We start from the raw sequence: 41,132 nt of genomic DNA on the forward strand, positions 1-41,132 counted from the left end.
AGTCACAAACACGGGTGGAACGGCCAGGACCCACTCTGCCAGCCAGTCCCAGACCAGCCACGGAAATCCTCACAGTCGCTTAGCTCGTCCGGGGCCCCTCGCGCGCTAGCGACCAGCGCGCTCCCCATACTCGCAAGCTCGTCCGGGGCCCCTCGCGCGCTAGTCTTGGGCCATGAAGCTGACCAAGTTCACGCATTCCTGTGTCCGCCTGCAGAAGGACGGGCACGTGTTGGTGATCGATCCGGGGACATTCTCGGAGGCGGAGGAGGCTTTGGCGGGTGCCCACGCGGTGCTCATCACCCATGAGCATCCGGACCATGTGGACGCCCCGGCGCTGCTTGAAGCGCTGCACGCCAACCCGGGACTCCAGGTCCACGCCCCGGCCCGCCTCGCCGCTGAGCTCGCAGGGAAGGCCGGCGACGACGGCGGGCGCGTACACGCCGTCGAGCCTGACAGTTCCTTCGAAGCGGGCGGCTTTGCCGTGCGCTCGTTCGGCGGCCAGCATGCCCTGATCCACCCGCTGGTGCCGATCGTGGCGAACATCGGCTACCTCGTGGAGGAGAACGTCTTCCACCCCGGCGATTCCTTCGTGGTCCCGCACGGCATCGAGGTGAAGACGCTCCTGGTGCCGCTGCACGCACCGTGGTCCAAAGTGGGCGAGGTGGTGGACTTCGTGGTGGCCGTGCGCGCACCGCAGGCCTACCCGGTCCATGACGCGCTCCTCAATGAGCTGGGCCGCGGACTGGTCGAAGGGCACGTCGGCCGGATCGGCGGCAAGTACGGCACCACATACACCAGCCTGGCGCCACGCGAGTCCGTGGAAGTCTAGCCGCGCTTATACCCCGGGCCACGCCCCGGTGTCGAAGAAGCGGTTCAGGACGGCCTCGTACGGCTGCGGGTCCAGGCCCTGCGAGTCCAGCCATTCCTGCCTGTAGTAGCTGCCCGCATAGCGCTCCCCGCCGTCGCACATCAGTGAAACGATGCTTCCGCGCTTTCCTTGCGCCACCATCTCCGCAAGCAGCTGCCACACGCCCCACAGGTTCGTGCCGGTGGAGGGGCCGGCCCGGAGGCCGGTGAGGCTGCGGAGGTGCCGCATGGCCGCGACGGACGCCGCATCCGGCACCGGGATCATGGTGTCGATGACCGCCGGCACGAAACTCGGCTCCATCCGCGGGCGGCCGATGCCTTCGATCCGGGACGGCATGCCGGTGCTGAACTCCTCGACGCCGTCCCGCCAGCCCGGGTAGAACGCGGAGTTTTCGGGGTCGACGACGGCCAGCCGGGTTCCGTGGCAGTGGTACCGCAGATACCGGCCGATGGTGGCGCTGGTTCCGCCGGTGCCGGCCCCCACCACGATCCACTCCGGAACCGGGTGCTCCTCCAGGGCCAGCTGTTCGAAGATCGATTCCGCGATGTTGTTGTTGCCGCGCCAGTCGGTGGCCCGCTCCGCGTAGGTGAACTGGTCCATGTAGTGCCCGCCGGATGTGCGGGCTGCCTCCTGCGCCGCGGCGTAGACCTCCGAGGCATGGTCCACCAGCAGGCAACTGCCACCGAATTCTTCAATGAGGGCGATCTTCTCCGGGCTGGTGGTGCGCGTCATGACCGCGATGAACGGCAGGCCGATGAGCCGGGCGAAGTACGCCTCCGAGACGGCGGTGCTGCCGCTTGACGCCTCCACAATCGTGGTGCCTTCGTTGATCCAGCCGTTCACCAGGCCATACAGGAACAGCGAGCGCGCCAAGCGGTGCTTCAGGCTGCCGGAGCGGTGCGTGGACTCATCCTTCAGGTACAGCTCGACACCCCAATGCTCCGGCAACGGGACCGAATAGAGGTGGGTGTCGGCGGACCGGTTGTTTTCGGCCTCGATGCGGCGGATGGCCTCGCTGGCCCACCGCCTGTCTTGCTTTCCTGCAGTCTTCACCGATCCAGCCTAGCTCCCCGCCCTCGCAAGCTCGGCCGGGGCCCCTCGCCGGTTAGGCCGGGGCCCCTCGCCGGTTAAGCTGGGAGCCGGGTGTTTGCCACGGGAACAAAGGAGACGCGATGGGTACGCTGATGGATGTTGCCGCCCTCAAGGAGCGGATGGATTCCGGGAAACGCACGGTGCTTCTCGACGTCCGCTGGGTGCTCGGTGACCCGCACGGGCACGACCACTACCTGGCAGGCCACCTCCCGGGCGCCGTGTTCGTGGATCTGCACCACGAGTTGGCGGATCCGTCGGTGTCCGGCGAGGGCCGCCACCCCCTGCCCGCCCAGGCGGCCCTGCAGCGCAGCGCCCGGGCCTGGGGCATCAATGACGGAGACACCGTGGTGGCGTACGACGACAACGGCAATACCGCGGCGGCGCGCGCCTGGTGGCTGCTCCGCGATGCCGGGCTGGAGCCCGTTTTCCTGCTCGACGGCGGACTGGCAGCTTGGCGCGCTGCAGGCCATCCGGTGGAGTCCGGGGAGCAGGCTGCAACGGAAGGAACGGTCACCCTGGGACACGGCCGGATGCCCAGCATCGACATGGCGCGCGCCGCGCGCTGGGCCGGCCAAGGCATCCTGCTCGACGCCCGGGCAGGGGAGCGCTACCGCGGCGAGATCGAACCCATCGATCCCCGGGCCGGCCACATCCCCGGCGCCATCAGCGCACCGACGGGGGAGAACCTCGCGGCGGACGGCCGCTTCCTGCCGGCAGCGCAGTTGCGCTCCCGCTTCGCCGAGGCGGGAATCGACGGTGGCACCGCCGTCGCGGTCTACTGCGGTTCCGGAGTGACGGCAGCCCACCAGATCGCGGCACTGGAGATCGCCGGGTTCCCCGCAGCGCTTTACCCGGGCTCCTTCTCGCAGTGGTCCTCCGAGGAGGCGAATGAGGTGGCCGTCGGCGCCGCACCCGGTGGTAGCGTCGGAGCATGACTCCCGGACGCCCCGTACCCCCTCCGCTCGGCAAACCCCTGACGGCTGCGGAAACCCAGGAAACCCGCACCGGCCCGGGCACCCTCACGGCCGCGATGGGCGCGACGTCCGCCGAAAGCGGCCTGCGTCCGCTGACCCTGGCGCGCCGCGTACCCAAGGACGACGACGTCGAGATCGACATCGAATTCTGCGGGCTGTGCCACTCCGATGTGCATGCCACACGGGGCGAATGGGGCAGCCGCCCCTACCCCTTGGTGCCGGGCCACGAGATCGTGGGCAGGGTGCGCCGCACCGGAGCAGCGGTGGATGACTTCAGGGCCGGGGACCTGGTGGGCGTCGGTTGCCTGGTGGACTCGTGCCGGGAATGCGACAGCTGCCTCGAAGGGCTCGAACAATACTGCGAACGCGGAAATGTCGGCACGTACGGCGTGAAGGACCCGCGGAACGGCAACGCCATCACCCAGGGCGGCTATTCGGGCACGATCGTCGTGGACCGCCGCTTCGTCCTGCGGATTCCCGAAGGCATGGACCCGGCTGCAACCGCTCCGTTGCTGTGCGCGGGAATCACCACCTACTCGCCGCTGCGCTATTTCGACGTCGAACCCGGGGACGTGGTGGGTGTCGTTGGGCTGGGCGGTCTCGGCCACATGGCGGTGAAGATCGCCAAGGCGATGGGCGCGGAAGTGGTGGTCTTCACCAGTTCGAAAGGCAAGACGGCGGCCGCGACCGAACTCGGCGCTGACCAGGTGGTCCTTTCCCGGGAACCCTCCGCGATGGAAGCGGCCAAGGCAAGCATCGACGTCATCATCGACACCGTGGCCGCGCCGCACGACCTCAACCCGTACCTGCGCACCCTTCGCCTGGGCGGGGCGCTCTTCCAACTGGGACTGCCGCCGAGCGACATGCCGCCGGTCAGTCCCGGGCTCCTCATCCGGCGCCGCTTGGCCTATTCCGGTTCCCTGATCGGCGGGATCGCCGAGACCCAGGAGATGCTCGATTTCTGCGCCGAACACGGCGTGGCCAGCGACATCGAGATCGTGGGCGCCTCCGGGCTCAACGACGCCTATGACCGTATGGTCGCGGGCGACGTGAAGTACCGCTTCGTCCTGGACACCAAGACCCTGCACACCCCGTCCGAAAAGGCAGACGCATGAGCACCCTCTTCACCAAGATCATCAACGGCGACATCCCGGGCCGCTTCGTCTGGAAGGACGAAGACGTGGTGGCGTTCCTGAGCATCGCGCCCCTCGCCGACGGCCACGTCCTGGTGGTCCCGCGCCTCGAAGTGGACCGCTGGACCGATGCACCGGCCGAAGTGCTCGGCCGGGTGACCGCCGTGGCGCAGACCATCGGCAAGGCACTGGTCCCCGAGTTCGGCGCCGCTCGGGCGGGGCTGCTGGTGGCCGGCTACGAGGTGGACCATCTGCACGTTCACGTGTGGCCGTCGAATTCGATGGCCGACTACGATTTCGGCTCCGCGGACCACAACCCGGACCCGTCACAGCTCGAGGCCAACGCCGAGCGGATCCGTACGGCGCTGCGGGATGCCGGGCACGGGGAGTTCGTCCCGGCGTCCTGAGCGGCCTGCTCCGAGGCGGGCATTGTGGGCCGCAGGAGCCAGGCGTACCGTGGCGCATAGACAAGGACGAAAGCCGCGCCGCCGCAGCGCGGCCGCAGTGCCGGAGGAGCCATGGCAACGTCCAAAGCCGGCCTGGACCTGGGCCGCGCCGCCTACGACGATCACCGCTGGGGTGAAGCCTTCGGACACTTCGGGGACGCGCACCGCGAAGGCGGCCTTCCCGCCGCCGACCTCGAACGCTTCGCCACCGCCGCGTTCCTCACGGGCCACGCTGACGACGGGACCGGGGCACTGGCCCGGGCCCACGAAGAGTTCCTCCTCACCGGTGACGTCCCGGGAGCCGTGCGGTGCGCCGCCTGGTTGGGTATCCACCTGCTGAACAGCGGCTCGTCGGCGGCCAGTTCCGGGTGGCTGGCACGTGGCACGAGGCTCCTGGCCGAAGTCGACGAGCCCGGTGCCGCCGAAGGACTGCTCCTTATCCCGGCCGCCGTCGCGAAACTCTACGGTGGCGACGCCGCAGGTGCGTCCGCCCTTTTCAGCAGGGCCCACGGAATCGGTACGGCTTCGCACGACCGGGACGTCACGTGCCTGGCGCAGCTCGGCCAGGGGCAGGCACAGGTCATGCTCGGCAATCCGGCGGCCGGACTGGAACTGTTCGACGAGGTGATGGTGGCGGCCATCTCCGGGGAGGTGTCCGCCATTCCCTCCGGCATCATCTACTGCGCCACCATCGGAACCTGCCAGGCTGTCTTCGACCTGCCCCGTGCCCTGGAATGGACCATGGCGCTTGACCGCTGGTGCGAGGGCCAGCCGGACCTGGTGCTCTTCAGCGGCCAATGCCATGCGCACCGGGCGGAGCTGTATGTCCTGCGCGGCCAGTGGGACGAGGCCATGGCCGCTGCAGCGAAGGCGCAGGAACGGTCCTCCCACGGGGATCCTGAGGCCAGGTTCGGGGCCTTCTACTACCAGGGAGAAGTACAGCGGCTCCGCGGCCTCTTCGAAGCCGCTGCCGCCTCGTACCGTGCGGCAGCGGACTCCGGCTTCGACCCGCAGCCGGGAATGGCGCTCCTGCACCTTGCCCTCGGGGAGGTGCAGCTCGCCCGCCGCCAGATCAACGACGCCGTGGCTGCCGCCGACCCCACCTGGCGGAGCCGCCTGCTGTCCGGCCTCGTCGAGATCGAACTGGCGGCCGGCGACCTCGCAGCGGCCCGCAGCGCGGCGGATGACCTGGCGCGCTTCGCCGCAAGTTATCCGGCACCGATGCCCCGCGCCCTGGCTGCCCAGGCGGACGGCTCGGTGCTCCTCGAGGGCGGTGAAGCCACCGCGGCCTTGAAGCCGTTGCGGACCGCCTGGACCTTGTGGCGGACCCTTGAGAATCCCTATGAGGCCGCTCGCTGCCGAGTGTTGGTGGCCAAGGCGCGCCGCCGCCTGGGCGACGAAGAAACCGCCCGCATGGATTTCGACGCTGCGCGCGAAGAACTGGAGGAGCTCGGTGCCGGGCCGGCCTTCGCGATGGTCGATGCGCTGAACGGGGCCGGGCCGTCCGACGGGCCTGACGCGTCCGGCGGGGTGGTGCCGGGTGGGGCGGCGAGCGGTCCGCTGACCGGCCGCGAAGTGGAAGTCCTCCGGCTGGTAGCGGCCGGCAAGAGCAACCGGGCGGTCGCCGTCGAACTCTTCCTGAGCGAAAAGACCGTGGCGCGGCACCTGAGCAACATCTTCCTGAAGCTGGAAGTGACATCGCGGGTGGCGGCAAGCCGCTATGCGTATGAACACGGGTTGATGGCGTGAGGCCTGCGGCTAAATACCCATACGCGTCCGGCGCAAGATGCGTCATCCGTCCGATGCGCGCCCACAGCCTCCGGCAATAGCGTCGAAGCATGAACCTTCCCTTGGTCGCCGGAACCGTCTCGACCTTCCTCTTCACCGCGAGCATGCTGCCGATGCTGCTCAAGGCGGCACGCACGAAGGACCTGTCCTCGTACAGCCTGGGCAACCTGCTCCTGGCCAACATTGCGAACGCGGTCCATTCGCTTTATGTGTTCAGCCTGCCGCCCGGGCCGATCTGGCTGCTCCACGGGACCTACGTCCTGGCGTCCGCCATGATGCTGTCCTGGTGGCTGCGCTACCGCCACGCACCCGGCAATCCGGCGCAGCCGGCGGCCACAGAAGGTTTCCGTTCCACCGAAGAAGTGCTGGCAGCATAAGGAGGCTTTGCCATGGACACATCCGACATGAACCCTGGTCGGAATCACGCATCCGAGGGGGTCCTGGACACCATCATCGTCGGCGGCGGGCAGGCCGGGCTTGCCTTGGGCTATTTCCTTTCCCGGCAAGGACGCGACTTCGCCATCCTCGACGCCGGACAGAGGGTGGGCGACGCCTGGCGCCGGCGCTGGGACTCCCTGCGCCTGTTCACTCCGGCCAAGTATGACGGCCTTCCCGGGATGCCGTTCCCGGGGGACGGCCTCGCGTTTCCGGGCAAGGACGAAGTGGCCGACTATCTCGAAGGCTACGCCGCCCATTTCGGCCTGCCGGTCCGGCCCGGCGTGAAGGTGGAGCACCTCCGGAAGGAAGACGGCCACTACGTGGCGGAAGCGGGCGGGCAGAGCTGGAAGGCCCTGAACGTCGTGGTGGCCACAGGAGCCTGCGTCGCACCGAAGGTTCCCGGCTTTGCCGGGCAGTTGGACGACTCCGTTTTCCAGCTGCATTCGAGCCTGTACCGGAATCCCGCGCAGCTCCGGCCCGGCCCTGTCCTGGTGGTGGGCGTCGGGAACTCCGGCGCGGAGATCGCCTTGGAGCTGAGCCGCAGCCACTTCACCCTGCTGGCGGGAAAGCCCACCGCGGAACTGCCGGTCAAGCACGGCCGGGCCGCGGCCCGCTTCGTCCTGCCGATCGTACGGTTCGCCGGACTCCACATCCTCACGCTCGGCACGCCTATCGGCCGCAAGGCGGCACCGGAGTTCCTCGGCCACGGCACCCCGCTGATCCGCACGAAGCTCAAGGACCTCGCGGCGGCCGGCGTCGAATCCGTTCCCCGGATCACGGGCGTGCGCGACGGCAGGCCGGTGGCCGGAGACGGCCGCGTCCTCGACGTCGCCAACGTCATCTGGTGCACCGGCTACCGGGACGATTTCAGCTGGGTGGAGCCCGAGGCCTTCGACGGCGACGGCCGGCCGCGGCAATACCGCGGCGTGGCGCAGGACGTTTCCGGACTGTTCTTCCTGGGCCAGGAATTCCTCTACGCCGCTACCTCGGCCACGCTGCCCGGGCTCGCCCGCGACGCCGGATACCTGGCGCGGCAGATTCCCCGCCGCGGGACCGGGGTTTCCGCAGGCAGTGCTGCGGGCCGGGCGCAGCAAGCCCGCCCGCAGAAGAGCCGTCCCGAGAAGGCCCGGGAACGGGCTTGACGGCCGGGTCTGGGCTGACCGGGCGGGGCTTGACGGGCGCCAGGGCGGCCCTCAGGAATGTGCCCCTGCCTCCGGGCCAAGTGGCCGGGCTTGCCGCGGACCTTCTCCTCGCCCGGTTGCGGCCTGCACAGCTTCCAGGACCGCGCGCGCCGAGCCTTGCCGCGGGCGTGGGCATGATCGCGGCCGGATGCGCAATCACCGTCCGCGCGTTGGCGGAACGACGGCGGCGCGAGGGCGGGACCTTCGAATTGGACCGCCCGCGCCGGCTGGTGGTGACCGGTCCCTATGCCGTCAGTCGGAATCCCATGTACGCCGGCTGGTGGCTGCTGCACCTTGGCGTCGGGCTGCTCCAAGGCTCGGCATGGGCGCTGCTCACGACTCCGGCCGCCGCCCTGGCCGAACACAGGGGAGTGCTGGCAGAAGAACGGGAGCTGGCGGAACTGTTCGGCGCAGGCTTCGCGGCCTACGCCGGGCAGGTTCCGCGCTACGTTTCCCTGCGCCGCCTGCGGGTCATGCTGCTGCGGCACACCCGGAAACCCGGGCCTTGAACGAGCCGCTGCAGCGAATCAGGCCTGCTTCGGGGTCATGGCCACCATACCGGCGTAGGTGAAGCCGCCGCCGAACCCGAAGAGCAGGGCAGGCACATCGGCCGGGATCCGGCCGGCGTGCCACCACTTGCTCAGGCCCAGGGGGACGCTCGCGGCGGAGGTGTTGCCGGACTCGGTCACGTCGGTCACCACCACCTTCTCGCTGAGCCCCAGGCCCTGCGCGAGCGGTTCGATGATGCGCAGGTTCGCCTGGTGGGCAACCAGTACCTCGATGTCGTCCAGGGTGAGCCCGGCCCGTTCCACGGCTTCGCGGGCGTGGCCGACGGCGTCGAGCAGTCCCCAGCGCAGCACTTCCCGGCCATTCTGCGAGAACTTGCCCTCCGGCGGGCCGATCCGCACCGAATCGGCCATGTCCGTGCGGGACCCCCACACCACCGGGCCGATCCGGGGTTCCTCGGACGGACCCACGACGGCGGCACCCGCCCCGTCCGCGACCAGCACCGCGGTGCTGCGGTCCGTCCAGTCGGTGACGGTGGAGAGCGTTTCGGCGCCAATGGCGATCGCGTGGGTTGCTGAGCCGGAGCGGATGGCCTGGTCGGCGATGCCGAGGGCGTACTCGAAACCGGAGCAGGCGGTGTTGATCTCGATGACGCCCGGGCCGCGGCGGGCGGCGCCGAGTTCCAGTGCTTGCGCCACGCGGCCGGCTGTGTTGGGGGAGCGTTCCTGTGAGGTGGTGGTGGCGACCACCACGAGGTCGATCTGCTCCGGCGCCAGCTCCGAACCGGCCAATGCCATGCGCGCCGCATCCGTCGCCAGGGTGGCGACGGTTTCGCCTTCGCCGGCGATGTGGCGCGTGATGATCCCGGTGCGCTGGCGGATCCATTCGTCGTTGGTGTCGAGGATCGTCTCGAGCTCGAAGTTGTCCATGACCCGTACGGGCTGGGCGTGGCCGAGGCCGCGGATCTCGGTTCCGGCTGGTCCTTGGGGAAGGTGCAGGGCGGGAAGGTGCGGGGTCATCCTGGTCCTTTCAGAGGGGGCAGCCCGCAGTTGGGGTGCGGTGGTGCGGTCGGGAAAGTCTGTGCTGTGCTCGATGTTGTGCGGTGCTCTGCGCGATGTGCTGTGTGCTCTGCGCAGCGTGCCGGCGGCTTAGGCCGGGGCGAGTGCCTGGTTCAAAGCCGTGCGGATGCGCTTCTCTGAGACGGAATACGCCGTGCCGAGCTCGACCGCGAAGAGGCTCACCCGGAGTTCCTCGATCATCCAGCGCACCCGGGTTAATTCGCTGCCGGCCCGTCGGCCCGGCAGGAGGGCCGCCACGGCGTCGTCGTAATCGTCTTCCAAAGCCTGGACGGCGGCCATGTTCAGGCCGTCGCGCTGCACGTTGTTCGGCAGCTTCTCCAAGCGCTTTTCGATAGCGGCGAGGTAGCGGGGCAGCTGGCTGAGCTGGGCGTAGCCCGTCTGTGCTACAAAACCGGGGAAGACCAGCTGTTCGAGCTGGCTCTTGATGTCATTGAGGGCGCTGATCAGGCTCAAGCTGGTGCTGCCCTTGAGCTGCTTTTCGATGCGGCGGCTGCTGGCGAGGATCCGTTCGACGACGGCGGTCACCGTGAACACCGTATCGATCAGTTCCGCGCGCACGGCTTCGTAGAGGGCGTCGAATGCTTTCCGGTCCCATGGCAACTCGACGGGGGTGAGTTTGTCGATCGCGGCGAGGGCGCAGTCCGCGATCAGTGCGCTGACGGAGCCGTGCGGGTTCTGGCTGAAGGTCAGCTTTTCCGTGTTGTTCAGGTGCTCCAGGACATAGCGGTCCGGCGCGGGGACACGCAGGGCGAGCAGCCGGATGACACCGCCGCGCATGGCGGTTTCCTGCTCGGCCCGGGTCTGGAAGACCCGCAGGGCCACGCTCTTGCCTTCGTCCACCAGGGCCGGGAAGCCGGTCACCTGGTGGCCGTTCACGATCCGGCTGACCTGCCGTTCAACGGTGCCGACGCTCCATTCGGTAAGCCCGGCCTGCTCGGCAAAGGTGCCCGGCGCACCGGCTTGTGCCGCAGCACTGGTGCCGTTGCCGCTAACCGCGCCGCCCGGAATGCCGGCCCGGGCCTGGCCACCGCGGGTCTTGCCGCCAGCGGCCTGGCTGCCCGCGCGTGCCGTCGTCGCGGGCGTCGCTCCGAGGGATTCGGCGATGGCGCGGCGCGTGGCGGGGGCGAGCTCCTGCTGCAGGGCCGCGAGGTCCTTGCCCTCGCCGAGCACCTTGCCGCGGCTGTCCACCACCGTGAAGCTGACCCGCAGGTGCGGCGGAACGGCGGCCCAATTCCAGGACCCGGGCGGGATGATGTGCCCGCGCAGGCGCCGGAGCACCAGTTCCAGCGAGGGTTCGAGTTCGTCCGTGGCGGGATCGAAATCCGCCTCCAAGGCAGCGGCGGCCTGCCGGGCGACATCCGGGGCCGGCACGAAGTTCTTGCGGACCTGCTTGGGCAGGGACTTGATCAGGGCGGTGATGAGCTCAACGCGCTGGCCGGGGATCTGCCAACGGAAGGCTCCGTCGTCGAGCTGGTTGAGGAACAGCACCGGTACCTCGGCGGTCACGCCGTCGGACGGGTTGGGCGGCGAGCCCGGGGCGACAGGATGGAACTCGTAGCTGAGCGGCAGCTCGAAGCCCTTGTGCTGCCAGGTCTTCGGGTACGCCGAATCGTCCAGCGCGGCGGCGTCCTCGCTGATCAGCAGCGACTGGTCGAAGTCCAGCAGCGCCGGGTCCTGCTGCCGGGCGTCCTTCCACCACTTGTCGAAGTGCCGCTCGGACACGACCTCCTTGCCGATCCGCGCGTCGTAGAACTCGAAGAGGGTGTGGTCGTCCACCAGGATGTCGCGGCGGCGCATCCGGGTTTCGAGTTCCTCGATTTCGTTCAGGAGCGCGCGGTTGCGGTGGAAGAACTTGTGGTGGGTGCGCCATTCGCCTTCCACGAGGGCGTGCCGGATGAAGAGTTCGCGGGAGAGCTCCGGATCGATGCGCCCGTAGTTGACCCGCCGGTTGGGGATGACCGGCACTCCGTAGAGGGTGACCTTCTCGTGCGCCATCACCGAGCCGCTGCGGCTGGACCAATGCGGTTCGCTGTAGGAGCGCTTCACGAGGTCCGGGGCTACCTGCTCTACCCAGAGCGGATCGAACTTCGCGGCGACCCGGGCCCACAGCCTGCTGGTTTCAACGAGTTCGGCGGCCATCACGAACGCCGGGGACTTCTTGAACAGGGCCGAGCCCGGGAAGATCGCGAAGCGGCTGCCCCGCGCGCCGGCGTACTCGCGCTTGCGCTCATCCAGCAGGCCGATGTGGCTCAGCAGGCCGGAGAGGAGGCTGATGTGGATGCCCTCGTGCAGGCCGACCGGATCGGCCTCGCGCCTGTTGTCGATCGTGATGCCGAGCGGCTTGGCGAGCTGCCGCAGCTGCTGGAACAGGTCCTGCCATTCGCGCACGCGCAGGTAGTTGATGAACTCATTGCGGCAGAGCCTGCGGAACTGAGTGGAGGACAGCTCCCGCTGCTGTTCCTGGATGTAGTTCCACAGGTTGAGGTAGCCGGTGAAGTCCGAGTTCTCGTCCCGGAAACGGGCATGCTTCTCCGCGGCCTGCTGCTGTTTGTCGGTGGGGCGCTCGCGGGGATCCTGGATGGTCAGGGCCGCCGCGAGGATCATGACTTCCTTGACGCAGCCGCGCTTGCCGGCCTCCACGATCATGCGGCCGAGCCGCGGGTCCACCGGCAGCTGGGCGAGTTTATGCCCGACGGCGGTCAGTCCGCCTTGCTGCTCCCTCGCCCCTTGCTGCGGAGATTTCTGCTGCGGCGGCTTCAGGGCGCCGAGCTCGCGCAGGAGGGTGACGCCGTCGTTGATTGCCCGCGACTCCGGGGGCTCGACGAAGGGGAAGGCCTCGATGTCCTTCGGGCCGCGGGCCACGCCCATCGCGGTCATCTGCAGGATGACGGCGGCCAGGTTGGTGCGCAGGATCTCGGGGTCGGTGAACTGCGGGCGGGATTCGAAGTCCTCTTCGGAGTACAGCCGGATGGCGATGCCCTCGGACACGCGGCCGCAGCGGCCGGAGCGCTGGTTGGCTGAGGCCTGCGACACCCGCTCGATCGGCAGGCGCTGGACCTTCGTGCGGTGCGAGTAGCGCGAGATGCGGGCTGTGCCGGTGTCGACCACGTACTTGATACCGGGCACGGTGAGCGAGGTTTCGGCAACGTTGGTTGCCAGCACGATCCGCCGCTTGCCGCCGGGATTGAAGACGCGGTGCTGTTCCTGCAGGCTGAGCCGCGCATACAGGGGGAGGACCTCGGTGCCCGCGAGGCGCCGGTTCGCCTGGATCCGGCCGTTCAGCGCCTCCGCGGCGTCGCGGATTTCGCGTTCGCCGGAGAAGAAGATGAGGATGTCGCCGGGAGCCTCCTGGGCGAGCTCGTCAACGGCGTCGCACACCGCGTCCAGGGGGTCGCGGTCTTCCTCCAGTTCGTCATCGGGAGTTTCGTCACCTTCCGCCGGGCCGCCCGCGGGCAGCGACAGCGGACGGTAGCGGATCTCCACCGGGTAGGTGCGGCCGGACACCTCGATGATGGGAGCCGGAGCGTCGTCGCTGCCGAAATGCTTCGCGAAACGCTCGGGGTCGATCGTGGCGGAGGTGATGATGATCTTCAGGTCCGGGCGCTGTGGCAGGATCCGCTTGAGGTAGCCGAGGATGAAGTCGATGTTGAGGCTGCGTTCGTGGGCCTCGTCGATGATGATGGTGCTGTACTTGCGCAGCAGTTTGTCCCGCTGGATCTCCGCCAGCAGGATGCCGTCCGTCATCAGCTTGATCTTGGTGTTCTTGCCGGTTTCGCCGGTGAAGCGGACCTGGAAGCCCACCTCCTGGCCGATCTCCACGCCGAGCTCGAAGGCGATGCGCTCCGCCACCGTGCGCGCGGCAAGGCGGCGCGGCTGCGTGTGGCCGATCAGTCCCTTGTCGCCGAGGCCCAGCTCCAGGCACATTTTGGGGATCTGGGTGGTCTTGCCCGAACCGGTCTCACCCGCGATGATCGTGACCTGGTTCGCGGCGATGGCCGCCATAATGTCCTCGCGGCGTTCGGAGACCGGCAGCTCGGCGGGGTAGGAGATGTGAAGTGTCATGGCTGCAAGCCAGTCTACTGTGGCACCGGGTCTGCTGCTGTGCCGGGCCTACGCCTGGGCCGGGGTTCCGGTGCCGTGGGTTCCGGTGCCGTGGGCGGCGGCGCCCGCCGAGCGCGCCAGCCGGCCGGCCAGCGTTACGGCGTACTCCTTGAACTCCGGCGGCGAGAGGATTTCGAACTCCATGCCCAGCGCCGCAAGGTGCGCCGCGGGCTGGGCCAGGCTGTCCCAGCCGGCGTGCAGCAGCGTGGCGGTCCCGCCGTCGTCGGCCAAGGTCGCCAGCTGCGGGCCGACGAGGGCGGCCACGTCGCCGATCGGCGCGAACAAGCGCACGACGACGTCATAGCGGTAGGGCGAACGGGTCACCGACTGCTGGACGTAGGCAGCCAGGTCCTCCGCCGGGAGCGGCCGCGGGAGGAACTTCTTCGTGGCGGCCGGCAGGGAGGCGATGCGGTCGGCGCGGAACGTCCGCCAGTCTTCCCGTTCGAGATCCCAGGCCACCAGGTACCAGCGGCGGCCCGTGTCCACCAGGCGGTAGGGCTCGGCGGTACGGCGGTCCACTGTGCCGTCGGGTTTGGCGTAGTCGAAGCGGATCAGGCGCCGGTCCGCGATGGCTGAGGAGACGACGGTGAGCTGGTGCGGATCCACGGCGGCGGCGTTGCTGGGCAGGGTTGTGACGGCTTCTTTGAGGGTGGTGAAGCGTGGGCGCAGCCTGGCAGGCAGGACCTGTTCAAGCTTGGCGAGGGCCCGCACTGAGGCTTCGCCGATGCCCGCGACGGGCCCGGCGGCCACCGAATTCAGTCCGAGGGCGACTGCCAGGGCCTCGTTGTCGTCGAGCAGGAGCGGCGGCAGCTGGGCGCCGGCTCCCAGCTGGTAGCCGCCGGCGATTCCGGGCGAGGCGTGGATGGGGTACCCGAGGGTGCGGAGTTTGTCGATGTCGCGGCGCACGGTGCGTTCCGTGACGCCCATCCTTTGGGCCAAGGCCGGGCCGGTCCATTCGCGCCGCAGCTGCAGCAGCGAGAGCAGCTGCAGCAGGCGGGCGGAGCTTTGGATCATGGACCACAGCTTATCCCCGGCGGCTCCCCGCCTTCGTGCCTCAGGCGGGGCCCATCCGTGGGCCCATCCGGCTTGGGGGTGCCGGCCGGTAGGTCAGAGCAGGCGCATGGTCCAGTAGGCGCTGCTGGGGAGGTCAAGGGCACGCCAGTCGCGTTCGGAACGAACCGGCGGAAGGTGGCCGCGGCCGTCACGGAGGACTGCCGAGATAGTGGCTGCGATAGCCAGCAGGACGATGATGACGATGAATGCCAGGAGGATTTCCATGCCTCAATCGTCGTCCTGGCCGGACCCAAGAAACAGTGGCAGAAATGACCCATTTGGACAAATTTCTGCCACACTGGAGGTATGTTGAAATCAGTGGCAGTCATCGTTGTTCCTGGCTTCTCGATCTTCGAATTCGGCACCGCCTTCGAGGTTTTCGGCATTGACCGCTCCGACCGGGAGGGCGGCGTTCCAAAGTTCGATTTCCGCGTCTGCACGCCGCATCCAGGCGATGTCCCCATGAAATCCGGGCTGTCGATGCACGTAAGTCTCGGCCTGGAAGCCGCTTCCGATGCGGACCTGGTGATCATGGCTCCCTACGGCCGTGACCTGGACGTGCCGGAGGAGGTCCTGGAAACCCTCCGGGCCGCCCACGAACGGGGCGCCTGGGTGCTGTCCATCTGCTCCGGCGCCTACGCCCTTGCCCGGGCCGGGCTGCTGGACGGGCGCCGCTGCACCACTCACTGGCACTACTCGCAGGACCTGGCCAGCCGCTATCCCCAGGCCCGGGTCGATGAAAACGTCCTCTATGTCCAGGACGGCACCATCATCACCAGTGCGGGCACGGCCTCAGGCATCGACGCCTGCCTGCACCTGGTCCGCGTGGAGTTGGGCGCGAAGGTCGCTGCTGCGATCGCCCGCGACATGGTGGTAGCGCCGCACCGCGACGGCGGGCAGGCCCAGTACATCGACCGGCCGATGCCGAGCTGTGGCTCGGCGCCGATGGAGGCCCTGCTGCGCTGGATGGTGGAGAACCTGGACCAGGAACACAGCGTTGCCGAGCTCGCTGAACGGCTGCACATGTCACCCCGGACCTTCGCCCGCCGTTTCCGCGCCGAAACCGGGGCAACACCAGCCGCCTGGCTCAACTCACAGCGGGTGCTGCGGGCCCAGGAGTTGCTGGAAGGCAGTGACCTGAACATCGACGAGGTGGCGCGGGAAGCCGGATTCGGGCACTCGGTACTGATGCGGCACCACTTCGCCAAGGTCCTGGACACCAGCCCGCAGTCCTACCGCCGTGCCTTCCGGGGTAGCCAGCTGGCCGAAGTAGTCTAGCGGCGTCGCTCAGCGCTGCCCGCGGCTCTCGGAACCCTCCGCCTTGGCGGATTCCACCAGTTCCTCCCAGGGGCCGGTGACTTCCCGGTCCGGCAGGGTGGCGCGGCGCTGGCCGGCCCGGATGGAGTACATGAACCGGTCCGGCTGGTTGGCTGTGCGGGACAGTGCCTTCGCTTCCTCCCAGGGACACGCTTCGACCAGGGGCATCCAGCGCTCCTTGTCGTCCGCGGACACGGCATTCACGCTCCAGACACGCGTCATGGCAGCGATGCCCCCGCTGCGACGGACAGTGATTTTCATGCCCCACCGATCTTCGTGCTGCGCCGATGCGGGATCCACCGGCGCCCGGCGCTGGAGTCAGACCTTGACCTTTACAGTTTCCCACGCCTTCAGGACGGCGTCATGCTCGGGGGAGCCGCTGCCGAACAGCTCCTCTGCGGTGGCGATGGTAGTCCTGGCGAACTTGCCGAAGGTGCACGCGGCAGGGAGGGACCCGCTGGTCAACGTGCCGTACCAGATGTGTCCCGGCGCTTCCCATGCGTTGCCGCCCAGCTCCGAGGCCACCAGGTAGAAGGCCCGGTTGGGGATGCCTGAATTGATATGGACTCCGCCGTTGTCCGCGGTGGTGCGGACATAGCTGTCCATGGAATCCGGCTGGGGGTCCTTGCCCAGCACGTCGTCGTCGTAGGCCGTACCGGGCGCCTTGAGGGAACGCAGCGCCGCGCCCTGCACGGCGTCGGTGAACAGGCCCTCGCCGATGAGCCAGTTCGCCTCCGAGGCTGACTGTTTGCGGGCATACTGCTCCACCAGCACGCCGAAGACATCGGACATGGATTCGTTCAAGGCACCGGCCTGGTTCCGGTAAGCGAGGCCCGCCGTGTACTGGGTGACGCCGTGGGCCAGTTCGTGGCCGATCACGCTCAGGGACCTCGTAAAGCGCTGGAAGATCTCGCCGTCGCCGTCGCCGAAGACCATCTGGTGGCCGTCCCAGAAAGCGTTGTCGTAAAGCTTCCCGAAATGCACCGTCGCATCGAGCTTGAGGCCGGCGCCGTCGATGGAGTTCCGTTCGAAGACGTCCGCGTAGAGGGTGTGGGTATCGCCCAGGCCGTCATAGGCTTCGTCGGCCGCAGCATCCCCGACAGGCGGCATCCCTTCCTTCCGCACCAGGGTGCCCGGCAGGGTTTCAGTGGATGCGGCGTCGAAGATGGTGCGCTGGGGCGGGCCGGGCTTGGCCTGGCGTGCGCTGGGCGGCGGGGCGGGCACTGGAAGGGCGCGGGCGGCCTGCAGGCCTTTGATGTGCAGCAGCGATTCCTTCGCGGCCCGCGCGATGGCACGGAGGCGTGGTTCCGGTCGGGTGGCGAGGCGGCGCAGCATGTACGGAGGAACGATGGAGCAGATCATTGGCGAACCCCTTTGGCGTCTGGCGGAGCTGGTACGAATCAGCTTAGGAGCGGCCGCGGACAATTTGGCGGCCCGCCTCCGGCATGTCCGCAACGGCGCTTGGCCGGCAACGCAGAAACCCCGCCATTCCTGGGAATGGCGGGGTTTCTGTGTCCTCGAAAGGAATGGTGCCCTCGATAGGATTCGAACCTACGGCCTTCTGCTCCGGAGGCAGACGCTCTATCCCCTGAGCTACGAGGGCATCCGGGGTTTCCGGTTGTTTCCGGAACGTTGATGAGCTTAGCAGGTCCGCGGGCCGCATGGAAAAGCAGCGGAAAAGCGGCGCGGCGGGCGGCGTCCTGCCGTTGCCCGGACCCCGGGGTCCGCTCAGTACCCGGCGAAGGCATCCACCCGGACGCGCCGCGCGCCGGCTTGCCGGGCAGCGGTGCGGAGCGATTCCACGCGCGCGGGAGACCCGGAAACGTACACGGTCCGCCGCGCGATGTCCGGCACCAGGTCCCGGAGCGAGGACGCGTCGATCCGCACCGTTCCGGCGTCGTCCATGAATTCCGGCGGGGTTGATCCGTCGGCGAGCCGGGCGACCACCCGCGCGCCCGAGGCCGCCAGCACCTCCGTTCCGGCCAGTTCGTCGGCGCCCGGCGCGAGGTAAAGCAGCACGATGTCCCGCTTCCGTGCGGCGCCGGCACCCAGCTGGGAAAGGAACGGGGTGATCCCGATGCCGGCAGCGATCAGCAGCACTGGCGTCGCGCCGTCGCGCGGCAACACGAAGTCCCCGCCCACCGCGGTCGCCCGCAGGGGAGCGCCGGGGGCAAGTTCCAGCAAAGCCCGCTTCGCGGAGGACAGCGGTGCGGCCGTCCCCACGCCGAAGGTCAGCTCCGCGGTGCCGGGCGCGCTGCTCATGCTGAAGATCCGCCGTCGGCCCTTTCCGTCGGACGAAGAGTGCGGCAGGTCGAGTTCCATGTACTGCCCCGGCGTGTAGCGGACCGGACGGCGGGCCGCGAAACGGAGTTCGGTGGTAGTGGGCGTCAGCGGCCGGGACCCCCTGAATTCGAGCCTGATGCCGCCGCGCTGGCCGGCGAAGAAGGCCAGCAGGTTGCCCAGCAGCAGCGCCAGTTCGGGGGAGTTCACCACGACGCCCAGGTTGTATGGCACCGCGAAGACCACCCCGACGACGGCGGCAAGCGCCAGTTGCTGCCAGCGCCGGGGCGGCAGGGTGAGCGGCTCGGTCAGCATGAAGCCTGCGAAGAAGAGCAGCGGCCGTTGCGCGAACGGCTGCCAGAGCGCCGCCCCCGCCGGCATTCCGGCGCGCAGCAGCTCGGCGAAGACGATGGAGCCCGACACCAGCAGGAAGGCGCAGGCCATCAGCACCTTGCGCGTCCGGTACATGATCAGCGCCACGGCCGGCACGAGCACCCACAACATCGCCGGCGTGGCCGCCCACCAGGTGGCGACGTTCAAGCCTGTCAGCGAGACGATGAACGCCCCGGCCGCCGCCGGGTTGAAGAGGTGCCGGCCGCGGAAGGCCAGCAGGTATTTCGAAGCCGAGGCCAGGACGCAGGCAAGGGCCACGCCGGCCAGATCCGGCCAGGCGACGGCCGGCAGCAGCTCGCTGGGCCAGAAGAGGAAGAACAGCAGCAGGCCGGTGATCAGGGACGACTCGGAATGCGGCCGGACCCGGAACAACGCGGCGAAGGCGCGGCCCGACAGATACGTCAGGCCGAGGCAGAGCCCGGCGTGCGCCAGCAGGTCCGGCAGGCTGAACGTCAGCCAGCCGAGGACGTCGAGGAGCCCGCTGTACGCCGCGAGGACCGCGAGCACCCAGAGGATCAGCCTGTACATCGTGAAGCGGCCCAGCCAGGTATCGAGCCGTGACTTGAGGGTGGCGGGGTGAACCGTGGTCATGTGAACAGCGTCCCTTCAAAACCCGGCGAAAAGCGTGCCCGGCCATCCGAGAAAACGATGAGCCAGTCGAAGTCGAATTCTTCCTCCAACAACCGCGGCTCCACAAGGAACAACGCCGTGGCCAGGGCATCCGCTTCCAGCGCGCTTGGCGCCATGGTCCACGTTGCCACCACCGTGTCCACAGGCCTGCCGGTGACGGCGTCCAGCACGTGGTGCAGCCCGTCGCCCCAGGCGCGCCGGTTGCTCGCCGAAGCGCACAATGCCCGGTTGCCGAGCTCGACGACGCCGATCGCCTGCGCGGGATCGTACGGGTGCTCCAGGCCCACCCGCAGCGGTGCCGGCCCGGCATGGAGCATGTCACCGCTGCCGTCCACGAGGTAGTCCGCAATGCCGTCCGCCCGCAGGATCCCCGCCAGCAGGTCCACGAGCTGGCCCTTTCCGGCGGCGCCGACGTCGAGCACCACCGGCTCGGTACACGTCAGCGTGCTGCCGTCCCAGCGGAGGACGTCTTCCCAGCGCGGAGCGGGCCGGGCCGGGCCGCGCGGAACCAGGGCATAGTCCGCGCCGTAGCCGAGCTGCTCGAGGCTGCCGCCCACCAAAGGCGTCATCGAACCGCCGCTGAGGCGGTACAGGGTGCCGAAGACGGCCCCCAACTGTTCGGCATGCGGGGGCAGGGAGACCGTTCCGGCCGCCCGCGCCAGTTCCACGAGCCGTGAATCGGGCCGGAAGCGGGAGTAGCTGAGGTCGTAATCCTCCACGGCCCGCAGCACGCGGATGCGCACCGCGGGGGCGAGCGGGTCCGGCGTCGAAATCTCCCAGCCGGTGCCGATGCCGTCAAAAGCGAAGGTGTCCCAGCCGGGGTGCGCCATGGCCGGCTACTTCGCCTGGGCCTTGATGGATTCCACGGCCTGGTTGAAGCCGCCACTGGTCAGCGAGGAACCGGCCACCTTGGAGACGTTGAGCTCGTCGAGCTTCCTGCCCACGACCTGCGCCGCGATGCCGTCCGCGAACTCGCCCTGGAACTTCCGGGTATTGGGACTGGTGGGGTGGGTGGTGATTTCCACGCCGGTGACCGTACCGTCCGCCAGGGTCAGCTGGACGCCCACGGTTTCGGTCCCGTTGGGTGAGACGTAGTTGCCGTCGGCACTGTACGTGCCGTCCTTATATCCGCCCGAGCTGCCGGTGGACGGGTCCGCGGACGACGCGGCCGACGGCGTCTTGGTGGAGGGGGCCACCGCGGACGGTGCCTGGGCGGTCGGCGCACAGGCGGCCACGGCTCCCGCGAGGGAGAGTCCGGCGACGCCGGTGAGGAGGCTCTTGCGAAGTGGCGTGGTCATGGTGTGCTCGTTTCAACTGGACAAGATGCTGGACAATGCAGTCAATGTGCCAAGGCGATACATTCCTTTGACGTCCGAACCAGCGTAGTGGTTCACCCTGTGCGGGACGGAAGCCCAATCTGTGCCCAGGCTGTGACGCAGCCCAGTGCAATTCCTCCACTTGCAAGCCCCGACGGTACGCTAGACGGGTGACTCCCGAAGAACTCTCTGCCGCCATATCCGCCTGCCTTAAGGACGCTGTCGCCGCCGGCGACGTCGCCCTTTCCGAATCCGAGCTGCCGGATGAGGTGCGCGTGGAGCGACCCAAGAACCGGGAGCACGGTGACTGGGCCACGAACATCGCCCTGCAGCTCGCCAAGAAGGCCGGCACCAACCCGCGCGAATTCGCCACCCTCCTGAGCACCCGGCTCAAGGAGATCGACGGCGTCACGGCCGTGGACATCGCCGGTCCCGGCTTCCTGAACATCACCGTGGACGCGGCCGCCGCCGGCGCCCTGGCCAAGGTGATCGTGGAAAGCGGGAGCGCCTACGGAAGCAACCAGGCGCTCGCCGGGCACGTCGTCAACATGGAATTCGTCTCCGCCAACCCCACCGGCCCGCTGCACATCGGCCACACCCGCTGGGCCGCGCTCGGCGACTCGATCGCCCGCGTGCTGCGTGCCTCCGGTGCCGACGTCACGGCCGAGTACTACATCAACGACGCCGGTTCCCAGATGAACGTCTTCGCCAACTCCGTGCTGTCCCGCCTGCACGGCCGCGACGTTCCGGAGGGCGGTTACCCGGGCCAGTACATCGTGGAACTCGGCGACGAGGTCCTCAGGGCCCACCCGGCCATCCGCGAACTCACGGACGAAGCCGCGCTGCCGGTCATCCGCCAGGCCGCCTACGAGGCACAGATGGCGGACATCAAGGCCACGCTCTCGGACTTCGGCGTGTCCTTCGACGTCTACTTCTCCGAGAAGGAACTGCATGACCACGGCGCCATCGAGTCCGCCGTCGCCCGCCTGCGCGAGCAGGGCCACGTGTTCGACAAGGACGGTGCGGTCTGGCTGCGCACCACGGACTTCGGCGACGACAAGGACCGCGTGATGATCCGGGCCAACGGCGAACCCACCTACTTCGCCGCCGACGCCGCCTACTACCTGTCCAAGAAGGACCGCGGCTTCGCCGAGAAGATCTACCTGCTCGGCGCGGACCACCACGGCTACATCAACCGCCTCAAGGCCATTGCCGCCTGCGCGGGCGATGACCCGGAAGCCAACATCGAGGTCCTCATCGGCCAACTGGTGTCGGTCAACGGCGCCAAGCTGTCCAAGCGTGCCGGCAACATCATCGAGCTCAAGGACCTTATCTCCTGGCTCGGCACCGACGCCGTGCGCTACTCCCTGGCCCGTTTCCCCGCGGACTCGCCGCTGACCCTGGACCCGGAGCTGCTGAAGAAGAACAGCAACGAGAACCCGGTGTTCTACGTGCAGTACGCCCACGCCCGCTCGCGCGGCGCGGCACGCAACGCGGCCGAGGCCGGCGTTGAGCGCCAGGTCAACGGTGTGGACGCCTTCGACGCCTCGCTGCTGGACCACGCCACGGAGAACGAGCTTCTGTCCTACCTGGGCAGCTACCCCTCGATCGTGGCCAAGGCCGCCGAGTTCCGCGAACCGCACCGGGTGGCCCGCCACCTGGAAGTGATCGCCGGCGCCTACCACCGCTGGTACGACGCCTGCCGTGTCTCGCCGCAGGGTGAAGAACCCGTGCGCGACGTCAACCGGACCCGCCTGTGGCTCAACGACGCCACCAGCCAGGTCCTCGCCAACGGCCTCGAACTGCTCGGTGTCTCCGCGCCGGAACGGATGTGACCCGATGACCGAAACCCAGCTGGCTGGAAACACTGGCGCATCCCCGCTCGCTCCGGAATGGCTCGCCGTGCCGTCGGATCTGAACGCTCTGCACAAGCCCATGTGGGCGGCCGGTGTTGACCGCAACGACGGCGGCGAACTCGCCATCGACGGCATCCCCGTCAGCGAGCTCAAGGCACAGTTCGGCAGCCCGCTCTTCGTGATGAGCGAAACGGACTTCCGCGCCCGGGCCCGCGCCTTCAAGGACGCCTTCGACGCCGCGTTCGAGGACATCTGCGGGGGAGTGGACGTGTACTACGCGGGCAAGTCCTTCCTGTGCACGGCCGTCGCCTCCTGGGTTGCCGAGGAGGGCCTGCGCCTGGATACCTGTTCCGGCGGCGAGCTCGCCGTTGCTGCCAGGGCCGGGATCGACGGTGCGGACCTCGGCCTGCACGGCAACAACAAGTCCGATGCCGAGATCAACCGCGCCCTGGACATGAAGCTCGGCCGGATCGTCGTGGACAGCCTGGATGAACTCGAGCGCGTGGCCAAGATCGCCTCGGCGCGCGGCGAGGTGGCGAAGGTGATGCTGCGCCTGACCCCGGGGGTGCACGCGCACACCCACGAGTTCATCGCCACCGCCCACGAGGACCAGAAGTTCGGCCTCTCCATGGCCGGGGACTCCACCGAGGAAGCAGGCCTCTCCGCAGCGGAAGAGGCGGTGGCCGCGGCAACGGCCTACCCGGGCGTGGAACTGCTCGGCCTGCACTGCCACATCGGCTCGCAGATCTTCGAACCCGAGGGCTTCGCCCTGGCCGCCGAAAAGCTGCTGGTCTTCCTGGCCGCCATGCAGGCCAAGTACTCCATCACCCTGCCCGAGCTCGACCTCGGCGGCGGCTACGGCATCGCCTACACTCCGGTGGACACCCCCCGCCCTGCTGCGGAAATCGCACAGGCGATGGCCGCCGTCGTCCGCTCGACCTGCGCGCAGCTTGGCATCACGGCGCCGCGCATCTCGATCGAGCCCGGCCGCGCGATCGTCGGCAGCAGCACGTTCACCCTCTATGAGGTCGGCACCCTGAAAACCGTGCGCGTGGACGCCCCGGCGGCTGCGGGAGCCGCGGAAAACGTTACGTTCCCGCGCCGCTATGTGTCGGTCGACGGCGGCATGAGCGACAACGCCCGTCCGGTGCTCTACGACGCGGATTATTCGGCTGTTCTCGCCTCCCGGACGTCCCTTGCCGAACCGCAGTTGTCCCGAGTAGTGGGCAAACATTGCGAGAGCGGCGACATAGTTGTTAGAGATGTATATCTGCCCGCGGATGTGGCAGCCGGTGATTTGCTCGCAGTACCGGGTACCGGCGCCTACTGCTGGGCCCTCTCCAGCAACTACAACTACCTGGCCCGGCCGGGCGTCGTCGCTGTGCGCGACGGGGCAGCCCGGTGGATTGTCCGCGGGGAAACCGAAGAAGATCTGTTGAACCGCGACATGGGAGTGGCGAATGTCTGAAGTGCGCACCTTGAAAGTGGCCCTGCTGGGTTGTGGCAACGTCGGGGCACAGGTTGCGCGGATTCTGCTTGACGACGCCGAGGCCTTGGCGGCCCGCAGCGGTGCCCGCCTGGAGCTCTCCGGGATCGCCGTGCGCAACCTCGACGCCAAGCGCGACGTCGACCTGCCCCGCGAGCTGTTCACCACCGACGCCGAAACCCTGGTCAAGGACGCCGACCTCGTCATCGAGCTGCTCGGCGGCATCGAGCCGGCCCGTTCCCTGATCCTCACCGCCATCCAGAACGGTGCCTGCGTGGTCACCGGCAACAAGGCGCTGCTCGCGCAGGACGGTCCCACCCTCTACGAAGAGGCGGACAAAGCCGGCGTGCAGCTGTCCTACGAGGCCGCCGTCGCCGGTGCGATCCCGATCCTGCGCCCCATCCGCGACAGCCTTTCCGGCGACCGCATCACCCGCGTGCTCGGCATCGTGAACGGCACCACCAACTTCATCCTCGACCAGATGGACACCACCGGCGCCCAGTTCGCCGATGCCCTCGCCGAAGCACAGCGCCTGGGCTACGCCGAAGCGGACCCCACGGCCGACGTCGAAGGCTATGACGCCGCCGCCAAGGCCGCCATCCTCGCGTCGCTGTCCTTCCACACCCGCTTCGCCCTGGAAGACGTCCACCGCGAAGGCATCACCAAGGTCACGGCGTCGGACATCGCCTCGGCGAAGGAAGCCGGCTTTGTCATCAAGCTGCTCGCCATTGCCGAGAAGCTGGTAGACGCCGACGGCGGCGAAGGCGTTTCGGTGCGCGTGCACCCGACGCTCCTGCCGCGTGAACACCCGCTGGCCGCCGTCCGCGGCGCGTTCAACGCCGTCTTCATCGAGGCAGAGAACGCCGGCGAACTGATGTTCTACGGCCAAGGCGCCGGCGGCACCCCGACGGCTTCGGCAGTGCTCGGCGACCTCGTGTCCGCCGCGCGCCGCCTGGTGCTGGGCGGCCCCGGCCGTACCGAAACCACCACCGGCCACGTCCCGGCGCTTCCGGTGGAAGCCTCCGAGACCAGCTACTACATCGGCCTCGACGTCGCCGACCAAGCCGGTGTGCTGGCCCGGATCGCCCACATCTTTGCGGAGAACGGCGTGTCCATCGAAATCATGCGCCAGACCATCCACCGCGATGCCGCCTCGAACGTCGAGTCGGCTGAGCTGAAGATCGTCACGCACCGTGCATCCGAAGCCGCACTCGCGGCAACCGTCGAGGCCGTCAGGGCCCTCGACGTCATCAATTCCGTCACATCCGTACTGCGGGTAGAAGGGGTCTAAGTGGCTCACCAATGGCGCGGGGTAATCCGCGAATACGCTGAACGTCTGCCGGTCACGGAAGCCACCACGGTCATTACCCTCGGTGAGGGCGGCACCCCGCTGGTCCACGCGCAGAAGCTCTCCGAGCTCACCGGATCCCAGGTGTACCTCAAGGTCGAAGGCATGAACCCCACCGGTTCCTTCAAGGACCGCGGCATGACCATGGCCATGACTGCAGCTGTCGAGGCCGGCGCCAAGGCCGTTGTGTGCGCCTCCACCGGCAACACCTCGGCTTCCGCCGCGGCATACGCCACCGCAGCCGGCCTGAAATGCGCCGTGCTGGTGCCCGAAGGCAAGATCTCCATGGGCAAGCTCAGCCAGGCGATCGCCCACGGCGCCACCCTGCTGCAGGTGGACGGCAACTTCGACAACTGCCTGGACATCGCCCGCAAGCTGGGGGATTCCTACCCGGTGTTCCTGGTGAACTCGGTGAACCCGGCCCGTATCCAGGGCCAGAAGACCGGTGCCTTCGAGGTTGTCGATGCCTTGGGCGACGCTCCGGACATCCACGTGCTGCCCGTCGGCAACGCCGGCAACATCAGCGCCTACTGGAAGGGCTACAAGGAGTACTCCGCTCCCTACGAGTCCGCCACTGCCGGCACCCTGGCGGCCGTGTCCACCAAGACGCCGGCCATGTGGGGTTTCCAGGCCGCCGGTGCCGCGCCCTTCGTCGCCGGCCACCCGATCACCGAGCCGGACACCATCGCCACCGCCATCCGCATCGGCAACCCGGCATCCTGGGACACGGCCATCGCCGCGCGCGATGAGTCCGGCGGCCTCATCGAAGCTGTGACCGACGAGGAGATCCTGGACGCCCACCGCTGGCTGTCCTCCAAGGAAGGCGTCTTCGTGGAGCCGGGTTCTGCCGCCGGCGTCGCAGGCCTGATCAAGAAGCACGCCGCAGGCGAGGTGCCCACCGGCAAGACGATCGTCATCACCGTCACCGGACACGGCCTGAAGGACCCGCAGTGGGCCCTCCGTACCGCCGACGGCAGCGAAGTCCAGCCGGTCAAGGTGCCGAACGACGTCGTCACTGTGGCAACCGAACTGGGCCTGGACGCCCGCTAGGCTTCCGAAGCAAACAGGACTGGAAGAAAACTAAGAGTGGAAACGACGCAGCCCGCCGCGGGCGAACTTACGACGCTCGCGGCGGGTCAGCAGCTGACCGTGCGGGTTCCCGGAACCAGCGCCAACCTTGGCCCCGGCTATGACAGCCTCGGACTGGCACTGTCAATTTACGACACCCTGACCGTGGAAACCCTCGATAACGGCGAGCTCGAATTCGACCTCTCCGGCGAAGGTGCGGACACGCTGCCCCGCGACGCCAGCCACTTGGTCATCCGGGCCATCAATACGGCGCTCGAGCGTCTCGGTTTCCGCCACAACGGCCTGAAGATCACGGCTGACAACGTCAACCCGCATGGCCGCGGCCTCGGTTCCTCCGCCTCCGCAGTCGTCGCCGCCGTCACGGCCGCCAACGCGCTGGTTCCCGAGGACGCACGGCGCAGCCGCGAATGGATCCTGCAGCTGACCAGCGAGATGGAAGGCCACCCGGACAACGTCGCTCCCGCGATTTTCGGCGGACTGGCGCTGTCCTGGCAGGACAGCGAGCAGTACAGCAGCGCCCGTGCCGACGTCGTGCCGTCGGTCATTCCGGTGGTCGCGGTTCCGGACTACGAACTGTCCACCGAAACTGCGCGCGGCCTGCTGCCCGCCTCGGTGGGCCACCATGCCGCTGCGATGAACGCCGGCCGGGCCGCCCTGCTGATCCACGCCCTCACCAAGGCCCCGGAATTCCTGCTGCCGGCTACCGAGGACTACCTGCACCAGAGCTACCGGGCCGAGGCAATGCAGCCGAGCGCGCAGCTGATTGCGGCACTCCGCTCCGAAGGGCACGCCGCCGTCGTGTCGGGCGCAGGTCCCACCGTCCTGGCTCTGGCCAACGGGGAAGAGGAAGCCGCAATCGTCGCTTCGCGGATTTCCGACTTCGCCGCGGGCAACACCCCCGGCGTCGCCTGGCGGGTCCTGACGCTGGCAGTGGACGTTGAAGGTGCTAGAGTGGAACTGCACCGGCGGTAAACCGCGGGCAGTTCCCTGACATTGGACCCTGGCAACAGGTACGTTCCGTCTCCCACTGTGTCGAAGTCCCTGCCGGTGTCGTCTCCTTTCCGGCCTGTCGCAGGCATTGCAGATCGACTCTGTTTCCTTCAGCGCCAGCTCGCGCCCTGTATTCCGGGGCATCGAAGACGTCATCAGAATCGGGCGTTGCTGGCTCAATAAGCGGCAAGGCCGACATCCCGGCTGCAGATCTGAACTGCAGTCCAGAACACATCATCGCGCCCGGCTCCAGTCCGGGCGACGTCGAGGGGGAAGGATCCTTCGTGACAGAAACCACTGAGCTGGCTCCAGCTGTGGACACAAACCTTGCCGCACCTGCCAAGAGCAGCGGCCTTGCCGGGCTCAAGCTCGCGCAGCTGCAGGCCCTTGCGAGCCAGCTGGGCATTTCCGGCGGTTCCCGGATGCGCAAGGGCGACCTTGTAGCGGCAATTTCCGCCCACCGTGCGGGTGGAAGCACCGCCCAGGCCCCGGCGAAGACCGAAGCCAAGGCCGAGGCTCCGGCCAAGGCTGCACCCAAGGCCCGCGCGGCCGCCAAGGCCCCTGCCGCCGAGGCTGTCGAAACCGCTGCTCCCCAGGAGAGCGCCGCTCCGGAAGGCACCCGTGCCCGCACCCGGGGCCGCAGCCGCCGCGCCACCAGCGACGGCGTGGTCGCCGCCCCGGCCACCGAAGCCGCCGAGGCTGCAGCACCGGCCGCCGTCGTCGAAGCGGCAGCGCCCGCCGCCGCTCCCGCAGAGGGCGCCGAAGCAGCCGGCGAACGCCGCCAGCCGCGTACCCGCAACCGCCGCCGGGGCGAAAGCGCCGCTGCTGCCGAAACCACCGAAGGCGCTGAAACCCGCGAGCAGGCACAGGGCGAACGCCAGGCCGAGCGCCAGGCGCAGGGCGAACGCCAGGCCGAGCGTCAGGCACAGGGCGAGCAGCGCCGCAGCGAGCAGCCCGCCGAAGCCGGCGACGGCGCACAGCGCGAACGCCGGGACACCCGCCCCCGCCGCGACGAGAACGACGGCGAGGAAGGCGGCAGCCGCCGCAGCCGCCGCAACCGTCGCGACCGCAACGACCGCGGCGAGCAGAACGACCGCCGCGAAACCAACACCCGCAGCGACCGCTTCCGCGACCGCAACGAACGCCGCCGCGGCCGCGCCCAGGGTCCCGACGTCGACGACGTCGAGATCACCGAGGACGACGTCCTGTTGCCGGTTGCCGGCATCCTGGATGTCCTCGAGAACTACGCGTTCATCCGCACCTCCGGGTACCTGCCGGGCGCCAACGACGTGTACGTCTCGCTGGCCCAGGTGAAGAAGTACAACCTGCGCAAGGGCGACGCCGTCGTCGGCGCGATCCGCGCCCCGCGCGACGGCGAAGACCGCAACCAGCAGTCCGCACGCCAGAAGTTCAATGCCCTCGTCCGCGTCACGTCCGTCAACGGCAAGACCCCGGAAGAGCTCAAGGACCGCGTCGAATTCGCCAAGCTCGTCCCGCTGTACCCCTCCGAGCGCCTGCGCCTCGAGACGGACCCCAAGAAGATCGGCCCCCGTGTCATCGACCTCGTGGCACCGATCGGCAAGGGCCAGCGCGGCCTGATCGTCTCGCCGCCGAAGGCCGGCAAGACGCTCATCCTGCAGTCCATCGCCAACGCGATCACCACCAACAACCCCGAGGTCCACCTCATGATGGTGTTGGTGGACGAACGTCCGGAAGAAGTCACGGACATGCAGCGCACGGTGAAGGGCGAGGTCATTGCCTCCACCTTCGACCGTCCCGCCGACGATCACACCACCGTTGCCGAGCTCTCGATCGAACGCGCCAAGCGCCTCGTGGAAATGGGCATGGACGTGGTGGTCCTCCTGGACTCCATGACCCGCCTGGGCCGTGCCTACAACCTGGCAGCACCGGCATCCGGCCGTATCCTGTCCGGTGGTGTGGACTCCGCGGCCCTGTACCCGCCCAAGCGCTTCTTCGGTGCCGCCCGCAACATCGAAAACGGCGGCTCGCTCACCATCCTGGCAACCGCCCTCGTGGAGACCGGTTCCAAGATGGACGAGGTCATCTTCGAAGAGTTCAAGGGCACCGGCAACATGGAACTGCGCCTGTCCCGGCAGCTGGCCGACAAGCGCATCTTCCCCGCCGTGGACGTCAACGCCTCCGGCACCCGGCGCGAAGAAAACCTGCTTTCGCCCGAGGAAGTCAAGATCATGTGGAAGCTGCGCCGCGTCCTCTCCGGCCTGGAGCAGCAGCAGAGCCTTGAACTGCTGACCAACAAGATCCGGGAAACCGGCAGCAACGTCGAGTTCCTCATGCAGGTGCAGAAGACAACGCTGGGCGCGAAGTCGGACAACGACAAGTAAGCGTGAACCGGGGTGGGGCCGCCGAGCATATTGCCGGCCCCACCCCTTCGCGTTGCCCGGAGCAACGCGGGGTCAGATACGGCCCATCCGGGCCCACAACATGGGCCGTAAGTGACCCCGCGTTGCAGTCATTAGACTTTAGAAGTCGAAAGAGGTTTGAGAAATGTTTGAGTCCGTCCAGGGATTGCTTGACGAGCATGCAGCCATCCAGGCGCAGCTGAGCGATCCTGCCGTCTATGCCGACCAGTCGCTTGCCCGGAAGCTGGGGCGCCGCTCCGCGCAGCTGCAGGGCATCGTGGAGGCGTACAACAGGTGGCGCGGGCTCACGGACGACCTCGAGGCCGCCAAGGAAATGGCCGCCGAGGACCCCGATTTCGCCGCCGAGGTGGAGCAGATCGAGGAGAAGCTGCCGGGCGCGCAGGAAAAGCTGCGCCGCCTGCTGATCCCGCGCGACCCGGACGACGCCCGCAACGTCATCATCGAGGTCAAGGGCGGCGAAGGCGGCGAGGAAGCGGCGCTCTTCGCGGCCGACCTGTTGCGCATGTACACCCGTTTTGCCGAATCCCGCGGCTGGAAGACCGAGCTCATCTCCTCCACGGAATCGGACCTGGGCGGCTACAAGGACGCCCAGATGGCCATCAAGGGTTCCTCCAACGATCCCGCCGAGGGCGTCTGGGCCCGGCTCAAGTTCGAAGGCGGCGTGCACCGCGTGCAGCGCGTTCCGGCCACCGAATCCCAGGGCCGCATCCACACCTCTGCCGCGGGCGTGCTGGTATTTCCGGAAGTGGACGAACCCGAAGAGATCGAGATCAACCAGAACGACCTCAAGATCGACGTCTACCGTTCCTCCGGCCCGGGCGGCCAGTCCGTCAACACCACGGACTCCGCAGTCCGCATCACCCACCTGCCCACGGGCATCGTGGTGGCCATGCAGAACGAGAAGTCCCAGCTGCAGAACCGTGAAGCCGCCATGCGCGTGCTGCGGGCCCGCCTGTTGGCGCACCAGCAGGAGCAGCTCGACGCCGAAAGCGCCGAACACCGCAAGTCGCAGATCCGCACCATGGACCGTTCCGAGCGCATCCGCACCTACAACTTCCCGGAGAACCGCATCGCAGACCACCGCACCGGGTACAAGGCCTACAACTTGGACGCCGTCATGAACGGTGACCTGGAACCGGTCATCCAGTCCGCCATCGAGATGGATGAGCAGGCGCGACTGGACGCCCTCGGCGAGTAGCCCCAGGCCGGAATCCGATGGCTTTCGAGACCGGGCAGAGCCTCGCAGACGCCGTCCGCGAGGCTACTGCCGTCCTGAGCGACGCCGGCGTCCCCACCCCGCGGGTTGACGCCGAGCTCCTTGCCGAGCACCTCCTCGGTGTCGGCCTTGGCCGGCTGCGGGCGATGCTGCTCGGCGACTCCCCGGCACCGGAGGGCTACGGCGAACTGGTTGCCGAGCGCGCCAGCCGCGTGCCGCTCCAGCACATCACCGGCGTCGCGCATTTCCGCTATCTGACGCTCGCCGTCGGGCCCGGCGTCTTCATTCCGCGCCCCGAGACGGAAACCGTCGTCCAACTGGTCATCGAATGGCTCGCGGGAACGGACCGCCCGAAGGTCGTGGACCTCGGCACCGGGTCCGGGGCGATTGCCGCATCGATCGCGCACGAAGTGCCGGGCGCCGAAGTCCACGCCGTGGAGTACAGCGCCTTTGCGCATGCCTGGGCGCTCAAGAACCTGCAGCCGCTCGGCGTCAAACTCGTCCAAGGGGACCTGCGCGACGCGCTGCCCGAACACAACGGCAGCTTCGACGTCGTGGTTTCCAACCCGCCGTACATCCCTGCCGAGGCCATTCCGAACGAGCCCGAAGTGGCGCTGCACGATCCTCCCGAGGCACTGTACGGCGGAGGCGCGGACGGCATGGAACTCCCGACGGCGGCGGCGGCCTCCGCGGCCCGCCTTCTGAAGCCGGGGGGCTACTTCGTGATGGAACACGCCGAGGTGCAGGCCGGATGGATCGCCCGCCACCTCCGGGAGGCAGGCTGCTGGACGGACGTCACCTCGCACACCGACCTCAACGGCAAGCAGCGGGCAACGAGCGCGGTCCTGTCACCGGCCGGCCCGCGGGAGTGAAAGAATAACGCAGTGACCACTAGCTACGACTGCACGTCAGAGGAAGAACGCGCCAACGGCATCGACCACGCCCAGCGCGCCATCAGCGAGAAGAAATGCATCGTGATGCCCACGGACACCGTGTACGGCATCGCCGCAGACGCCTTTTCGCCGCAGGCCGTGACCATGTTGCTCGTGTCCAAGGGCCGCAGCCGGCAGATGCCGCCGCCGGTGCTGATTCCGCGCCTCGGCGCGCTCGACGGGCTGGCGACCGAGATCTCCGATGAAGCCCGCAAGCTGGCCGAAACCTTCTGGCCGGGCGGACTGACCCTGATCTGCCACGCCCAGCCCTCCCTTGACTGGGACCTCGGGGAAACACGTGGCACAGTGGCCCTGCGCATGCCCGACGACGAGATCGCGCTCGAACTGCTGAACCGCACAGGCCCGCTGGCCGTTTCCTCCGCGAACCGCACCGGCCGGACGGCCGCACGCACCGCGGCCGAGGCGCAGGAGCAGCTGGCCGAATCCGTGGAGGTCTACCTCGAAGGCGGCCTGCGGCCGGTCGTCGGGGAGGACGGGGTGCCTTCCACGATCGTCGACGCAACGTCGCTTCCCCTGCGCGTGGTGCGAGAGGGCGCGATCTCCCTTGAGCAGCTCCGGCAGCTGGTTCCGGGTGTCCTCGCCCTGGGTGAGGTCGCGCCCGAGCCGATGCCCGAGGCCGACGAGCGGCCCCTGCCGCCGGCCGAGCCGGAGGAAGCCGAAGAGCCGCAGGAAGCGCCCTTGGCAACGGAAGCTCTCGGGGAAACGGAGCCCTCTGCGGGCGATGCCGTGGACGAAACCGTCGCCGGGGCCGTGGCTGACGCCCTCGCGGAGGAGGACGCGGCGCAGGAATCCCACGTGCCGGCGCCGGACGCCGAAGACGCTCAGCCGGGTACGCCACCGTCCAGTGGGCCTGCTGCCGGATGACTCCTGGACGGGCACATGGGGGCAGGGCGGCGTCGGACGGGGTGGACCGCATGGACTTGACGAAGGACCGCGTCCCCTTCCTGGATGTTGACGTCACCGCGCTGCGCGTGGATGAGCTTGTGGAGGTGCTGGGCGGATTCCTCTCCGAAGAAGGCACCAGGCTCATCGTGGGCCACAACCTGCACAGCATCACGCTGCTGCATTCCCGGCCGGACTTCCGGGCGCTTTATGAGCGCAGCGATGTGATCCTCCTGGACGGCGCCCCGGTGGCCATGCTGTGGGGCAAGGCGCACGGCCGGCCCACCCGGAGCGCGGCGATGGCCTACCGGCTGGGCTCCACTGACTGGCTGCCTGCCCTCGGCCGGCTGCAGGGGCTGGAGCGCATCGCCGTCATCGGTGCCGGCACGGACGCCAACGCCAAGGCGGTGGAACGGCTGTGCAGGATCGTTCCCGGCGCCGAGGTGGCAGGCCGTCCCGGAGAGGCCTGGGACCAGGCCAAGGAGGAGGCTGCCGTCGCGTGGCTGGGGGAGTTCCGGCCCCAGCTTGTACTGCTCGGGCTCGGCATGCCGCTGCAGGAGTCGGTGCTCCTGCGTCGCCTGGAAGAGTTGCCCGCTGCGGTTTACGCCGCTGTGGGCGGAGCCATCGAGCAGTTGGGCGGCGTCCAGAAACTCGCACCGCGCTGGCTGGGCCGGCTGGGGCTGGAGTGGGCCTGGCGCCTGCTGCTGCACCCGGGGCGGGTTGCCTACCGGGTGTTCGGCGAGCCCTGGGTGCTGCTTGGCCTTCTGCTGCGCAGGCGGCTGCTGGGCCGCTGAGCGGCCTTTAGAATTTCTGCTGGTCCAGCGGTCCGAAGCCCTTGCCGCGCAGTCCTGCGGAGAAGGCGCGGAACCATTCCGCCAGTCCGCGGAAATCACCCCGCTGCAGAAAGTACCCGAGGTAGCCGCCGACGTCGGCCACCAGGGATTTCACGCGCCGGTACCGGCGGATGAGGTAACCACGGTTCCGATAGTAGAAGTAGCGTTTGAAGGCGCCTTCGGGAACGATGACGTGCCAGCGTGCACCAAAGACATGCTTCGTTTCGGAGAATGCGTGCGGGTGGCTGATCGATGCCGTCGCCACCGTGCCGAAACGGATGCCGGCCTTGCGCAGGCGGATCATGAAGTCCACTTCGTCGCCCCGGATGAACAGCCGCATGTCCGGTACGCCCACCTTGAAGAAGACGTCCGAGCGGATCAGGGCGCCGTTGAAGAAATGCCCGACGTCGGGAAGGAACCCCGCCCTTTCGACCTCGGCCCGGTCGTGGGTCACCTTGCCGTCGATCCGGAAGAAGAAGGACAGCTTGTCCGGCTGGCCGGGCGCCAGCACCAGCGGCACCACGGCATCGAGATTGCGGGCATCGGCTTCCCGCAGCAGCGTCTCAAGGCAGGCAGGATCGGTGGGTTCGGCGTCGTCGTCCATGATCCAGACCCATTCGGCACCGCTGGCCACGGCTTTGAGGATGGCCAGCGCGAAACCGCCGGCTCCGCCGAGGTTCGCCTCGGAGCGCACATAGTCCACGTTCGGATGCTTCGCCGCCACCTCCCGCGCCGGGGCGGTGCCGCTGTCCACTAGGCAGATGGCCTGGACCGGGGCGCTTTGTGACTGGATTGCGTCGAGCAGGATTCCCAGTTCGCGTGGGCGGTCGAAGGTCACGGCGGCTACGGCAACCGGCACGGGCATTGAGGGATCCTTCCGGAGCGGCGGAGCACGTCAACCGGCTCGCCCTGAGGGCGCGAGTGCCGGAGCACGGCTGCTGTTGCCGCTAGTATCTTGGACAGAGTCCAACTGTAGTACAGCAATATCCGGCGGTGCGCAGGGCGTTGCGGGCGTCTCCCGCAACGCATCGCAAGGGCGCAAACCATCACCGTCTACAGGAGCCGCCACGTGATCATGTATTCCCTCATGATGCTCACGGCCGCCGTGGTGGCATACGTGACCACCTGGGGAGCACGGTTGCTGGCGAAGAAACTGCGGCTGTTCGGGCCCATCCGCAGCCGCGATATGCACTCGGTGCCGATCTCGCGCCTGGGCGGGCTGGGCCTGTGCGCAGGCTTCACCGTGGCCCTGGTGGTGGCCAGCAATTCCTTCTTCGTCAAGGACATCTTCCGGGGCAACACCGCGCCGTGGGGGATCCTCGCCGGGGTGTTGGTGATCGTCGCCATCGGGCTCGCCGACGACCTCCTGGACATCCGCTGGTGGATCAAGCTGATCGGCCAGGCACTCGCCGCCACCGTAGTGGCCGTCTGGGGGGTGCGGATGACCTTGATTCCCTTCATTCCCGAGCCCATCCACATCGAGTCGGAAGCGGTGCGCATCGTCGTCACCGCCCTGCTCATCGTCACCACCATGAACGCCGTCAACTTCATCGACGGACTTGACGGACTGGCCGCGGGCGTGGCCGCCATCGGGGGAGTGGCGTTCTTCCTGACCGCCTACTGGGTGCACCGCAACGCAGTCCTGCTGGACCGCTCGGACCTCGCCGCCCTGCTGATGGCCATCCTCGTGGGCTGCTGCATCGGCTTCCTGCCCCACAACTGGTTCCCGGCCCGGATTTTCATGGGCGATTCCGGTGCCATGCTGCTTGGCCTGGTGATGGCCTCGGGCGGTGTCGTCTCGACGGGGCAGATCACCTCGGGCCTCTACGACCGCGTCAACGGTATTCCCACCATCATTCCCATCCTGCTGCCGTTCGCCGTGCTCTCCCTGCCGCTGCTGGACCTCGGCCTTGCCGTTGTCCGCCGTACTGCCCGGGGCCAGTCGCCCTGGTCGGCCGACCGCGGCCACCTGCACCACAAACTGATCGAACTCGGCCACTCGCACCGCACCGCCGTGCTGATGATGTACGTCTGGACGGCGATCCTGGCCTTCGGCGGCCTCGCCTTCGCGATCTTCCCGTGGCAGATCGTGCTCACCCTCGACATCGTGGCGGCACTCGTCATGGCGGTGGTCACCGCATGGCCGTACTTTGCCCGCAAGGGCAGCCGGACGGCCTCATGACGACGCGTTAACATCACAGTTCTATCTCATGTAGAATTCTTGGTGCGGGCAGTCACTCGCACGCGCACCCACCCTCTTTGAGACCTGGCATCCCCTGCCTCGACGATTGGCATCCCCATGACTTCCAACGCCGATGGACATCAGTCCAAGCAGTTTGGCGTTGCCGTCGCCGGAAGCTCATTGTGGCTCAGGCTCCTTGCCCTGAGCACGACGGCGGCCGTACTGGCCCTTGCCGTCACTGCGGTGATCGCCGCGGTCATGAACGGCGGCCAAGGCGCCTCGTCTGTCGCTTTCGGTGGTGCATTGGTGATTGTGTTCTTCGCGATCAGCCTCCTGATCGGCCATTTCGTCGGACGTAACAATCCGTCCGGCGCAGTGGGACTCTTCGTGGCCACCTACTTCGTCAAGGTCGTCGGCTTCGCCGTCATCCTGTTCGTCTTCGGTGCCCCTGAGTGGCTGCACGGCCGCTGGTTCCTGATCGCCGCCGTCGTCACCGTCATCGTGTGGCAGACCGCCGAGATCATCGGATTCAGCAAGGCCCGCCTGCAGATCTACAACGACCCCTCGCCGAGCGAAGGAGGCCAGGATGGCAACGCCTGAAGACGACCACGGGAAGTCCATTCCGGGCCCTTCCGGCTCCAGCAGTTCCGACGACTCAGCCAAGGACGGAAACGACGGCGGATACAACGCCGGCATCGCCGTCTTCAGCTACATCATCGGCGGAATCATTGTCTGGAGTTTGATAGGCTGGGGACTGGATTATCTGTGGGGGACCCGCTGGATTGTGCTCCTAGGCGCTCTGCTTGGAGCCGCAGGGGGGTTTTACCTTTCCCATATGCACGGCCTCACCCGTCAAGGCACTCCTTCGGGTGGGAACAGAGCAGGCCGCGGTCCGTCCCAGGACGGGGCACAGTAATGCCAAATAATTTCACACGGGAAGTGGCCGCCGGCAACGCGGACCGATTCTCACCAAAGCCCAATGATGGACACTGCAGAGAGGAAACGCGTTGATCGCGCTTGCGCTCCCGGCCCAGGATTCAGGGACCTTCACCCCTCCCGGAATCGACGAAATGCACCTGCCGGCTATCCTGCCGTGGGGTGCGCACGAAGGATTCTCCAAGCAGATGCTGCTGGTCATCCTGTCGGTCGTCATTATCGCCACCTTCTTCATCCTTGCTGCACGCAAGCAGCAGCTGGTTCCCGGCAAACTGCAGTTCGCGGGTGAAATGGCCTACGGATTCGTCCGTAACAGCATCGCCAAGGACATCATTGGCGGACGCGACTTCATCAAGTACGTCCCGCTGCTGTTCTCCCTGTTCTTCTTCATCCTGGTGAACAACATCTACGGCGCCATTCCGTACATCCAGCTTCCGAGCTTCTCGCACGTCGGCGGCGCCTATGTGCTGGCAGCCATCGTGTACGTCACCTGGATCGGTATCGGCCTCAAGAAGAACGGCATCAAGTACTTCAAGCTCGCAACGGTTCCGTCCGGCGTGCCGTGGTACATCCTGCCGATCGTCGTGCCGATCGAAATCATCTCCAACTTCCTGGTCCGTCCGGTCACCCACAGCCTCCGTCTCTTTGCGACGATGCTCGCCGGCCACCTGATCGTGATGCTCGCCGGCTCCGGCATCGAGTTCCTTGTGATGCAGGAGAACGTCCTCCTCAAGGGCGCTTCCGTGCTGGTCCTTGTCGGCGCGGTCGCCATGTACATGCTCGAAGCCCTGATCATGGCGCTGCAGGCGTACGTGTTCACCCTGCTGACTGCGATCTACATCGAAGGCGCGCTGCACGCCGACAGCCACTAAGGCACCCACAGTCTTCCCCTTCGGGGGATGAACCAAACCAAACAACCTGCCACGAACGTGGCATCTTGAAAGGAAAAAAATGGAAGGCTCCATCAACGGCTCCCTCAACCTCATCGGCTACGGCCTCTCCGCAATCGGCGGTGGTATCGGTGTGGGTCTCGTGTTCGCTGCCTACATCAACGGTGTTGCCCGTCAGCCGGAGGCCCAGCGCGTGCTGCAGCCGATCGCATTCCTTGGTCTGGCCCTGACTGAAGCTCTCGCCATCCTCGGCCTGGTCTTCGCTTTCGTTCTTCGCTAAACCTGCTGAACCAAGCGAACAATCAGTAACGAGTAGATAGGACGGGTGAAATATGAATCAGCTGATCATCTCAGCCGCCACTGAAGGCGAGGAGTCCGCATCGCCCCTTACTCCCAATGTCTGGGAGATGGGCGTCGTTCTCGTCGGCTTTGCTGTCCTCCTGTTCATCGTGGTCAAGTTTGTTGTCCCGATGTTCGAGAAGACCTTCGCAGAGCGCGCCGAAGCGATCGAAGGCGGCATTGCCAAGGCTGAAAAGGCGCAGGCCGAAGCCTCTGCAGCTCTCGAAGAATACAAGCAGCAGCTCACCGATGCCCGCGCCGAAGCCAATCGGATCCGCGAGGAAGCGCGCGCCGAAGGCGCGCAGATCCTTGCCGACCTGAAGGCCAAGGCCGCTGCCGAGTCTGCGCGCATCACCGAGCAGGCTCACGCCCAGATCGAGTCCGAGCGCCAGGCAGCGGTTGTTGCTTTGCGCTCCGAGGTGGGCACCCTGGCCACGACCCTGGCAGGCCGCATCGTGGGCGAAGCGCTCACTGATGACGAGCGCTCCGCCCGTGTGGTGGACCGTTTCCTGGCAGATCTGGAGTCCCAGAACGCAGGTGCAGCTAAGTAATGGCAGGTGTATCGAGCGAATCGCTGACCACGGCGCTGGAGCAGTTGGAAGCCAAGCTTCCACTCGCCTCGCTGCAGTTGGCTAGGGAACTCTTCGGAATCCTGGGAACGGTAGACAGCTCGGCTGGCTTGCGCCGCGCCCTGACTGACCCCTCCCGCAGCGGAGAAGAGAAGTCGGCGCTGGTCAAGCAGCTGTTTGGCGGGAAAGTCTCCGCTGATGCTGCGGAAATCATGTCCGGACTGGCTGGCTCGCGCTGGGCAGCCGCACGTGACATCGGCGATGCACTCGAGACCCTTGCCGCCACGGTGGTCATCGCCGTGGCTGAAAACAAGTCGGCCGTTTCTGCCTCCGGAATCACGGGGCTGGAAGGGCTGGAGAACGAACTGTTTGCCTTCAAGCAGGCCGTTGCTTCCAGCCACGATGTACAAGCTGCTCTGGCAGAGCCGCAGGCTTCCGCAGCAGCGAAGGTTGCTCTTGCCGGAAAACTGGTCCCGGGCGCCAGCGAGGAAGCCAAGCTCCTCATTGGCCAGGCGGTGTCCCAGCCGCGCGGGATCAAGGCAGTAAAGCTCGTCGACAGCTTCGCGGCACTCGCCGCCAAGCGCCAGCAGCGCTGGATTGCGACCGTCAGCGTCACCCGTCCGCTGACGGAAACGCAGGCCAGCCGTCTGCAGGCCGGGCTCGATGCCCTCTACGGCCGCGAACTGAAGGTCAACGTCAGCGTTGATCCGGCGTTGATCGGTGGAATCCGGGTCCAGGTGGGTGACGAAGTGCTCGACGCTTCCGTCGTGGCCCGCCTGTCCGACCTCCGCCGGCAACTCGCCGGCTAGCCGGACAAGAACAACTAACTGATACAAAACCCGGTCATCGTGACAACGATGATCACGAAAACAGGAGAGCAGGGACTGCAGATGGCCGAATTGACCATCAACGCCGACGACGTCCGTGATGCGTTGAACGAGTTCGCGGCGTCCTACGAACCCGGTAACGCAGAGCGCGTAGAGGTTGGTCGTGTGACCACCGCAAGTGACGGCATCGCCCGTGTTGAGGGTCTTCCCTCGGTCATGGCGAACGAGCTGCTTCGCTTCGAAGACGGCACGCTGGGCCTCGCCCAGAACCTCGACGTCCGCGAAATCGGTGTCATTATCCTCGGGGACTTCACCGGTATTGAAGAAGGTCAGGAAGTCCACCGCACCGGTGAGATCCTGTCCGTTCCGGTGGGCGACGCCTTCCTCGGCCGTGTTGTGGACCCGCTGGGCCAGCCGATCGACGACCTCGGCGAGATCAAGGCTGAGACCACCCGTGCACTGGAACTCCAGGCTCCGGGCGTGACCCAGCGTAAGTCGGTGCACGAGCCGATGCAGACCGGTCTTAAGGCCATCGACGCCATGATTCCGATCGGCCGCGGCCAGCGCCAGCTGATCATCGGTGACCGCCAGACCGGCAAGACCGCCATCGCCGTGGACACCATCATTAACCAGAAGGCCAACTGGGCTTCGGGCGACGTCCAGAAGCAGGTCCGCTGCATCTACGTCGGTGTCGGCCAGAAGGCTTCCACCATCGCCGCTGTCCGCCAGACCCTGGAGGACCACGGCGCCCTGGAGTACACCACGATCGTGGCTTCCCCGGCATCCGACCCTGCAGGCTTCAAGTACCTGGCGCCCTATGCCGGTTCTGCCATCGGCCAGCACTGGATGTACGGCGGCAAGCACGTCCTGGTGATCTTCGATGACCTGTCCAAGCAGGCCGAAGCCTACCGTGCAGTGTCCCTGCTCCTTCGCCGTCCGCCGGGACGCGAAGCCTACCCGGGCGACGTCTTCTACTTGCACTCCCGGCTGCTGGAGCGTTGTGCCAAGCTCTCCGACGAGCTCGGTGCAGGTTCCATGACCGGCCTGCCGATCGTGGAAACCAAGGCAAACGACGTTTCCGCCTACATTCCGACCAACGTCATCTCCATTACGGACGGTCAGATCTTCCTCCAGTCGGACCTCTTCAACGCCAACCAGCGTCCCGCTGTTGACGTCGGTGTGTCCGTCTCCCGCGTGGGTGGCGCGGCCCAGGTCAAGTCCATGAAGAAGGTCTCCGGTACCTTGAAGCTGGACCTGGCCCAGTACCGCGACATGCAGGCCTTCGCGATGTTCGCATCGGACCTGGATGCGGCCTCCCGCCAGCAGCTGACCCGCGGCGCCCGCCTGATGGAACTGCTCAAGCAGGGCCAGTACTCGCCGTTCCCGGTCGAGGACCAGGTTGTCTCCATCTGGGCAGGTACCAACGGCTACCTGGATGACGTGCCGGTTGAGGACATCAGCCGCTTCGAGTCCGAGTTCCTGGAGCACCTGAAGCACAAGTCCTCCATCCTGACCACGCTGGCTCAGACCAACGTCCTGGATGACGACACCGTTGAGGCGCTGAAGTCCGCGATCGTTGACTTCAAGAAGGGCTTCTTCGGGGAAGGCGACAACCGTCTGGTTGGCGCTGGCCACGAAGAGCACGAAGCGATCTCCGGCGGCGAAGTCGACCAGGAAAAGATCGTCAAGCAGAAGCGCTAGTTCCGTTTCCCGGGCCGGCCGGAGCTTGCGCTCCGGC

General features: G+C 67.5%; 38 protein-coding genes and 1 tRNA gene. 27 read left to right on the forward strand and 12 right to left on the reverse strand.

Going from position 1 to position 41,132, the window contains the following annotated elements:
* The first annotated feature begins 172 nt into the window (after positions 1 to 172).
* Positions 173 to 829: an MBL fold metallo-hydrolase gene (locus tag DWV11_RS10565; RefSeq protein ID WP_115788846.1), complete on the forward strand. Its 657-nt coding sequence runs from the start codon at positions 173 to 175 to the stop codon at positions 827 to 829.
* A 6-nt stretch (positions 830 to 835) separates the two neighbouring features.
* Here the strand turns inward: DWV11_RS10565 and cds1 are convergent, their stop codons facing one another.
* Positions 836 to 1,921: an L-cysteine desulfhydrase Cds1 gene (gene cds1, locus DWV11_RS10570; RefSeq protein WP_115788847.1), complete on the reverse strand. Its 1,086-nt coding sequence runs from the start codon at positions 1,919 to 1,921 to the stop codon at positions 836 to 838.
* A 119-nt stretch (positions 1,922 to 2,040) separates the two neighbouring features.
* Here cds1 and DWV11_RS10575 point away from each other — a divergent pair, with 119 nt between their 5' ends.
* From DWV11_RS10575 to DWV11_RS10605, 7 genes are all read left to right on the forward strand, one after another.
* A complete protein-coding gene (locus tag DWV11_RS10575) occupies positions 2,041 to 2,895 on the forward strand; it encodes a sulfurtransferase (protein ID WP_115788848.1) in 855 nt (284 codons plus the stop codon).
* Complete coding sequence (locus tag DWV11_RS10580) at positions 2,892 to 4,049, forward strand: NAD(P)-dependent alcohol dehydrogenase (protein ID WP_115788849.1); 1,158 nt, start codon at positions 2,892 to 2,894, stop codon at positions 4,047 to 4,049. The genes DWV11_RS10575 and DWV11_RS10580 overlap by 4 nt, the downstream gene beginning before the upstream one ends.
* On the forward strand, positions 4,046 to 4,474 hold the full coding sequence (locus DWV11_RS10585; RefSeq protein WP_115788850.1) for an HIT family protein: 429 nt from the start codon (positions 4,046 to 4,048) through the stop codon (positions 4,472 to 4,474). The genes DWV11_RS10580 and DWV11_RS10585 overlap by 4 nt, the downstream gene beginning before the upstream one ends.
* Positions 4,475 to 4,585: 111 nt before the next feature.
* Entirely contained in the window at positions 4,586 to 6,262 is a 1,677-nt protein-coding gene (locus tag DWV11_RS10590; protein WP_115788851.1) for a helix-turn-helix transcriptional regulator, read from the forward strand.
* A gap of 89 nt (positions 6,263 to 6,351) precedes the next feature.
* Positions 6,352 to 6,678: a hypothetical protein gene (locus DWV11_RS10595; protein ID WP_115788852.1), complete on the forward strand. Its 327-nt coding sequence runs from the start codon at positions 6,352 to 6,354 to the stop codon at positions 6,676 to 6,678.
* 12 nt (positions 6,679 to 6,690) lie between these two features.
* A complete protein-coding gene (locus DWV11_RS10600; RefSeq protein WP_245953552.1) occupies positions 6,691 to 7,881 on the forward strand; it encodes a flavin-containing monooxygenase in 1,191 nt (396 codons plus the stop codon).
* A 59-nt stretch (positions 7,882 to 7,940) separates the two neighbouring features.
* Positions 7,941 to 8,429: a methyltransferase family protein gene (locus DWV11_RS10605; RefSeq protein ID WP_245953553.1), complete on the forward strand. Its 489-nt coding sequence runs from the start codon at positions 7,941 to 7,943 to the stop codon at positions 8,427 to 8,429.
* Between the two features lie 18 nt (positions 8,430 to 8,447).
* Here DWV11_RS10605 and DWV11_RS10610 read toward each other — a convergent pair whose 3' ends face one another.
* The 4 genes from DWV11_RS10610 to DWV11_RS20125 form a co-directional block, all read right to left on the reverse strand.
* Positions 8,448 to 9,446 carry a beta-ketoacyl-ACP synthase III gene (locus tag DWV11_RS10610; RefSeq protein WP_115788853.1) on the reverse strand — a complete coding sequence of 333 codons (999 nt, stop codon included), beginning with the start codon at positions 9,444 to 9,446 and terminating at the stop codon, positions 8,448 to 8,450.
* A gap of 129 nt (positions 9,447 to 9,575) precedes the next feature.
* Positions 9,576 to 13,568: an ATP-dependent RNA helicase HrpA gene (gene hrpA / locus DWV11_RS10615; RefSeq protein WP_115788854.1), complete on the reverse strand. Its 3,993-nt coding sequence runs from the start codon at positions 13,566 to 13,568 to the stop codon at positions 9,576 to 9,578.
* Positions 13,569 to 13,616: 48 nt separating this feature from the next.
* On the reverse strand, positions 13,617 to 14,621 hold the full coding sequence (locus DWV11_RS10620; protein WP_115788855.1) for a helix-turn-helix transcriptional regulator: 1,005 nt from the start codon (positions 14,619 to 14,621) through the stop codon (positions 13,617 to 13,619).
* Positions 14,622 to 14,714: 93 nt separating this feature from the next.
* Entirely contained in the window at positions 14,715 to 14,885 is a 171-nt protein-coding gene (locus DWV11_RS20125) for a hypothetical protein (RefSeq protein ID WP_168404671.1), read from the reverse strand.
* Positions 14,886 to 14,966: 81 nt separating this feature from the next.
* On the opposite strand from DWV11_RS20125, the gene DWV11_RS10625 reads away from it, so the two are divergent.
* A complete protein-coding gene (locus DWV11_RS10625; protein WP_115788856.1) occupies positions 14,967 to 15,938 on the forward strand; it encodes a GlxA family transcriptional regulator in 972 nt (323 codons plus the stop codon).
* A gap of 9 nt (positions 15,939 to 15,947) precedes the next feature.
* On the opposite strand, the gene DWV11_RS10630 is transcribed toward DWV11_RS10625, so the two are convergent.
* The 6 genes from DWV11_RS10630 to DWV11_RS10655 form a co-directional block, all read right to left on the reverse strand.
* Positions 15,948 to 16,238 carry a protealysin inhibitor emfourin gene (locus tag DWV11_RS10630; RefSeq protein ID WP_115788857.1) on the reverse strand — a complete coding sequence of 97 codons (291 nt, stop codon included), beginning with the start codon at positions 16,236 to 16,238 and terminating at the stop codon, positions 15,948 to 15,950.
* 57 nt (positions 16,239 to 16,295) lie between these two features.
* Positions 16,296 to 17,339, reverse strand: coding sequence for a M4 family metallopeptidase (locus DWV11_RS10635; protein WP_245953554.1), 1,044 nt, complete (start codon positions 17,337 to 17,339; stop codon positions 16,296 to 16,298).
* A gap of 165 nt (positions 17,340 to 17,504) precedes the next feature.
* Positions 17,505 to 17,580 (reverse strand) — tRNA-Arg (locus tag DWV11_RS10640).
* Positions 17,581 to 17,705: 125 nt separating this feature from the next.
* The gene (locus tag DWV11_RS10645) at positions 17,706 to 19,241 is read right to left on the reverse strand and encodes an FAD-dependent oxidoreductase (protein WP_115788858.1); all 1,536 of its coding nucleotides are present in this window, start codon (positions 19,239 to 19,241) and stop codon (positions 17,706 to 17,708) included.
* Complete coding sequence (locus DWV11_RS10650) at positions 19,238 to 20,110, reverse strand: FAD:protein FMN transferase (RefSeq protein ID WP_115788859.1); 873 nt, start codon at positions 20,108 to 20,110, stop codon at positions 19,238 to 19,240. Before DWV11_RS10650 ends, DWV11_RS10645 begins: the two co-directional genes overlap by 4 nt.
* Positions 20,111 to 20,116: 6 nt before the next feature.
* The gene (locus tag DWV11_RS10655) at positions 20,117 to 20,578 is read right to left on the reverse strand and encodes an FMN-binding protein (protein ID WP_115788860.1); all 462 of its coding nucleotides are present in this window, start codon (positions 20,576 to 20,578) and stop codon (positions 20,117 to 20,119) included.
* Positions 20,579 to 20,766: 188 nt separating this feature from the next.
* Between DWV11_RS10655 and argS the strand changes: the two genes are divergently transcribed.
* From argS to DWV11_RS10705, 10 genes are all read left to right on the forward strand, one after another.
* Positions 20,767 to 22,431 (forward strand): arginine--tRNA ligase, encoded by a 1,665-nt coding sequence (argS, locus tag DWV11_RS10660; RefSeq protein ID WP_115788861.1) that lies wholly within the window; start codon positions 20,767 to 20,769, stop codon positions 22,429 to 22,431.
* 4 nt (positions 22,432 to 22,435) lie between these two features.
* Positions 22,436 to 23,920, forward strand: a complete 1,485-nt coding sequence (gene lysA, locus DWV11_RS10665) for a diaminopimelate decarboxylase (RefSeq protein ID WP_115788862.1) — start codon at positions 22,436 to 22,438, stop codon at positions 23,918 to 23,920.
* A complete protein-coding gene (locus DWV11_RS10670) occupies positions 23,913 to 25,229 on the forward strand; it encodes a homoserine dehydrogenase (protein WP_115788863.1) in 1,317 nt (438 codons plus the stop codon). The genes lysA and DWV11_RS10670 overlap by 8 nt, the downstream gene beginning before the upstream one ends.
* A complete protein-coding gene (gene thrC, locus DWV11_RS10675) occupies positions 25,230 to 26,336 on the forward strand; it encodes a threonine synthase (protein WP_115788864.1) in 1,107 nt (368 codons plus the stop codon).
* A gap of 36 nt (positions 26,337 to 26,372) precedes the next feature.
* Positions 26,373 to 27,347 carry a homoserine kinase gene (gene thrB / locus DWV11_RS10680; protein ID WP_115788865.1) on the forward strand — a complete coding sequence of 325 codons (975 nt, stop codon included), beginning with the start codon at positions 26,373 to 26,375 and terminating at the stop codon, positions 27,345 to 27,347.
* A 302-nt stretch (positions 27,348 to 27,649) separates the two neighbouring features.
* Complete coding sequence (gene rho, locus DWV11_RS10685; RefSeq protein ID WP_115788866.1) at positions 27,650 to 29,728, forward strand: transcription termination factor Rho; 2,079 nt, start codon at positions 27,650 to 27,652, stop codon at positions 29,726 to 29,728.
* A 163-nt stretch (positions 29,729 to 29,891) separates the two neighbouring features.
* Entirely contained in the window at positions 29,892 to 30,965 is a 1,074-nt protein-coding gene (gene prfA / locus DWV11_RS10690; RefSeq protein ID WP_115788867.1) for a peptide chain release factor 1, read from the forward strand.
* 17 nt (positions 30,966 to 30,982) lie between these two features.
* Positions 30,983 to 31,855 carry a peptide chain release factor N(5)-glutamine methyltransferase gene (gene prmC, locus DWV11_RS10695; RefSeq protein WP_115788868.1) on the forward strand — a complete coding sequence of 291 codons (873 nt, stop codon included), beginning with the start codon at positions 30,983 to 30,985 and terminating at the stop codon, positions 31,853 to 31,855.
* Between the two features lie 12 nt (positions 31,856 to 31,867).
* Positions 31,868 to 32,800, forward strand: a complete 933-nt coding sequence (locus DWV11_RS10700; RefSeq protein WP_115788869.1) for an L-threonylcarbamoyladenylate synthase — start codon at positions 31,868 to 31,870, stop codon at positions 32,798 to 32,800.
* 50 nt (positions 32,801 to 32,850) lie between these two features.
* Positions 32,851 to 33,612 (forward strand): WecB/TagA/CpsF family glycosyltransferase, encoded by a 762-nt coding sequence (locus DWV11_RS10705; RefSeq protein ID WP_115788881.1) that lies wholly within the window; start codon positions 32,851 to 32,853, stop codon positions 33,610 to 33,612.
* Between the two features lie 7 nt (positions 33,613 to 33,619).
* Here the strand turns inward: DWV11_RS10705 and DWV11_RS10710 are convergent, their stop codons facing one another.
* Positions 33,620 to 34,516, reverse strand: coding sequence for a glycosyltransferase (locus DWV11_RS10710; protein ID WP_115788870.1), 897 nt, complete (start codon positions 34,514 to 34,516; stop codon positions 33,620 to 33,622).
* A 204-nt stretch (positions 34,517 to 34,720) separates the two neighbouring features.
* Here DWV11_RS10710 and DWV11_RS10715 point away from each other — a divergent pair, with 204 nt between their 5' ends.
* The 8 genes from DWV11_RS10715 (at position 34,721) to atpA (ending at position 41,095) form a co-directional block, all read left to right on the forward strand.
* Positions 34,721 to 35,833, forward strand: a complete 1,113-nt coding sequence (locus tag DWV11_RS10715) for an MraY family glycosyltransferase (protein WP_210725721.1) — start codon at positions 34,721 to 34,723, stop codon at positions 35,831 to 35,833.
* 117 nt (positions 35,834 to 35,950) lie between these two features.
* Positions 35,951 to 36,433: a Cg1360 family ATP-synthase-associated protein gene (locus tag DWV11_RS10720; protein ID WP_115788871.1), complete on the forward strand. Its 483-nt coding sequence runs from the start codon at positions 35,951 to 35,953 to the stop codon at positions 36,431 to 36,433.
* Complete coding sequence (locus tag DWV11_RS20395; protein WP_115788872.1) at positions 36,420 to 36,749, forward strand: hypothetical protein; 330 nt, start codon at positions 36,420 to 36,422, stop codon at positions 36,747 to 36,749. Before DWV11_RS10720 ends, DWV11_RS20395 begins: the two co-directional genes overlap by 14 nt.
* Before the next feature lie 91 nt (positions 36,750 to 36,840).
* Complete coding sequence (gene atpB / locus DWV11_RS10730; RefSeq protein WP_115788873.1) at positions 36,841 to 37,641, forward strand: F0F1 ATP synthase subunit A; 801 nt, start codon at positions 36,841 to 36,843, stop codon at positions 37,639 to 37,641.
* A 79-nt stretch (positions 37,642 to 37,720) separates the two neighbouring features.
* Positions 37,721 to 37,939, forward strand: a complete 219-nt coding sequence (atpE, locus tag DWV11_RS10735) for an ATP synthase F0 subunit C (protein ID WP_115788874.1) — start codon at positions 37,721 to 37,723, stop codon at positions 37,937 to 37,939.
* Positions 37,940 to 37,991: 52 nt separating this feature from the next.
* Entirely contained in the window at positions 37,992 to 38,549 is a 558-nt protein-coding gene (locus DWV11_RS10740; protein WP_115788875.1) for a F0F1 ATP synthase subunit B, read from the forward strand.
* On the forward strand, positions 38,549 to 39,376 hold the full coding sequence (locus DWV11_RS10745) for a F0F1 ATP synthase subunit delta (protein WP_115788876.1): 828 nt from the start codon (positions 38,549 to 38,551) through the stop codon (positions 39,374 to 39,376). Before DWV11_RS10740 ends, DWV11_RS10745 begins: the two co-directional genes overlap by 1 nt.
* 81 nt (positions 39,377 to 39,457) lie before the next feature.
* The gene (gene atpA, locus DWV11_RS10750) at positions 39,458 to 41,095 is read left to right on the forward strand and encodes a F0F1 ATP synthase subunit alpha (RefSeq protein WP_115788877.1); all 1,638 of its coding nucleotides are present in this window, start codon (positions 39,458 to 39,460) and stop codon (positions 41,093 to 41,095) included.
* Positions 41,096 to 41,132: the final 37 nt, after the last annotated feature.

Source organism: Arthrobacter silvisoli, from assembly GCF_003369445.1.
GTDB lineage: Bacteria > Actinomycetota > Actinomycetes > Actinomycetales > Micrococcaceae > Arthrobacter > Arthrobacter silvisoli.

Bases quoted from the DNA above. Each gene is read 5' to 3' on its own strand.
- DWV11_RS10565 (WP_115788846.1), top strand. From the start codon at position 173: ATGAAGCTGACCAAGTTCACGCATTCCTGTGTCCGCCTGCAGAAGGAC.
- DWV11_RS10575 (WP_115788848.1), top strand. From the start codon at position 2,041: ATGGGTACGCTGATGGATGTTGCCGCCCTCAAGGAGCGGATGGATTCC.
- DWV11_RS10580 (WP_115788849.1), top strand. From the start codon at position 2,892: ATGACTCCCGGACGCCCCGTACCCCCTCCGCTCGGCAAACCCCTGACG.
- DWV11_RS10585 (WP_115788850.1), top strand. From the start codon at position 4,046: ATGAGCACCCTCTTCACCAAGATCATCAACGGCGACATCCCGGGCCGC.
- DWV11_RS10590 (WP_115788851.1), top strand. From the start codon at position 4,586: ATGGCAACGTCCAAAGCCGGCCTGGACCTGGGCCGCGCCGCCTACGAC.
- DWV11_RS10595 (WP_115788852.1), top strand. From the start codon at position 6,352: ATGAACCTTCCCTTGGTCGCCGGAACCGTCTCGACCTTCCTCTTCACC.
- DWV11_RS10600 (WP_245953552.1), top strand. From the start codon at position 6,691: ATGGACACATCCGACATGAACCCTGGTCGGAATCACGCATCCGAGGGG.
- DWV11_RS10610 (WP_115788853.1), bottom strand. From the start codon at position 9,446: ATGACCCCGCACCTTCCCGCCCTGCACCTTCCCCAAGGACCAGCCGGA.
- hrpA (WP_115788854.1), bottom strand. From the start codon at position 13,568: ATGACACTTCACATCTCCTACCCCGCCGAGCTGCCGGTCTCCGAACGC.
- DWV11_RS10620 (WP_115788855.1), bottom strand. From the start codon at position 14,621: ATGATCCAAAGCTCCGCCCGCCTGCTGCAGCTGCTCTCGCTGCTGCAG.
- DWV11_RS20125 (WP_168404671.1), bottom strand. From the start codon at position 14,885: ATGGAAATCCTCCTGGCATTCATCGTCATCATCGTCCTGCTGGCTATC.
- DWV11_RS10625 (WP_115788856.1), top strand. From the start codon at position 14,967: ATGTTGAAATCAGTGGCAGTCATCGTTGTTCCTGGCTTCTCGATCTTC.
- DWV11_RS10630 (WP_115788857.1), bottom strand. From the start codon at position 16,238: ATGAAAATCACTGTCCGTCGCAGCGGGGGCATCGCTGCCATGACGCGT.
- DWV11_RS10635 (WP_245953554.1), bottom strand. From the start codon at position 17,339: ATGATCTGCTCCATCGTTCCTCCGTACATGCTGCGCCGCCTCGCCACC.
- DWV11_RS10645 (WP_115788858.1), bottom strand. From the start codon at position 19,241: ATGACCACGGTTCACCCCGCCACCCTCAAGTCACGGCTCGATACCTGG.
- DWV11_RS10650 (WP_115788859.1), bottom strand. From the start codon at position 20,110: ATGGCGCACCCCGGCTGGGACACCTTCGCTTTTGACGGCATCGGCACC.
- DWV11_RS10655 (WP_115788860.1), bottom strand. From the start codon at position 20,578: ATGACCACGCCACTTCGCAAGAGCCTCCTCACCGGCGTCGCCGGACTC.
- lysA (WP_115788862.1), top strand. From the start codon at position 22,436: ATGACCGAAACCCAGCTGGCTGGAAACACTGGCGCATCCCCGCTCGCT.
- DWV11_RS10670 (WP_115788863.1), top strand. From the start codon at position 23,913: ATGTCTGAAGTGCGCACCTTGAAAGTGGCCCTGCTGGGTTGTGGCAAC.
- prfA (WP_115788867.1), top strand. From the start codon at position 29,892: ATGTTTGAGTCCGTCCAGGGATTGCTTGACGAGCATGCAGCCATCCAG.
- prmC (WP_115788868.1), top strand. From the start codon at position 30,983: ATGGCTTTCGAGACCGGGCAGAGCCTCGCAGACGCCGTCCGCGAGGCT.
- DWV11_RS10705 (WP_115788881.1), top strand. From the start codon at position 32,851: ATGGACTTGACGAAGGACCGCGTCCCCTTCCTGGATGTTGACGTCACC.
- DWV11_RS10710 (WP_115788870.1), bottom strand. From the start codon at position 34,516: ATGCCCGTGCCGGTTGCCGTAGCCGCCGTGACCTTCGACCGCCCACGC.
- DWV11_RS10720 (WP_115788871.1), top strand. From the start codon at position 35,951: ATGACTTCCAACGCCGATGGACATCAGTCCAAGCAGTTTGGCGTTGCC.
- DWV11_RS20395 (WP_115788872.1), top strand. From the start codon at position 36,420: ATGGCAACGCCTGAAGACGACCACGGGAAGTCCATTCCGGGCCCTTCC.
- atpE (WP_115788874.1), top strand. From the start codon at position 37,721: ATGGAAGGCTCCATCAACGGCTCCCTCAACCTCATCGGCTACGGCCTC.
- DWV11_RS10740 (WP_115788875.1), top strand. From the start codon at position 37,992: ATGAATCAGCTGATCATCTCAGCCGCCACTGAAGGCGAGGAGTCCGCA.
- DWV11_RS10745 (WP_115788876.1), top strand. From the start codon at position 38,549: ATGGCAGGTGTATCGAGCGAATCGCTGACCACGGCGCTGGAGCAGTTG.
- atpA (WP_115788877.1), top strand. From the start codon at position 39,458: ATGGCCGAATTGACCATCAACGCCGACGACGTCCGTGATGCGTTGAAC.